We start from the raw sequence: 57671 nt of genomic DNA, 5'->3' as shown, positions 1-57671 counted from the left end.
GCTCGGCGGCGGGCTGCTGGTGCTGGTCTGGCGCTCCGCGCTGGCCTGGCTGCTGTTCAGCCGCCTGAATCTTTTTTTCCTGATCTTCCTGGTGCTGGCGACGGCCAGCATCGCCTGGTCGATCGAGCCGGCGGTGACCACGCGGCGGATGATACGCCTGTATACCGTGGTCGGAGTCGGCGCCGCCTTTACCCTCGCCTGCTGGCATGAACGGCGTTACCAGCAGCTGATGCGGCCGGTGCTGACGGCAATGCTGGCCGGCTCGATCGTGTTCGGCATGCTGTATCCGACGCTGGCGATTCACCAGTCGACGTCGTATGAACTCGCCGGCGCCTGGCGCGGCCTGACCAATCACAAGAACACGCTCGGCGCGATCAGCTCGATCACCGCAATCTTCTGGTTCCACGCCTGGCTTGCGCGCGAAGTGCGGCCGCTGACCGCACTGTTCTGCGGCGCCATCGCGATGACCACGCTGCTGCTGTCGCGCAGCTCCACCGCGCTGGTGACGACGCTGTTCGTGTTCGGCCTGCTGCTGATGCTGCTGCGCTCGCCGCCCAACCTGCGGCGCTGGATGCCACTGATCATCACGCTGTTCGTCGCCGCGCTGCTGACCTATGCGCTGGCGGTGCTGCGTCTGGTGCCGGGCACCGATCTGCTGCTGAAGCCGATCGTAATGATCACCGGCAAGGATCTGACTTTCACCGGCCGCAGCGATATCTGGGCGCTGCTCAACGAGCACATCCGCTTCAGCCCCTTGCTCGGCAGCGGCTATGGCGCGTACTGGACAGGCCCGATACCGGGTTCGCCTTCGTACGTGATGATGCAGAAGCTGCATTTCTATCCGGGTTCGGCGCACAACGGCTATCTGGAGATCGTCAACGATCTCGGCGCGCTCGGCTTGCTGTGCCTGGGCGGCTATCTGCTGACGCACGTCGCGCAGTCGCTCGCGCTGCTGCGCATCGACCGCAACCAGGCGGCGCTGTTTCTTGCACTGTTCTTTCAGCAGGCGGTATCGAATTTGTCTGAAACGCATTGGCTCAGCGTGATGAACGTCGATTTCGTCATTGTCACGCTAGCCAGCTTTGCGCTGGCGCGCGCGCACCTGCAGAGCGACCTGCGGCGCTATTTCGGCGAGCCGCAGCCGGCACCTTCCCCCACACGTGCAAGCTGATATCGCTCCCGGAGCAATGCAAGGATGACGCTCACCGCCTCCGCCATCGTCCGATCGGGCATGGAAACCATCCCCGGTCTCAATGGCATCCGCGCGCTCGCGGTGATTCTGGTTTTCTTCGCGCACAGCGGCCTCGACGGTGTATTGCCCGGAGGCCTGGGCGTGACGGTGTTCTTCGTGCTCAGCGGATTTTTGATCACGACACTGATGCGCATGGAGCAGCAGCGCAGCGGCGGCATCCACTTCCGCTCGTTCTACCTGCGCCGCGTGGTGCGGCTGATGCCGCCGCTGCTGGTGATCGTCCTGATCGCGCAGCTCGCGTCACGGCTGGGCTGGATCGAAGGCCGCTTCACACCGCAGGGGTTTTTGTCGGTGCTGTTCTACTTCGGCAACTATTACGTCATTGCCCATGACTTCGCCGGCATGCCGCACGGTCTGGGCCTGACCTGGTCGCTGGCCGTCGAAGAACACTTCTACCTGCTCTATCCGCCGCTGGCCGCGGTGCTGCTGAAATTGAATCGCCGCAAGGTATCGGCAACCGTACTCGGCGCTCTGGTCGCGGCCGTAACGGTCTGGCGCTTGTGGCTGTACGAGCAGGGTGTCGGCGAACACTATCTGGGCATGGCCACCGATACCCGCATCGACGCGATCCTGATCGGCTGCCTGCTCGCGGTGCTGCGCAATCCCTGGATCGACCCGGTGCCGCCGCAGCGGGCGGGCGCCGAAGTCGCGATGGCGGCCGGCTGCTGCGCAGTGCTGCTGGTCACGCTGCTGTATCGCGACGAGCAGTTCCGGCTGACGCTACGCTACACCGTGCAGAGCATGGCGATCGCGCCCTTGCTGTGGCTGGCGGTCGCCCGTGCCGACTCGGTGTGGCTGCGCTGGCTGAACGCGCGGCCGATGGTCTATCTCGGCACGGTCTCGTACGCGCTGTACCTGTCGCATCACATGATCCTGCTCGGGCTGCAGTACCACTGGCCTCATGCCGACTGGGCACTGACCACCGTGATCGCCGCGACGATGACGCTGGCGGTCTGCGAAGCGATGCGTCGCTGGGTCGAGGAGCCCTGCGCCGCGATGCGCAAGCGCCTGCATCGGCGGGCACTGACTTCGCCGGCCGGAACCGCCGTCGCGAGGGTCGGCGGCAGCGCGCCGGGTCCGGTGTACGGGCAGCCCCGGGCGGGCGGCGGCGGACACTGAGCCAGCATGACAAGCATCAGCAACCCCGACGTGCCCGCCGCCGAGCGAGCGCAGCTGTCCGCGACGATACCGGCATTCGTTCGTGAAGCGGCGGCGCCCGCCACAGCCGGCCATGACCCGCGTTATCGCCCCGAGCCCTCGGCCGCGATCGCCGAGTGCGTGACGCACGCCGGCACCGTGCTGGTCGACCTCGACGAGACGCTCTACCTGCGCAACTCCACCGAGGACTACCTGGACAGCGCCTGGCCCGGCCCGATCGCGCTGGTGACACTGCGGCTGCTGGACGTGCTGAAACCCTGGCGCTGGAGCGGCGGTGAAACCACACGCGATGTCTGGCGCGTGCGGCTGCTGCGCGCCCTGCTGCCCTGGACCACCGCGCGCTGGCGGCGCCGGGTCGGCGGGCTCGCGACACTGCACGCCAACAAACCTTTGCTCGAAGCGCTGGAATCGCGCACCGAGCCGGCCATCATCGTCACCGTCGGCTTCCGCTTCATCGTCGCTCCGCTGGTCGAGGCGCTCGGCCTGTCGAGCCACCGGCTCATCGCCTGCGAACCGAGCTTTGCCGAGCGCCGCAAGGGCAAGCTCGCCATGGCGATCGATGCACTCGGCGATGCGAAAGTGCGCGGCGCGCTGCTGGTCACCGATTCGCTGCAGGATCTGCCGCTGCTGCGCCACTGCGAGCGCGGCCTGCACACGGTCTGGCCCGAGGCGCGCTATCGGCAGGCGCTATCCGGCGTCTACCTGCCCGGCCAGTATCTGAGCCGGGTCAAGCGGCCCGGCGAGCGCTACATCGTGCGCGGCATCCTGCAGGAAGACTGGGCGTTCTGGGTGCTCAGCTCGATCACGCTGGCCGCATTGCCAGTGACGCACGTACTCGGGCTTTTACTGCTGCTGATCTCGTTCTGGACGATCTACGAACGCGGCTACGTCGACAACGACCTGATGGCCGCGAAGCACGAAGCCGAGCCGCGGCTGAGCGCGGCTTTCTACGAAGCGCCGGTGGCGACGCCGCGCTGGCAGCCGTGGATCTGGGCCGCCGTGCTCGGAGGGCTAGCCGTCCTCGCACTGCGCTGGCCGGCGCCGCCCGGCCTGATCGACGCGGCGATATGGGCGGCGGTATTGCTCGCGACCTACGGCGTGTTCGTGTTCTACAACCGTCTCGACAAGCCGACGCGGGTCTGGGTTTTCCCGCTGCTGCAGTTTGCCCGCGCCACCGCTTTCGCAGCGCTGGTGCCGGTGACCGCGATCGGCGCGGCGGCGCTGGCGGCCCACGTGATCGCACGCTGGATTCCGTATTACGTGTACCGGCGCGGCGGCAACCAATGGCCGGACAGCAGCATTTTTCCATTGCGGCTGCTGTTCTTCGTCGTGATTGCGGGCACCCTGGCGATCGCCGAGGGCTATCAGATCCTGCTTGGCCCGTCGGCCTGGCTGCTGCTCGCCTGGAATCTGTTCCGCGCCCGCGCGGAGCTGAAGCACGCGCTCATATCGGCGCGCGGCGTGGCGGCGTCTTCATGAGCGCAAGCCGCGTCAGCGTCTGCATCGCCACCTATCGCCGGCAGCCCAGACTCGACGCGCTGCTCGCCGACCTGGCGCTGCAGCAGCGGCTGCCTGATCAGGTGGTCGTCGTCGACAACGACGCGGCGGCCAGCGCGCGCGAGGTCACGGAGCGTCATCGCCGCCGCGCGCCGTTCGAGCTGGTTTACGCAGTGCAGCCCGAGAAGAACATCTCGCTGACGCGCAACCGCACGGTGGAACTCGCGACTGGCGACTGGCTGGCGTTTGTCGACGACGATGAGCGCGCGCCGGCCGCGTGGCTGTCGCAGCTGCTCGCCTGCGCGGCCCGGTATCGCGCCGACGGCGTGCTCGGCCCGGTCGAACCGCTGCTGCCGAGCGAGGCACCGCGCTGGATCAGGCGCGGCCGCTTCTACGACTGGGCGCGGATGGCGAGTGGCACGCGAGTGCCGCCGAATCGCCTGAGATTCGGCAACGTGCTGCTGCGCGCCGACCTGCTGCAGGCCACGACCCCGGTTTTCGATCCCGCCTACGGACTCACCGGCGGTGAAGACGGCGACCTGCTGTCGCGGCTGACGCTGGCCGGCGCGAACATCGTCTGGTGCGACGAGGCAATCGTCAGCGAGCCGGTCGAGGGCTCACGCCTGTCGCTGCGCTGGCTGCTGCGCCGCTCGCTGCGCGGCGGTCAGGACTTTGCGCGGCACACCGTCAGCGGCCGTTACGGCCCGGTGACGCTAGCCGTGCGCACGCGCCTGTTGCTGCGCGCGCTGTTGCAAGCTTTCACCGCCGCCGCTCTTGCCTTGCTGCTGTTGCCACTCGGCCGGCATCACGCCGCCCGCTGGCTGACCAAGGCCTCCGCCAATCTCGGCAAGCTGTCGATTTTCTGCGGATGGCACTACCGCGAATATGCTTGATGAACATGCTTGATGAATAGGCTTGATAAACATGCTTGATCTGGCCCTCATCGCCTCCCCGCTGATCGCCTTGCTGGCGGTGCCGGTGGTGCTCGCCTGCGGCTACCTGCTGCTGCTGACCCTGTTGTCCGGCGAAACGCAGCCGCCGCCGGCCTCATCGCGCCGCCTGCGCTTCGACGTGATCGTACCGGCGCATGACGAGGCGGCTCTGATCGGCCGCACCGTCACCGGCCTGCAGAAGCTGGACTGGCCGCCGGAGCGCTTCCGCATCCTGGTCGTCGCCGACAACTGCAACGACGACACCGCGGAGCGCGCTCACGATGCCGGCGCCGAAGTGCTGGAACGGCACGACCCGACCCTGCATGGCAAGGGCTATGCGCTGCGCCATGCCTTTGCCCGCAGCCGCGACGACGGCTTTGCCGATGCGGTGGTGGTCGTCGACGCCGACACCGACGCGCTGCCCAACCTGCTCGAAGCCTGCGCGGCGCGCATCGAGGCCGGCGCCGATGCGGTGCAGGTGCATTACGGCGTGCGCAATCCACAGGACTCCTGGCGCACGCGGCTGATGACGATCGCGATGGCCGCGATCCATGCGCTGCGCTCAAGGGCGCGCGAACGCCTCGGCCTGTCCTGTGGCATCCGCGGCAACGGCTGGTGCCTGACGCATGCGCTGTTGCGGCGCGTGCCTTACCAGGCCTGGTCGCTGGCCGAGGATCTGGAATACGGCATCGAGCTCGGCATGGCCGGCGTGCGCGTCGCCTACGCCGACGAAGCTGAAGTGCTCGGCGACATGGTCTCGGGCGAGCGGAGCGCGGCGACACAGCGCCAGCGCTGGGAGAGCGGCCGCTTCGCACAGATCCGCAGCAAGACGATGCCGCTGCTGCGCGCGGCGCTGGCACGGCGATCCGCCGTGTGCCTGGACCTGGGGCTCGACCTGCTGGTGCTGCCGCTGTCGTATATCGCACTGGCGGCGGTCGGCTATACCGTCGTCGCGATGCTCGCTGCGCGGTGGCTGGCTACGCCGGCGCTGCTGGCCTGGATCGGCGTGGCGAGCCTCGCCAGCATCGCCGTGTACGTATTGCGCGGCTGGCAGCTCAGCGGCGTCGGCAGACGCGGGCTGATCGATCTGGCACGGGCACCGTTCTTCGTGATCTGGAAAGTGCTGCTGATACTGCAGCGTCGCGGCACGCGCGAATGGCTGCGCACTGAGCGCGAAACCGGCCGGCCATGATCGCGCGACTGCAGAAGCACAGCGGCTTCGTCCGCATGTTCAGCAGCGCGGTACTCAGCCAGGTGCTGCTGTCGGCCGGCAATTTTCTGATTGGCCTGGTGCTGATCCGCCAGGTCAGCGATCTGCAGTACGGCTACTACATGCTGTTCACCAACGGCCTGCTGCTGGCGGTCGCGCTGGAGAACGCCTGGGTCGGCCCATTCGTAGTCAATCACTCGATCCGCCACGACCGGACCACGCACGCGCGCTTTCTCGGCGACCTGTATGCCGAGCAGCGCCGCTGGCTGCTGTTCGGCGTCGGCGGCGCGATCGCGCTGGTGGCGGCGATCACCGCTGCCGGTCTGTATCAATCGGATTCGGCTGCGGTGACCGTGTTCGGTCTGATCGCGGTGCTGGCGGTGCTGGATCGCGAATATTTCCGCATCGCGCTGCTCGCCCATCAGCAGGCGGAACGCGTGCTGCGCGCGGACGTCGTCTACGTCGTCGTCGTACTCGGCAGTGCTGCGCTGGCGGCGCTGACGCCGAAACCGGTGCTGTTCGCGATCACCGGCAATGGCATTGCCGCCGCTGTCGGCAGCCTGCTGATGCGGCGCCAGTTGCGCGCGCATCTTCCGTGGCAGGTCGGCCGCGCCGACGGCGGCGCGCAGCGCCAGTTCGCGTCGTCCGGCATGTGGTCGCTGTCCGGCGCCGGCATTCACTGGCTGTTCGCGCAGAGCTACAGCTATCTGGTGACCGCGGTGCTCGGCGTCGCCGCGGTGACAGCGCTCGGCGCGACACGGCTGATGATGATGCCGATCAACCTGCTGTCGTCCGGCATCCGCTCGCAGATGATGCCGGTGACCTCGCGCTGGCTGATCGAGCACGGCGCCCCGCGCGTGCTGGCGCGGCTGATGGCGATCGCGCTGGCGATGGCCACGGTATCGCTGGCCTACGTCGGCGTGATGTGGCTGGCGCGCGACTGGCTGTTCGACGTGGTGCTGAAAAAGCACTTCGTCAACCGCGACGAGATGCTGCTGCTGTGGTCGGCGATCTTCCTGCTGATGGTGATGCGCGACCAGCTGATCTATCTGCCGCTGATCCGCTCGCGCTTCCGCGCGCTGAGCCTGTCGACGCTGGCCTGCGCGCTGGCCTCGATTGCGGTGAGCTATGCGGCGATGCGCCAGTACGGCCAGGTCGGCGCGCTGTTCGGCACGCTGTCGGGCGAAGTGCTGAACCTGATCGCGGTCGGCGCGCTGTGCTGGCGCGAAGTGCGGCGCCGCACCGCGATAGCGCCGGGCGCGGTGGATCACGCCGCGGTTGCCTAGGCCATCGATGATCAGTTGACCCGTAGGTCGGCAATCCTTTGCCGACGTGCAACGCCGGATGCGCAATCGAGGCCTCACGTCGGCAAAGGATTGCCGACCTACGAGCTGAGTAGGTTGGGGTGAGCGCAGCGAACCCCAACATCGGCACGGTGGCGAGATGATGGGTAGATGCCCGTCCCCGCCAGAGTTAGTGCCATTCCCGTTAAGTCGGTGCCGCATTCGTCTCGCGCAGCCGCAGCAGCGACTCCTGCAGGTTCATCGCCGCGCCGGCGATGGCGCCGTAGGCCGATAGCGCGATCCGCTTCGCGCGCGGCGTGCCGCCGGCGATGCGGTGGTGGAGGTTGTCACGGATGAAGTCGGGCCAGTTCGTCGAGGTCAGGCCGATGCCGCCGTAAGCGATGCACGGCCCGTGGACGCGCGTGTAATGCCACCAGCCGGCCGGAAAGAAAATCGTCTCGCCGGCCTTGAGCATCGTCCGGCAAGGGCGTGCCTGCGCGAACAGCGGGAAGCGCTGCGGATCGGGAGCCGCGGGATCGTCGATCACTGAGAGCTTCGGGTTGGCGGCCGAGGGATACATCAGCGGCGTCTGTTCCGGCGGATACAGGAAGAACTCCTTGTCGCCGAGAATCTGGGTGATGTGGCCGTGCAGGAACAGCGTGTCGTAATGCAGCTGGCGGAATACCGAGCCATGGCCGCCGAAGAACAGCTCGTGCGGCCGCGTGCCGCGCAGCAGGCTATGCCACATCAGCGGATGATTCAGGCGATCGATGCGCCCGAACCGCGGCTGCGGCTGCACGTCGGCGATCAGCTCCGGAAAGTGCTGCTGCATGTCGAAGTTGAACGGGTACGGCAGCGGCGGATCGCAGGGCCCGCGCTGCATCTGCGCGATGTATTCGGCGAGGCTCCAGCGGCGTCCGGCGATCGTCATCGTCAGTTCGCCGTAGTGGCGCGCGAAGAACGGCGGCGTCCAGCGCCGCCGCGCCGGCCAGGCCTCCGCGGCATCCGGAATCACCACCGGCCTTGCGGCGAGCACATAGTTCTCGAGCAGCCGGCGGCGCTCGTGTATCGAACAGCGATCGACCGGCAACGCGGCGCTCGCCATCTGCGCATCGGATGACAGGTCCATATTTCCCTCTCAGTCCTGGTGCGGCGCCGCCCAGCGCGGCAGCAGCCGGCCCTGGTCGTCGAAGCGGTAGTAGCCGTCCAGATAGCCGAGCGCGAACAACACTAGCGACTCGTCGTAGTAGTTCGCATTCTTCATCAGCTGCGATTTCGTGCGAGCCAGTTTCAGCCGCGTGCGCAGCGCATCGGCCAGCGGCTGTTCGCCCACCGCCTGCAGATACGGCAGCGCCGCGGCCATGAAACCGATCGGCGAATAGTCACCGGCGACCGGCTTGCCGCTGGCGACGTCGATCTTCTCCGGCGGCGCCTTGCGCTCGCGTACGATCTCGACGAAGCCGCGCAGTTTCGGCAACTGCTCGACACCGTCGCGGCCCGACATCGCCGCCCACAGGTAAACGCGGATCGCGTCGTAGCTGGCGGTGGGACGCTCCGGGTCCAACTCGATCGCGCCGTCCGGCGCCACGCGCACCAGATCGGGGGCGATGCCGTGCCGGAACATGTCCGGCATGCGCCGCTGGTAGGTGTCGAGGATCGGCATCCACGGACCCTTTGGATCGAGAGTGCCGAAGTAGCGGAACTGGAACGGCGGCACATACGAGGGATCGACGCGCAGGCGGCCGTCGTCGAGCTTGAAGCCGAGCGGTGCCGGCAGCAGGTATTGGTCATTGCCGACATCGGCGATCTCGTGCTGCGCGGCCAGGTCGAGCAGGTTCCTGCCCAGCGCCGAATACACCGGCGACTTCCACAGCCGGCCGGCTTCGAGCAGCGCGTAAGCCGTCCACAGGTCGCCGTCGGCCGCGGAGTTGGTGTCCTTGATGCCCCAGCTGCCGTCGTCGCGCCTGCCCCACAGCCAGCCGGGCAGCTGGGTGGCGAGCTGGCCGTCGGCGAGATTCAGCGCGGTCCAGTTCAGGATCGCATCGAAGCGCGGCCGGTCATTGGCGACCAGCGCGAAGAACAAACCGTACGACTGCCCTTCGGATGTGCTTTTCTGATCGAACGTCAGATCGATCACGCGGCCATCGGCCTGCACGAAACGTTCGGCGTAGCGGGTCCAGTCGTCCCAGCCCGCGCCGGGACTGCAGGCAGCGCAGATGCTGCTGAGCAGCCAGCCGAAAAGTATCCACTTGACCCGCATGATCGCTCCTTGATCGATGCCGTGGCGACGCGACGCACCCTGCGCAATGCCCTGCTCCGGCGCAGCTTAGGCGCAGCTTAATTAGGCGATAACGTCCACAGCTGAATGAATCTCGCCGGCTCAGGGACCCGCATTGAACAGGCGGCGGAACATCGTCGACACCAGGCCCAGCGTGTCGTTGCCGTGCAGCAGCCGGCCCTTGCCGCCGCCATAGATGCGCAGCACCAGGGACTGCTGCTGCTCCAGGCTCAACGAGACAAAGCGGCAGCCGAGGACGCTGTGGCCGTTGACGATGCGCGAGCGCATCCGCAGCACCTGGTAGGTCTCGCCAGGCGAGAACATCAGCGTCACCGCGGCGGTCGCGCTGCCGCTGTCGGCCAGCGCCACGTCCAGCGCCAGGCTGCAGCCGCCGAACGAGAGGTCGCGCAGTTCCACCGGCAGCTTGGAGCGGCCCAGCACCAGCCAGGCACGCGTTCCGGCGGACGCAAAACGCTCCTGCGTGCGCTGCCGCGGCAACTCGACGCAGGCCGCCGCGGTCAGGCTCAGCACCAGCACGTTGACGATGATCCAGAACAGGTTGACCAGGCGCGGCGCCGGGTCCAGCTGCGGCTGGAACTGCGGCGTCAAAGCCAGCAACAGGCCGAGCAGATTCAGCAGCAGGAACGCGAGCACCGGCGACAGCGCGCGCCAGTCGATGCTGATCTCGGTGCCGGTCAGGCCCTTCGGCGTGACCTTGAACTTGTGCTTCTCGTTGGAGAACAGGCCGGTGAAAGTGGCATGTATCGCAGCGGGCGCGATCAGCAGCTGGGTCACGTCGTTCAACACTGGCTGCAGGCTGCCGCGCGTGATCCAGGTCATCGCCGTCATGTGCAGCACCAGCCACGGCGCCATGTAGTACAGCATGCTCGGAAAATCCGCCTCGATCACCAGCATCCCGGTGGTCCAGTAGATCACCGGCGCCGCCATGAACACGTAGCGTGTCGGAAACGAAAACGCCCAGTACATGAAGGTATCGAACAGGTGCACGCGGTCCATCAGCTTCAGCCGATGACGCCGTGAGAACGGGTTGTAATGGTCGCGGACAATTTGCATCAGCCCCAGGCACCAGCGGTGCCGCTGCACGATGTATTCGCCGAGCCCTTCCGGCGCAAGGCCCGTGGTCAGCGGCTCGTTCAGATACAGCGTCTGGTAGCCGGCCTCGCGCATGCGCATCGACATCAGCATGTCCTCGGTGACGCTGTCCATCGGGAAGCCGTTGATCGCATCCACCGCCGCGGTGCGGATCACCGACGAGGTGCCGCAGCAGAACGCGGTGCCCCAGCCGTCGCGGCCCGGCAGCAGCTCGTCGAAGAAAAACCGCTGCTCGTCCGGCGCCAGGCCGGACAGCGCCAGATTCATCTGGATCGGGTCCGGATTGAAGAAGTGCTGCGGCGTCTGCACGATGCCGGCCTCGGGATGCACCAGATGCAAGGCCAGGCAGCGGCGGATGAAGGACGAGGTCGGCACGAAGTCGGCGTCGAGTACGCCGAGGAAATCCGGCTCGAAGCCGCTGGCGCGGATCGTCGCCAGGCCCGCATTCATGTTGCCGGCCTTGGCGCCGGCGTTGTCGGTGCGCGTGCCGTAGCCGACGCCGGCCTCGGCGCAGTAATCGCGCAGCCAGTCGCGCCGGCTGTCGTCGAGCACCCAGACGCGCACGTCGGGGTAATCCTGCACCAGCGAGCCGAGGATGGTGCGCTCCAGCACCACCAGCGGCTCGTTGTAGGTCGGGATCAGCAGCGCGATCCGGTACGGCGGTCGCGCACGCAGTGCCGGCAGCGCCGCTTCGACTTCGTGGGTGCGGTTGGTATGCCGCGACAGCGTCAGGTAGGTGATCACCGTCATCACCACGCTGCTGATCTCGAACAGCAGGAACAGGTACGGCCACAAGCCGGCCACCGAAAAGCCGAACGGCGGCAGCGTCTGGGTCAGCCGCCAGATCACATAGCGGGCCAGCAGCAGGCCCAGGCCGCCGAACAGCCAGGGCCGCAGCCGGCGATTCTCGTCATGCATCTGCGGCACCCAGCGCGCCTGGCGCAGACCGAAGACCGCGAACAGCAAGCCGGCCACCAGCATCACCGGCGCCAGGACGACCATCGTGTCCATTTCAGCTGCCCGCGGCGCCGCGGCTGAATTCGAGCTTGGCCTGCGCGCCGATACGACAGCCCAGCTGCGCCGGCTGGTCCGGGCGCACGACGACGCCGTAACCGTCGCTGCTCGAAGAACGGCCGAACGGGATCGCCATGCCCTGCGCATTCTCGATCGTCGGCCCGGTCAGCGCGATCACCTTGCCGCTGAGTTCGATCTCGGCGCCGTCCTCGATCCGCACCTCGGCATCGACCGCCTGCCCGACGTAGACGCGCTGAAAATCGCGCCGCGTCAGCGTCGCCGTCAGCACCACTTCCGAGCACACCGCGACCGCACCGAGCACGCCGCCCGCCGCGACGAAGCTGTTTTCCGGCGTGCGCCGCCAGACCACGCCGTCCGATACCGGAATACGGGCGTCGCGGCGGCGCTCCAGTGCCTGGCGGCTGGCCTGCTGACTCTTGCGCAGCGTGTCACGCAGCGCCAGCAGCCCCTGGCGGCGCGCTTTCTCGGTCGCCAGTAGCAACGCGAGTTCCTGAGCGCGCTGGTCGGAATAAATGCGATCGGGCAGCCCCTCGGTCAACTGCACGCCGCGGCCCAGCGCATCGCGCGAGATGATCAGGCTCTGCACCTCGGCCTGCTGCGCGGCGAGATCGGTGCGGGCCGCGGTCACGCGGGTCTGGGCGATGATCACGTCGCGTACCGCGATCGCGCGCTCGGGCAGTTGCTGAACGCGGTTCAAGTCGTCGATCAGCTGATCCAGCGAAGCCTGGCGGGAATCGGCGAGCGCCCGCGCCTGCGCGATCCGCTGATCCAGGAAACCGGTCTTGGCCCGCCCGAACTCGCTGGCGTAGCCGCGGAAGTCGCGCTGCGACTTGTCCATCGCCGCGATCTTGAGTTCGGCGCCGGCGAGTTCGGATTCGGTTTCCGCCAGCTTGTTGTCGACATCGACGCTGGGCGCGAGGTCAGCGCGCTCGTCTTCGACGCGCAGCTCGAAGCCGCCTGGAACCCGGCTGCCCAGCGGCGGCAAGGCGCCGGTAACCCGGCCCGGGATCGGCGACGCGACGCTGGCCAGCGCCGCGTTGACGTAGGCCTCGGTCGCCGTGGTGCGCCAGATGTTCTGCGCGAATGCGTACACCGCCAGCACCAGCAGCACCAGACCGCCGGCCAGCTTCCAATTGATGCGAACGCTACGCCAGGACCGCTTGCTCGGGTCCATATCAGGCTAGGGCCTGTTGGCAATTGCCCGGTATTCCCTGGCGAACAGCTGCTCCTCGATCATCGCGCAGATGATGTGCCCGACCAGGCCGTGCCCCTCCTGAATCCGCGGCGTATGCATCGACGGCATCGCCAGCACATGCTCGGCCATCTGGTGGATGCGGCCGCCGGCGCCGCACATCGCGACACGGATCAGGCCCTGCGCCTGGGCGACTTCCATCGCCTTCAGGATATTCCTGGAATTGCCCGAGGTGCTCAGGCCGATGAAAACGTCGCCGGCGCGGCCCAACGCCTCTACCTGGCGCGAGAACAGGCGCTCGAAACCGTAGTCGTTGCCGATTGCGGTCAGCGCCGAGGTGTCGGTGGTCAATGCGATGGCCGGCAGGCCAGGACGATCGAACTCGAAGCGTGCCACCAGCTCGGCGGCGACGTGCTGTGCATCCGCGGCGCTGCCGCCGTTGCCGGCGATCAGGATCTTGTTGCCGGCGCGATACGCCGCGACGCAGACCTCGGCGACCTGCGCGATTGCGCGCAGCAGTGCGCGGTCTTCGAGCATCTTCTGCTTGAACGCCACCGAGTCGGCGACGAAAGCGGCCACCGTGGCTTCGGTTAGCGGCAGCGGTTCGCTCATGTTCAGAGTCCTTTCATCGACGATGACGGCTTGATCGGGATCAAGGCCGAGTATAAGGCGCAGCCCCAGAATCGACTTGAAAGCCGCCCCCCTGACTCCAGATAGACGGCATCCGTTTCAACCAACGTGAGGACCTGTGCCCATGCGCATGGACAAACTGACCAGCCGTTTCCAGCAGGCGCTGCAGGAGGCCCAGAGCCTCGCCGTGGGCCGCGACCATACCGCGATCGAGCCGCTGCACCTGGCATCGGCGCTGCTCGACCTCGAGGACGCCGGCGCCGCGCCGCTGCTGCAGTCGGCCGGCGTCGATGTCGCCGGCCTGCGCAGCAAGATCATGACGGGCCTGGACGCGCTGCCGACGATCAGCCAGGCCACCGGCGAAGTCGGCGTCGGCCCCGAACTGTCGCGGCTGCTGAACCTGAGCGACAAGCTCGCGCAGCAGCACAAGGACCAGTTCATCTCCAGCGAGTTTTTCTTCCTCGCCGCACTCGACGACAAGGGCGCGCTCGGCCGCGCACTGCGTGAGACCGGCGCGCGCAAGGAGACGCTCAGCGCCGCAATCGACAAGCTGCGCGGCGGCGCCAAGGTCGACTCGGCCAACGCCGAGGAGAACCGCAAATCGCTGGATAAATACACCATCGACCTGACCGCGCGCGCGGCCAGCGGCAAGCTCGACCCGGTGATCGGCCGCGACGAGGAAATCCGCCGCGTGATCCAGGTGCTGAGCCGCCGCACCAAGAACAACCCGACGCTGATCGGCGAACCCGGCGTCGGCAAGACCGCGATCGTCGAAGGCCTGGCGCAGCGCATCGTCAACGGCGAGGTGCCGGAGTCGCTGAAGAACCGCCGGCTGCTGTCGCTGGATCTGGGCAGCCTGATCGCGGGCGCGAAATTCCGCGGCGAATTCGAGGAGCGCCTGAAGAACGTGCTCGCCGATCTGGCGAAAGCCGAAGGCACGGTAATTCTGTTCATCGACGAGATTCATACCCTGGTCGGTGCCGGCAAGGCCGATGGCGCGATGGACGCCGGCAATATGCTGAAGCCGGCGCTGGCGCGCGGCGAGCTGCACTGCATCGGCGCGACCACGCTCGACGAATATCGCAAGTACATCGAGAAAGATGCGGCGCTGGAGCGGCGCTTCCAGAAAGTGTTTGTCGGTGAGCCCTCGGTCGAAGACAGCATCGCGATCCTGCGTGGCCTGAAAGAGCGCTACGAAGTGCATCACGGCGTCGACATCACCGACGGCGCGCTGATCGCGGCCGCCAAGCTCAGCCATCGCTACATCACCGACCGTAACCTGCCGGACAAGGCGATCGATCTGATGGACGAGGCGGCGTCGCGCATCCGCATCGAGATCGACTCCAAGCCCGAGGCGCTGGATCGTCTTTATCGCCGCCTGATCCAGCTGAAGATCGAGCGCGAGGCGCTGAAGAAAGAGAAGGACGACGGCGCCCGGCGCTCGCTCGCGGCGCTCGAAGTCGATATCGAAAAGCTCGAGCGCGAAAACAGCGACCTGGAAGAAACCTGGAAAGCCGAGAAGGCGCAGGTGGCCGGGTCGGCCGGCGTGCGCGAGGAGCTCGAGCGTCTGAAGATCGAGATGGAAGCGGCACGCCGCGCCGGCGATCTCGCGCGCATGGCCGAACTGCAGTACGGCAAGATTCCGGAACTGGAGCGGCGCATCGCCGCGACCGCCACCACCGATCAGAAGCAGAAGTTCAAGCTGCTGCGCACCAGCGTCACCGAGGAAGAAATCGGCGAAGTGGTGTCGCGCTGGACCGGCATCCCGGTGTCCAAGCTGCTCGAAGGCGAGCGCGAAAAACTGCTGCGCATGGAAGAGGCGCTGCATCAGCGCGTGGTCGGCCAGGACGAGGCGGTCACCGCGGTCAGCAACGCGATCCGGCGTTCGCGCGCCGGCCTTGCCGACCCGAACCGGCCGATCGGCTCGTTCCTGTTTCTGGGACCCACCGGCGTCGGCAAGACCGAGCTGTGCAAGGCCCTGGCGAACTTTTTGTTCGACACCGAGGAGTCGATGGTGCGCATCGACATGAGCGAGTACGGCGAGCGCCACAGCGTCGCGCGGCTGATCGGCGCGCCGCCGGGCTATGTCGGCTACGAGGAGGGCGGCCAGCTGACCGAGGCGGTGCGTCGCCGGCCGTACTCGGTGATCCTGCTGGACGAGACCGAGAAGGCGCATCCGGAGGTGTTCAACATCCTGCTGCAGGTACTGGACGACGGCCGCCTGACCGACGGCCAGGGCCGCACCGTGGACTTCCGCAACGCGGTGGTGGTGATGACCAGCAACCTCGGCTCGCAGCTGATCCAGGACATGATGAGCACCGAGGCCGGCAGCAAGGATTACGCGGCGATCCGCGAGGCGGTGATGGCCGTGGTCGGCCAGCACTTCCGTCCGGAATTCATCAACCGCATCGACGAGTCGGTGGTGTTCCATCCGCTGGGCTCGCAGCAGATCCGCTCGATCGCCCGGGTGCAGTCGCAGCACGTGATCAAGCGGCTCGCCGAGCGCGGCATCACGATGGAGTTCAGCGACGCGGCGCTGGATCGCCTCGCGGAAGCGGGCTATGACCCGGTGTACGGCGCGCGGCCCCTGAAACGCGCGATCCAGACCCTGGTCGAGAACCCGCTGGCGCGGCGCATCCTCGACGGCGAGTTTGCCAACGGCGATCGGATCGAGGTGGCGGTGGACGGCGAGGCGCTGGTGTTCACGCGCAAGGCCGTCTGACGCGGGAACAATTTTTAGGCTGCCAATCCTGCAACTGTAGGAGCGGGTCGTACCCGCGACTGTGAACTCGACGGCACAGTCGCGGGTACGACCCGCTCCTACAGTTGCGGTATGAACAGGTCTCGCCGCGGTCGCGTCTCGATTCCCGGCCAGGTTTATTTCGGTCGAGAGCGCGGTGAGCCGCGACGCGATCAGTTTAGGCGATCAGTTTAGGGGTTAGCATTGCAGCCCTGTCAGCCAGGCCCACCAAGCCAACAGGAGTAAACCCCATGCAGATCCCCAACTCTCGCCGTCGGTTCCTCGGCCTGTGCGGCGCCGCCGCGCTGGCCGCGATTCCCGCCCGCAGCTTTGCCCAGGCCGCGGCGGCCAAAGTCGATCTCAACGATCCGACCGCCAAGGCGCTCGGCTATGTCGAGAACGTCGCCAGCCTGAAGCCCGGCCAGGAAGCCGCCCTGAAGACCGGCAGCCATTGCGGCAACTGCGCGCTGTACACAGTCGCCCAGGAAGCGGCCGGCCACGCCCCCTGCGGCGCTTTCGGCGGCAAGCTCGTCGCCAAGACTGGCTGGTGCCGCGCTTACAGTCCCGCGGCAGCCTGATCGGCCGATCTCGTCGCGCCTGCAGCGCTCGAATGGCTTGGTAAAAACAGCTCTTTTTGTCGCGGCAGGAGCGGCGGGTGACCGCTTTGGGTAGTTATGCTGATTGACGGTTCAGGTTCCGTTCGCCGATAACTCCAGCGAGCTCGGACGGCGGTTGCGGACGGCCTCGCAGGGAGGTCGGCGCAGGGAATGCGCGTGGATTTTTCATCGCATTCTTGGGGATCAGCGTGAAAGCTCGCGTTTTCGTTTTGTCTTTGTCGCTCGCCGCATCCAGTACCTACGCCGCCCAGCCGTCAGCGCCTCGCTACGAGGCGAGCCCGCAGCGCCCGAACTTCGATTCTTATCGCGCCTCGCTGGCCACGGACAGCCTGGCGTCACCGCCGGTCTCCGCCAAGCGCGCGAGCCTGCAGTCGCGAGTCGCCGCGCAGCGCAACGCGCAGGGCTACGCATCGAGCTTCGATGTGCAGACCGGCAGCGCGCCGTTTCTGTGGGCAGCGCCCGCGCTGCCCCGCGCCACAGTCGGCGCGCTGAATCGCCGCGCGCTGCCCGAAGCGCTGGGCCGCGCCTACCTGTCGACCCAGGCCGGTCTGCTCGGCCTGGATCGCCAGGCCATCGAGGACGCCCGCGTCACCGACGCCGGCCAGAACCGCCAGGGCACGATGATCGCGCGCTTCCAGCAGCGCGTTGACGGCATCGACGTGTTCACGCGCAGCCTCAACCTGCTGATGGATTCCAGCGGCAGGCTGATCGCGACCAGCGGCGGCTTCCACAAGCCGCGCGGCGTCACCGGCAGTTTCGCGTTGAGCCAGAGCGCGGCGATCAGCAAGGCGATCGCCGATCTCGGCGGCCATCTGCCGGCCGGTGCACTGAGCAGTTTCAAGACCCTTGACGACTACAGCTGGTTCGCGTCGGCCACGAACTCGAGCGACTACGTGCTGAGCCGCGCTGTGCGCGCCAAGCGCGTCTATTACCCGGCTGCCGATGGCCTGCAGCCCGCGTACTACATTGAGGTGATGGGCGCGCCGGCCGGCAGCCATCGTCGCGACGCCTACGGCTACGTGATTTCCGCGGCCGACGGCAGCCTGCTGTTCCGCAAAGACCTGACTGCCTACGAGAGCTTCACCTACCGCGTGTTCGCCGACACCGACGGCATCAACCAGCCCTACGATCAGCCGCTGGGCAATGGCTATGCGCCCTACCCCGGCACCGGTCCGGCCGATTTGATCGCGCGCAGCGGCGTCGCCTCCAGTCTGGTCACGCTGGATCACTCCCCGGCGATCAGCACCGGCGATCCCTGGCTGAGCGCGGATGCAACGACGACCACCGGCAACAACGTCGACGCCTTCCTCGACAGCGGCCTGCTGCTCGGTGTCGACGCGACCAGCCTGGTGACCGACGGCTACCAGGCCGGCACCGGCGACCTGCGCACCACATTGACCTCGGCGAATACCTTCGACTGGCCTATCGCCGCCGACGACGATCCCTCTACCGACAACGCCAAGAACGCGGCGATCGTCAATCTGTTCTACATGAACAACTGGCTGCACGACTGGTGGTACGACCACGGCTTCAACGAGGCCGCGGGCAACGCGCAGACCAGCAACTACGGCCGCAACGGCAGCGAGGGCGATGCGATCTCGGCTCAGGGACAGGACGCTTCCGGCCGCGACAACGCCAACATGTCGACGCCGGCCGACGGCGGCTCGCCGACGATGCAGATGTACTTGTTCGACGGCTCGATCCACGGTGAAGTCAAGGTCACCGCGCCGACCGCGGGCGAGCCGCTGGTGTTCACCCAGGCCTCGTTCGGGCCCACCGAATTCGACGTGAGCAACATCGCTGCTCTCGCCAGCGAAAGCGACGGCGATTCCACCAGCGACGGCTGCTCCGCGCTGCCGGCGGTGCCGGTGGTCGGCACCACCTTGCCGGCTACGCCCGACTTGAATCTGAGCGGCAAGATTGCGCTGATCGACCGCGGCACTTGCGCGTTCACGACCAAGGAGCAGTTCGCGACGCTGTCCGGCGCGGTGGCGATGATCGTCATCAATAACGTCGACGGCTCGCCGATCGTGATGGGCAACGCGGATCTGCCGACGCTGCCGATCAACATTCCGCTGCCGACCACCGACACGCTGTACACGCTGCCGGCGGTGATGATCGGCAAGGCCGACGGCGACGCGCTGAAAGCACGCATCGCGGCTGGCGAGACGCTGACGATGCACGTGCAGCGTCTGCACTCGATCGACTACGACGGCACGCTCGACGAGCAGATCATCGCGCACGAATTCTTCCACCACGTCAGCAACCGCCTGGTCGGCGACGGCTCGGGCCTGTCCAACACCCAGGGCGGCGGCATGGGCGAAGGCTGGAGCGACTTCGACGCGCTGCTGCTGACGATCCGGCCGGAAGACGCGCTGGTCGCCGGCAACGAGCACTACCAGGGCATCTATCCGCTGGCGTATTACGCGGTGCCCGGCATCGTGCCGGTAGCGCCGTTCTATTACGGCATCCGCCGCATGCCGTATTCCAAGCAGTTCCAGTACAACTCGCTGACGTTCAAACACGTCCAGGACGGCGAGCCGCTGGCGGACACGGCACCGGTCGCCTACGGCCAGGACGGCGCCAGCAATTCCGAGGTGCACAACACCGGCGAAGTCTGGGCGCAGATGCTGTTCGAGTGCTACACCAACATCCTCGACAACGGCGAGCACAGCTTCGAGCAGTCGCGCAGCAACATGATGGACTACGTGATCGCCGGCCTGAAGATGACGCCGTCGCAGCCGACCATCACCCAGGCGCGCGACGGCGTGCTGGCCGCCGCGCTGGCTGCCGACTTCGGCGACTACAACGCCTGCGCCCGCGGCTTTGCCAAGCGCGGCGCCGGCATCGGCGCGATCGCGCCGGCGAGCACCAGCACCGACAACACCGGCGTCACCGAAAGCTACGTCGCGCTGATCGCATCGACACCGACGCTGGCGCCCGGCATCGGCGGCGACGTGCTCGACTTCACGCTCGACTCCTGCGACCAGGATGGCGTTCTGGACGCCGGCGAATCCGGGATACTGAGCTTCGAGCTGATCAACAACGGCGGCTATGAGCCGGGCCAGACGCTGAGCGGAACCCTGAGCACCAGCTCCGCCGGCGTCACGCTCGCCAACGGCGGCAAGCTCGGCTTCGCGGTCGGCGCGGTCGGCACCACGTCCAAGGCCACGGTCAAGGCTACGCTCGCGTCCAGCGTCAGCGGCCCGCAGACGATCGCGCTGACGCTTAAGCTCGATCCGCCGGCCAGCCCCGATCCGGCGGTGCAGTATCCGGAGCCGTCGAGCTACGCGCTGATCGCCAACGCCGACATCGCGCGCACTTCGGCCACCGACGGCTTCGAATACGCGGCGCTGTCGTCGCCGGACTGGGCGGTCGCCAGCACCGGCACCAGCGAGGTCTGGGCAATCACCGACCAGAACGCGATCACCGGCAGCGGCAACGCCTGGTTCGCGCCCGACGAGGCCAGCGCCGCCACGCTGGATCTGACCAGCCCGCTGTTCACGGTGCCGGCGGGCGGCCGCTTCGCGTTCTCGTTCGATCACGAATACGATTTCGACGCGGACCTGCTCGTCAAGTACGACGGCGGTGCGATCGACGTCAGCGTCGACGGCGGCGCCTGGCAGGATGCGGCGGCCGCGGGCGCGAGCTTCGCCAGGGGCTACGACGGCAACATCAGCGCACTCGGCCGCAGCGGCTACGGCGGATCGTCCGGCGGCGTCGTGCACGAAACCCTGGACTTCGGCAGCACGCTGTCCGGCCACACCGTCAAGCTGCGCTTCGTGCTCGGCAGCGATGCCTCGGTCGGCGGCGCCGGCTGGATCATCGACAACGTCGTCGCCACCGACGCCGGCACGCCGTTCAACCAGATCAGCAGCGACAACGGCATCTGCGCGAACCGCGCGCCGGTGGCAATGGCCGGCGACGACTTCTCGGCACCGGAACGCAGCGGGTCCGGCCTGAGCCTGTCGACGATCACACTGGCCGGCCAGGCGGCCGATCCGGAAGGCGCGGCGGGCTTCACGGTGAAATGGACGCAGACCGCGGGGCCGATGGTGACGCTGACGAACGCCAGCACGCTGACGGCGAGCTTCGTGTCGCCCAGTGTTTCCGCCGACACCGCGCTGCGCTTCCGGCTGACCGCGACCGATGGCGGCGGACTCAGCGCCAGCGACGAGGTGCAGGTGACCATCGTCAACGTCAATCGTCCGCCGATCGCCAATGCCGGAGCCGACGGCAGCGGCAGCACCGGCCTGGCATCAGCGCTGAATGGCTCGGCTTCGAGCGATCCGGACGGTGATGCGCTGAGTTACGTCTGGAGCCAGGTCAGCGGCCCGTCGGTGACGCTCTCAGGCGCGGGCGGCGCGTATCCGAGCTTCACGCCGAACGGCGACGGCAGCTACGTGTTCCAGCTGACGGTGACCGATCCGGCCAACGCCAGCAGCAGCGACGAAGTCACGGTACAGGCTGGCGGCGGCTCGTCGGGCGGCAGTTCCAAACATCACGGCGGCGGCGCACCGAACCTGGCGCTGCTGGCGCTACTGGCGGCGGCGGGCGGCCTGCGACAACGCCTGCGTAGGTCGGCAATCCCTTGCCGACCTGAAACCCCGATTGCGCATCGGGCTTCGCACTGACTGCCGACCTAGTCCACTGAATCACTGAAATCGACGGTGCTGTCCACCCGATGCGGGCGCGCTGCTGCGTTGCAAATGCTCGCGATACCTACGGGTATCGCTGTGCTTTGCGCCTTGCATCGCATCCCGCCTCGGGCGTCCCTCACCGCCAATTCCAATGATCCAGCGGACTAGAGCTTTGGAGATCGACGCGGCGGCGCTCATCCGGTGAAGTGATTGCGCCCTGATCCATGAAACATGGCAGCGACGCTCTTCATCAGGTCATAGGCGGCGCTGCTGCGGCGGATCGCGTAGCGCGGCGCGAGCGTGCCGCCGAAGCCGGCGAAGAAACGCGCCGAGCCTTCGCTGGAGACGCCGTCGAAATCGAACAGCAGTTCGCGGCGTGCGGCATCCCGGATCGCATGCCATAGCAGCAGGCTGACCGCACCGTTGTCGTGAGCGTCGCGATCACGCGTGGACAGGAAATACCACAGGGTCTGGCTGTCCCAGACATAGAACACCGATGCGCTCGCCTGGCCGCGCTCGTCGCGCGTCATCAGCATGCGGCCGCAATCGCGAGCCCGGCAGGCTTCGAACAGCGGCGCGATCAGGCCCAGATCAAAATAGGCATCGCGACCGCTTGCACCCAGATTGTGGCTGTAGAACGCGCGGAATAATTCAGGATCGTCGATATCTTCGACGCTGTTGCGCTCGGTGCTGCGGCGGATCACGTTGCGCGTCTTGTCGCGCATCGCCGACCATAGCTGCGCTTCCGGCGCGGGTGTGATCTCCGAGGTGAAATGCGCCGTCGCATCGAAGCCGCAGCCCTGGAATGCAATCACGTCCTCTACCTGCCGGTGGCAGCTCTGCCAGAACAGCGCCAGCTGCGGCAACTTGCCGGCCAGCTCTTTCATGATGTCCAGGCGATTCAGCATCCGGGTATTGGTGCTGCCCCGGCCTGGATCAACCGCAGGCCCGAGCACATGGGTCAACTGCGGCATTACCGATACCTTGAAACCGCGCTGCCGGGTGATCAGGTACGGCAGGCGGCCGACGACGCGGCCATTGCGGCTGACCTCGGCCAGTTCGCAGCGGCCGCGACCGACAATATCGAGCCACCAGCCCTGGTGGAAAATCGTCGGTGCCAAGGAGTCCGCGTCCAACATGCCGGCGCAATGCGCAACCGAACTCACGGCAGGCCGCACCCGGTTGTCCACGCCGGGAACGCAGAGGCGTTCGACAGCCTGCTTCTCCACGTCTGCATGCCGAACGGAAAAACCAGGGAAAAAATCGACTCTCTGCTCCATATTCAAAGCAGTGGCGTCATCAACTGCCACGCGCGTCTCCTTTCAAACCCTGCACCGCCGGAACGCCCGGGCCATGCCCGGCCGGGACGTTGTCGTCGCGAGTCTTCCCTGACTCGTCTGTCGCATCGTTTCACAGCCGAATGGACGCATGCTGAACATGCCGCAGCCCCGCCGCCATCATCAGTCCACGCGGACGAGGAGACGATCGATCAGATATCGGGTATGTAACGCTTTTTGCCGCGCCCGATGATGGAATCAACGGGGCGCTCGAGTCGTAGGTCGGCAATCCCCTGCCGACGCGAGGCAGTGATTGCGCATCCAAGGGTACACGTCGACAAAAGACCGGCCTACGATGAGCGCCGCAGGTTGACCAGCGCGATGCCGGCCAGCACCAGCACGGCGCCGCCAATGAAGCGGGGATCAACCGGGTCGCCCAGCAGCAGCACGCCGAAGCTGACGCCGAACAGCGGTGTCAGGAATGAAAACGCCGACAGCCGCGACGCGAGGTAGTGCCGCAACAGCCAGAACCAGGCCAGGAAACTGGCAAAGGCAACGCCGATTCCCTGGAATGCAAGGCTCGCCCAGGCCACCGGCGTCATCGTCACCGCATGCCACTCGCCGATTAGCCCGCCGGCGATCAGCAGCAGCAGCGCACCGACCGCGAGCTGATACAGCAGCGTCTGCATCGGCGGCGCCTCGGACAGCGAGGAGCCGCGAATCAGCAGCGTGGTCGCCGCCCACATCAGGCCGCCGACCACGCCAAGCGCATCGCCGATCAGCATCTGGAGCGAGTGCCGGTCACCCGCGCTACCGGCGGCGATCCCGGCCGCGAATCCATCCGAGAACGCGAGTGCGATGCCGGCGAACGCGAGCAATACGCCCAGCCATTGCACCCGCGTCATCCGCTCGCCGGCGACGAAGAAGTGCAGGCCGAGCGCGGTAAAAATCGGCGCGGTGTAGACGAACACCACCAGGTGCGAGGCCGTCGTGAACACCAGACCGAGCCCGACCATCAGGAATTCGCCGGCAAACAGCGCGCCGGCGCCGAGCCCGGCGAGCAGCCGGCCGTCGCGCAGCGAGAACGGCTCGCTCCGGGCCCGCATCAGCGCAATCAGCAGAATCGCCGCAATCAGCGAGCGCAGGCCGTTCTGCATCACCGGATGCAGCGACGGCGCGGCGAGCTTCATCGCAATCTGCTGAAAACCCCAGCAGGCGCACAGCACGATCATCAGGCCGACAGCGAGGCCGTCTAGAGGTTTACGCAGGCTGGACATGTTCTTGAGAGTGGGAAACGGCCGGCTCGCCGGCGCGGCGTCATCAAGCTTGACGATGAGCCCGGTGCAGCGCCGCGAAATACTGGCCCCACATGCTTTCACAATGGAGCGCGCGATGAAACCCGGCCGCGGCCCGTCAGCAGACGATTTCGGCGCCGCACTGAAGCAGTTCCAGGACGATTACCCCGCCACCGAACCGGCAGGCTTTGTGGTTATGCGCTTCGGCCTGACGGCCGAGCACGCCGCCGTGCTCGCGGCGCTGGCCGACGTGTCGCGCCGCACCGGCGTCACCCTGCTACGCGCGGATCACCACCGCTATCACCGGCAACTCTTCGATAACGTCTGCGTGTATCTGCACGGCTGCGCATTCGCCATCTCGGTGTTCGAGGACGCCGAAGACCGCGGCTTCAATCCCAACGTCGCGCTGGAAGTCGGTTATCTGCAGGCCTTGAACAAGCCGGTGTTGCATCTGAAATCGTCGTCGCTGAAGCAGATGCCGACCGATCTGCAGGGCGCGCCCTGCTGCCGCTACGATCCGGCCGGCATCGACGAGGTGACGCGTGCGTCCATCGCCGACTGGATCATGCAGCGCATCCGCGCAGACCAGGCAGATTTGCAGGCGGGCGCTTCGATGCACCCGTTGCCGATCGTCGATCTGCGGCCGCGGCAGCGATGGCAGGCGCATCTGACCCCGGCGCTGCAACGCGTCCAGTCGCTTTCACGACGACTGACCGGCTCGGGCATCGGGGCCATTCAACGGACAAGAAAAAGCCCCGTACCAGGGAGTAATACGGGGCCCCAAGTGCCGGACGGGTTAGGCCGGCCTTATGTCTTCCCAGGGAGTGAAGAAGACGGGTCCAGATTGCGCTTGACATAGGGCCCGGTGGGCGCAATGCCGATCAACGGTGCGGTTGAACCGGCCGACCTGCGCTTGGCATCAGGTTTTGGGGATCGGTACCGTCGCAGGCATCCAATTGCAGCAAGGCCATGCGCCGGACTCGGCCGGCACGCCGTTCGTCGCTGCGATGTCGACCTCCGGCTCGGCGAGTCGCTTCAGGCAGGCGGCGCGATGACCTGTCCCGATGACTGCCTGAGCGCAGCCAGCAGTGAATGGGCATTGAGAACCAGCGTACCGATCAGCGTCGCGGTAGCGACTGCGTAGGCGCCATGTTGGTTGACGCCAAAGAGGGCGATGATCAGCGCGATCACCGCGCTCAGGCAAAGCGCTTGCAGGACGGGCTTGTAGTGATACGTCGTCATGAACCGAAGTGCAGGCCTTGCCGCGGCGTTGATCCACTGCGCCGCGAGCAAGATCACGAACAGCCCCGTGAGTTCCGCATAAGGTGCGCCCAATTCGCCCAGCAGCTGCGGCACGAAGATCATCAGAACGAAGCTGAAGCCGGATGCGGCCAGAGCCGACAGCACGAGGTTGGCTACGAGACGGCCACGTTCCGTGCTCAGGGTCTCGATCAGACGCGACGCGATGTTCAAACCCAGAGGCACGAAAACCAGCGCAGGCATCATCAGTTCAACCGCCAGCGCGAGGCGCAACGTCACCGCGACTTCAGCGATCTGCAACGCCGGCCCGGCGATTGCGAGCACGCACAGCGGGCCCCATTGCAACGCCGAAAACGCGAGGCCCGCGATGCCGTAATCGAAGGCGGCCAGGCCGTAGATCTGGCGCCAGTCCGCGACGCAAGGCTGGGGCACGCCGCGCTTGAGACCTGCCGGAAAGACCTTGCGGACCAGCAGAATCCCGATCACGGACGCGACCGCGGAACCCGCAACGAAAGCCCACGACATCATCACCAGCGCGTTCTCCGGCGAAGCAATCAGCCCGGACAGAATGACCGCCAGGTTGACCGCGTAGGCGCTGATGATGGTGCTGCCGATCGAACGGCGGGCCGCGCGCAGGGCGCTCGAAAGAAACAGCGCCACAGCCAGGAATGGCACCGCCAGCACAAAGGGCAGGAAGGTATCGAGGAACGCCCGCAGCCGCGGCTCCATGATGTCGAGGTCTGCGATGACGACCAGCAGCACGCCGCAGACCAGGACGCAGCGGATCGCGATCCGCTTGCTCAGCGCCGTCAGCAGGTCGATGACCGGGATGCAGGTCTGCTGAGCGCTTTCGCCCAGGACGTAGCGCAGGACCAGCATCTCGTACTTGCCGCGCAGCAGCGAAGCCAGCGCCAGCGCGATAACGAAGCCTTCAAAATAGATGCCGACCGCCTGCGGTGCCAGCGCCCGCACCACCACGACCGTCGCAATCACCTGAAGAGCCGCGCCGGTCAGGCGCAACGCCAGTTCGCCGGCAGCGTTGACGCTCTGGTCGACGGGACTGCCCGGCGCCGCTTTTCCCATCACTATCGTTGTCATTGCGCGTTCTCCTCGCTGGTGCGGCTTCCGGTCTTCATGCCGGTTTACCTCTTCACACTTCGACCGTAACGAACGGCCGAAGTGCTGTCAAAACCCGTAGCTCAAGTGACGAATGGCCACTTACTGTGGCACCAAAGAAGCGGAGTGCTCCAGCGAACCGCCGCCGAGCGCCTTGTACAGCGTGGCCATGTTCTGCAGGCGGGACAGCTCCAGGCTCACCACGCCTTGCTGTGCACTGTACAGCGCCTGCTGCGCAGTCAGTACCGGCAGAAAGCTGTCGACTCCGCCGCGGAAACGCACGTCAGCGAGGTGATACGCATCGGCAGCAGCTGCCTGGAGTTCGCGCTGCGCCGACAACTGCTCGTCGAGTGTCTTCCTGGCGGCCAGCGCATCGTCGACTTCCTTGAAGGCACTCTGCAGAGCCTTTTCGTATTGGGCGATGTTGACGTTCTTCTGGATCTTGGACAGATCGAGATTCGCCTGGTTGGCGCCGCCGGCGAAAATCGGCAGGCTGATCTGCGGCGAAAAAGTCCAGGCCGTGGAGCCGTCCTTGAACAGGCCGGAGAGCTCGGTGCTCGCCGTGCCGTAACTGCCGGTCAGACTGATGCTCGGGAAGAACGCGGCGCGCGCGGCGCCGATGTCGGCATTGGCGGCGATCAGCTGGTGCTCGGCGGCCAGCACGTCCGGCCTGCGCGCGAGCACCTCGGACGGCAGCCCGGCCGGCAGATCGGCCTGCAGCTGCACGGCCTCCAGCGGAGCGCTCAGGTCCAGATCGTCGGGCAGCGGGCCACCGATCAGCAGCGCGAGCGCGTTGCGGTCCTGCGCGAGCTGTCGCGTGTAAGCGGAAAGGTTGGCCTTGGCGGTATCCACCGCGATTTCCTGCTGCCGCGCCGCCAGCGCCGTGGTGGCTCCGGCCTCAAGGCTGCGGCGAATCAGCTCGTAGGAAGCGCTCTGGCCTTCGAACTGGTCACGCGTGACTTTCAGGTTTGCCTGATCCGCGAGAATGGTGAGGTAGCTGCTGGCGACTTCCGCGATCAGGCTCAGCTGCATGCCGCGCCGTGTCTCTTCGTAGCCGAGATACTGTTCGAGCGCCGCGTGATCCAGGCTGCGGATGCGGCCGAACAGGTCGATCTCGTAGGAGGTGAAGCCGACGCCGGCATTGAACACGCGTGTGATCACGCCGCTGCTGGTCGTCGCGGTTCCGCCCGATGCCGCGGCCGCCGAGGCGCTGGAGCTGATGACGCTGCCAGGTGAGCGCTGCACTTCTTCGGTTCCGGTAGCCGCGATGGTCGGCAACAGGTCCGCGCGCTGGATGCGGTACTGCGCCTGCGCAGCCTGCACGTTCAGCGCCGCCACGCGAAGATCGCGATTGCTCTGCAGCGCCAGTTCGATCAGCCTCTTCAGGTTGGGATCGGGGAAGAACTCGCGCCAGCCGATGTCCGCCGCAGTGCCTGCCGCGGCTGACGATGTGCCATCGGTCCAGCCCGGCTGCACTGGCGCCGCCGGCCGCTGGTAGTCGGGTTCCAGCGCGCAGCCCGCCATCACCGACACTGCAAAAACGAAGGCGGCGAAAACGCCGGTTCCGAGGCGCGCGTTCATGCCGATGCTCCCGGGCTGTCGCCGTCCTGCGGCGGCTGCGGACCGGGACGATCGTCTTCGGCCGATTCGTCCGGGCCGGTTCTGGTCTTGAACAGCGTCAGCACCGAGACGAAGAACACCGGTACCAGAAACACCGCCAGGATGGTCGCGCTGAGCATGCCTCCGATCACGCCGGTGCCGATGGCGACGCGGCCGCCGGCACCGGCGCCGCTCGCGATCGCCAGCGGCAGCACGCCGAGAATGAAGGCGAACGAGGTCATCAGGATCGGCCGCAGGCGCTGGCGCGCGGCGTTGACCGCTGCGTCGATCAGACTCTGGCCCTGCTCGTGGTTCTCCTTGGCGAACTCGACGATCAGGATCGCGTTTTTCGCGGCGAGACCGACCGTGGTCAGCAAACCCACCTGGAAGAACACATCGTTGGAAAGACCGCGGGCCAAGGTCGCGAGCACCGTGCCGATGATGCCCAGCGGCACTACCAGCATCACCGCGACCGGGATCGACCAGCTCTCGTAGAGCGCGGCCAGGCACAGGAACACGATGGTCAGCGAAATGCCGTACAGCATCGGCGCCTGCGAGCCGGACAGGCGCTCCTCAAAAGACAGGCCGGTCCACTGGAACCCGGTGCCCTTGGGCAGGCTGCGCTGCGCGTCCTCCATCGCCTTCATCGCGTCGCCGGTGCTCTTGCCGGGCGCCGGCGCGCCGAGGAATTCGAGCGATGCGGTGCCGTTGTAGCGCTCCAGCTTGGGCGAGCCCAGCGTCCAGGTCGCAGTGGAAAATTCCGAGAACGGAATCATCTGGTTCGAGGCATTGCGGACGTACCAGTGATCGAAATCCTGCGGCGCCATCCGCGTATCCACATCGCCCTGGATGAAGACTTTTTTCACACGTCCGCGGTCGATGAACTGGTTGACGTACGACGAGCCCCAGCCGATCGCGAGCGTAGAGCTGATGTCGGCGATCGACAGGCCCAGCGCGCTGGCTTTTTCCCAGTCGATATCGAGCTTGTACTGCGGCTCGTCGTCGAGTCCGTTAGGGCGCAGCATGCCGATGGCGGGATTCTTGCTCGCCGCCTGCATCAGCTTGCCGCGCGCTTCCATCAAGGCGTCGTGGCCGAGGTTGGCACGATCGAGCAGTTCGAAATCGAAACCGGTGGCGTTGCCGAGTTCGAGCACCGCCGGCGGCGCGAACGCCGCCACCTGCGCGCCGCGGATCGATGCGAAATGCTTCTGTGCGCGTGCCGCGATTGCGAGCACGCCCGCATCTTTGGCGCCGCGCTGACTCCAGTCCTTGAGGCTCACGAATGCCAGGCCCGAACCCTGGCCGTGCCCACCGAAGCTGAAACCGCTGACCGTGAACACGCCGTTGACCGAGGCTTTCTCGTCATTCAAGAAGAAGTCGCGCACCTGGTCCAGCGCCTGCTCGGTAAGTTCCACCGAAGTACCGGCCGGCTCTACTACCTGCACGAACAACACGCCCTGATCCTCGTCCGGCAGAAAGGATTTGGGGATCAGCAGAAACAGCCCGCCCATCACGGCGACGATGACGACGTAGACCAGCAGATAGCGGCCCGTGCGGCGCGTCACGTGGCCGACGCCAGCGGTATAACCGTGGTTCATCCGATCGAAGCTGCGATTGAACCAGCCGAAGAAACCATGCTCGTTGTGCGCATGTTTTTCGTCGGCCGGCTTGAGCAGCGTTGCGCACAGCGCCGGCGTGAAGATCAGCGCGACCAGCACCGACAGCGACATCGCCGAAATGATCGTGATCGAGAACTGGCGGTAGATCACGCCGGTCGATCCACCGAAAAACGCCATCGGCAGGAACACCGCCGACAGCACCAGCGCGATGCCGACCAGTGCGCCGGTGATCTGGCCCATCGACTTGCGCACCGCTTCCTTGGGCGAGAGCTTTTCCTCGGCCATCACGCGCTCGACGTTCTCGACGACGACGATCGCGTCGTCCACCAGCAGGCCGATGGCCAGCACCATGCCGAACATCGTCAGCGTGTTGATCGAGAAGCCGGCGATGGAGAGGATGCCGAAGGTGCCGAGCAGCACCACCGGCACTGCGATGGTCGGGATCAGCGTGGCGCGGATGTTCTGCAGGAACACGTACATCACGAGGAACACCAGCACGATCGCCTCGAACAGCGTCTTGACGACTTCCTCGATCGACACGCGCACGAACGGCGTGGTGTCGAACGGATAAACCGCTTCCAGTCCTGGCGGGAAGAACGGCTTGAGTTCCTCCAGCGTCGCACGCACCGCCTTGGCCGTATCCAGCGCATTGGCGCCGGGCGCGAGCTTGATCGCGAGGCCCGCTGCAGGCTTGCCGTTGTATTTCGAAGCGACCGAATAATTTTCGCCGCCCAGGCTGACGCGGGCGACGTCGCGCAGGAGCACGCGCGCGCCGCTGGACGTCACTCGCAGCAGGATGCGCCCGAACTGGTCCGCCGACTGCAGTCGCTGCGGACCGATGATCGTCACGTTCAGGCGCTGCCCGCGCGCCGCCGGCAAACCGCCGATTTCCCCCGACGCGATCTGTACGTTCTGCGCCTGCAGCGCACTCGAAACATCGGTCGGCGTCAGTCCGTAGTTGTTGAGCTTGACCGGATCGAGCCAGATGCGCATCGCGTACTGCGCGCCGAACAGCTGGAAATCGCCGACGCCCTTGGTGCGGCTGATCGGATCCTGCACGTTGGAGGCGATGTAGTCGCCGATGTCCTGGCCGTCCATGCTGCCGTCGGTGGAGACGAAACCGACCACGACCAGGAAGTTCTTGGTCGCCTTGGCCACGCGGATGCCCTGGCTCTGCACTTCGGCCGGCAGCAGCGGCGTCGCCAGCTGCAGCTTGTTCTGCACCTGCACCTGCGCGGTGTCGGCATCGGTGCCCTGCTCGAACGACAGCGTGATCGTCATGCTGCCGTCCTTGTCGCTTTCGGACGAGAAATACAGCAGGTGATCGATGCCATTCATCTGCTGCTCGATGACCTGCGTCACCGTGCTCTGCACCGTTTCGGCAGACGCGCCGGGATAGCTCACGCTGATCGAGATCGCCGGCGGCGCGATGCTGGGATATTGCGCGATCGGCAGCGTCGTCACGGCGAGCGCGCCGCCGAGCATGATGATGATCGCCAGGACCCAGGCGAAGATCGGCCGGTCAATGAAGAAATTGACCATCGGGTGAACTCCAGTGGCTCTACTTGCCCGGCTGCGGCGGCGTGGAGCCGGCCGGAGCCGCAGGCTTGACGCCCGGCGCTGGCGGCTGGAATTCCTCGGGCGTGACGACGGCACCGGGCTTGACGAACTGCAGGCCTTCGACGATCACCCGGTCGCCGGCCGCAAGCCCGTCCGCCACCAGCCACTGATCGCCGATCGTGCGGTCGGTCTTCAGCTGGCGCATTTCCACCTTGTTTCCGGCGCCGACGACCATCGCGGTCGGATCACCTTTCTGGTTGTGCGTGATGGCCTGTTGCGGCACCAGCAGCGCATCGCCACGCTGGCCTTCCTCGATACGCTCGGTCACGTACATGCCGGGCAGCAGCAGCTTGTCGGGGTTGGGAAACAGCGCGCGCAGCGTCACCGAGCCAGTGCTCGCATCGACCGAAACCTCGGCGAACTGCAGCTTGCCGGCACTGGCGTAGCCGCTGCCGTCTTCGAGCGTGAGATGGACCTCGGCCTGATTGTCGCCGGCGCTGCGCAAGGCGCCCGCCGCCATTTCACGCTTGAGCCGCAGCAGCACCGCGCTTGGCTGCGTGACATCGACGTAGATCGGATCGAGTTGCTGCACCGTCGCCAGCGCCGTCGTCTGGTTGGCGGTGACCAGCGCGCCCTCGGTGACCGATGAGCGCCCGATGCGACCCGATATCGGCGACAGCAGCCGCGTGTAGACCAGGTTGATCTGCGCCATGTCCAATTGGGCCTTGCTCTGCGCGGCCGTGGCGACGGCGTTGTCGTAATCCTGCTGGCTTACGGCGTTGATGGCCGCGAGTGGCTTGTAGCGATCGACCTGCTGTTGGGACGACAGGGCGGTGGCCTTGGCGCTCTCGTAGGTGGCTCGATACGGCGCGGGATCGATCTGGTACAGCTGCTGACCTTCCTTGACGTCGCCGCCTTCACTGAACATGCGCTTCTGGATCAGGCCGTTGACCTGCGGACGGATGTCTGCCACGCGGTAGGCCACGGTCCGGCCCGGAAGATCGGTGGTCAGGGTCACCGAACTCGGGTGCAGGGTCACGACCTTGACCAGTGCAGGCGGCGGTGGTGGCGGTGCCTGCTTCTGCCCGCAGGCCGCCAGGCTCATCAGCGCCACGGCGAAGCCCAGTGCCAGACCTCGTGGCGCCACATACCGGAAACGACTCACCATGGACTCTTCCTTGAATACGAACTGCATGGGCGAACACACCTTGGCCGGCTCGAAGCGAGTTTGCCGCGCGTCGCCCATTCCGAATCAGCCGGCCGATAATCGCATTCGAAGAGCCCGCCGGCCAGCACGACGGCTGCACCAGACCGGATCGCCTTTCCGCCGGCAAGCCAGTCAGGAGAATCCACCCCTGTCTCAAACAATCCGCGCCGTACCTCGAAGAACCGGTGCCGATGTCCGGAATATCCACAGCGGTATAAACGTCCTCGGTAACGCTCTGCCATGTTCCATCTGGGCCCAATGGTGAAGTTCGAGTGCTCTGGCGCTGGCCTGTACTTGTTCAATGCAGATCCAGCCTACGGCGATAGCCTCGACGACGCGGAAGGGGAGGAGTACCAGGAGAGCGAAGAGGACGAGGACTACGAAAATGATCGCCGCATCGACGAAGAGCAGACGCTCGCGATGGCCCGTGAATTGGCGGAGACCAGCAACTTCGGCGTCTTTCGAACGCGGGCGGCTCGAGAGCACGCAGCTCAGCAGCATTTTGGCGAGGCGGTGGCATACAAGGCCGGCAACGCCTTCGAGTACGAGGTCCTGCCAAAACAGGTCAGTGAGATGCAGGCTGCCGGGTCGTCGGCAAAAGAAATCGCCAAGAAACTTGGCGTCACTCTCGCGAAAGTGGAGCAGGGTTTTTTACGGTAGAGGCGACCGATCAGATCAACCGACACCGCATCTGCAACTACTGCAAAATTTGCAGTAGTTCAAAAGAGGGTGGCCGAGCGGTTCAATCTATCATGCGGCTTTCTCAATGGGCTTGATGCCTGCCAGTTTCTCCGGCTTCTGCATTACATCCCACAGATCCACGCCCTGTTGCATGCGCAGCCAACTCTCGGGGGACGTGTTCAGCAGTTTTCCGATTCGGGCCGCCATCTCGGCCGAAAGGCCACGCTTCTCTAGCAACAGATCGGAGACGGTGAGGCGGCTGACACCCAGGCGCTCGGCGAAAGCGGTCTGCGACATGTCGAGCGCAGGCAATACATCCTCGCGCAGCACTGCGCCCGGATGCGTGGGGCGTCGGTCGGGATTTCGTAAGGTCTTCATCAGTGGTAGTCCTCAAGATCGACGTCGATGGCGTCCTCGCCATCGAAACGAAAGGTCAGGCGCCAGTTCCCCGACACTGACACAGCAAATGTGCCCTTGCGCTCACCTTTCAGGCCGTGAAACTTGTAGCCGGGCAGGTTCATGTCGTCAGCCTTCGTTGATGCATCCAGGCGATCCAGCAGCCGCTCCAGACGCGGCGCAAACTGTGCCGGAATGCCGCGGTAGTCGCTCCGGGTGAAAAAGCGCTCAAGCCCACGATGGCGGAATGTGCGGATCATCGGTGTCTGTAATTAGCTATAGAGCATTGTAATGCAGTGCATGACATAGTCAAGCCGCCCTGCCGAAGTGCTGATCAATCACCTTGCGCTCGTTTTTGAGCATGTCCAAGTAGTCGGCCCAGGCCTGCATCATCTTGCGGCGCTCCGGCAGGTGCTCAGCATAGTTGTACGAGGCCCGCACGCGGTTGCGCTCAGCATGTGCGAGCTGCCGCTCGATCGCGTCCCTGTTCCAGCCCTGCTCGTTCAGCAGCGTCGATGCCATAGCCCGGAAGCCGTGCCCACTCATCTGGTCGGTGGAATAACCGAGACGACGCAGAGCGGCAAGGATGGTGTTCTCAGACATCGGCCGCGTCCTGGTCCGCTCGCTCGGGAATAGGTAGCGATCGTCGCCTGTCAGCGGCTGCAAATCGGCGAGCACCGCCACGGCTTGCTCCGACAGCGGGACGATGTGGGGCTCGCCGGCTTTCATCTTGTCGCTCGGGATGCGCCACTCGGCTTTCTCCAGATCGACCTCAGACCACTCAGCGTTCCGAAGCTCTCCGGGGCGGACGAATACCAGCGGTGCCAGCTTCAACGCACAGCAGGTGGCGAAGGTTCCGGAATACCCGTGGATCGCGCGCAGCAACTCGCCTATGGCCTTCGGTTCCGTGATTGTCGCAAAGTGCCCGCCCCTGGCCGGCGGTAAAGCGCCGCGGAGATCGGCAGTGGGGTCGCGCTCTGCTCGCCCGTCATGGATCGCATACCGGAAGACAGCCCCACAGTCCTGCTTCGCTCTGTGGGCCGTATCCAGGGCGCCACGGGATTCAATGCGGCGCAACACGATCAAGACTTCCGGTGCCGTAATTGCGGAGATGGGGCGTTTGCCGATCCAGGGGAACACGTCGCGCTCGAGCCGGGCGATGACCTTTTCCGAATGACTCTCCACCCACCCTCCCGCCTTCACGCGATACTCTTTGCCGTCGTGGGTGAATTTCATGCGCCACACTTTGCGGCCGGATGGCTCGACTTCCAGGTAGACAGAGCCCGCCTCCATGGAACAGCTTGTAAGACTTCTCTCGCGCCTTCGCGTTTTTGCATCCGGTGTGCGTCAAACCGACGATTTTCCGCATGGCTGGCCCCTATTCACTTCCTGACCCCTATATCCGGCCCCCAAGAATCAGGGATGTCAATGGACGGGAATGGACAAGACGGGACAAGGCTCCCACAAAAAAGCCCGCAATTACGCGGGCTTAAGGATGAAACGGGACATATATGGACAAGTATTTGGTTAGTACAACTATCACATTTACGCATTATTTTCCTAAATTCAAGCTACTTATTGAATGCGTGAATTTCAGTTGCCCCCATAGTTGCCCCCAGCGGCCCTTCGATGCTGTAAACGGAGGCATGCCGCCCTGCATCAGCCGATCGTTGCCGGCAACGGCGGGCAAATTTTAAACGAACGGTCTACACCGGAAGCTCCCGTAGGATTACTTGCGCGGCCGTCGCGCGCCGCTCCTCTTGTCGGCGCGCGGATCGGCAGTTGGCTGGCAACGTCGGTCAGACCGTCTTGCGGCTGGCGTCCATCCGCGCCAGCAGCCAGGCATCCACTTCATGGGCGAGCCAGCCCACGGCCGCGCCACCACCCAGGCGGATCGGCTTCGGAAAAGTGGCGTCGTAGCGCAAAGACAGCGGGTTGATCTTGTCGTAAATGGTGCTGCGCGAAAGCCGCACGCTGGCTTGAAGGTCACGGCGGCGCAGGATGCGCAGCGCATTTGGTGCGGGCTGATAAAAGTCGGTCTTGATCGGTCCCGAATGGATGACATCAGGCAATTCATCGCCTGCGCCGCGGCTATGCGCGAGCCATGCGCTTTCATCGACGTACGCCTGTTTGCCGAACGTCTCACCCGGTACGACACCTTTCTGTATCCAGCCATGCACGGAGTGTGGATCGGGCATGCTCTCCTCCGCGAAATACTTCCGGCACCAGTCGGAGGCAAGTAAGAGTTTCATCTGGATAGCTCCGTGTCACGGTGCGAGCTTGAGCTTTCCGGAACGACATGGATTTCATCGTTCAGAAGACTAGGAGTCGGCATCGGCCTGACGCCCGATACGTTCCACCTCGAAGAGTGGGCGGCACTCGGCGAACCGATTCCATTTGCCATGACATTGCCAGTGTCCATTCCTGGACGCCGCTCGTTGACCATTGGAAGCAAAGTTACGCACGACGATCGGCGGACCAATAAAGACCTTTTGCTCCTTTAGAAAGTCGTCGCCACGGAACAGCGTTCGCGTGATTGGCACCTTCAATCGCTGAAGATGAAAGCCGCGTCCCGGAAGGCGCTTTCTCCTTATCACGGCGGCGCCTTCCGCATTGCGCTAGGACAGGACTACTCGATCCCCTCACCGATTCCCAGGCTACCGGAGCTAGGGGGCAACCAGCTCGGCAAGCTTGGCCGCGACGTTTGCCATCGTATCTTCTGCAGTGTTCAGGCCGCTCCGCGAGCCGAGCAGGGGGCTGACGTCGCGGAGAACGTCATACGTCGTGTCGTGCACGATGGGAACAAGCAGGTCACGCGCTAGAAGTGCCGAAAGCTCTTTGTCGGCGATGCCCTCACCTCGGAGGCGGCGCAGCAGTGCAGGGGTCACCAGCACGATCCCGACTCGCGATTTTGCCAGTCCCTTGTCGATTTCGCGGAGCAACGACGTGCCGAGGGCAACGTCCTTCTCACTGAACCAGACCGAGACACCGCGTGACTCGAGCAAATCATGCAGCTCCTTGGCCGCCCCTCCCCGATCGTCCCACGCATGGCAGAGAAAAACGTCCCGACGATCTGGCAGAGGTACTCGCTCCTCGACGCTTCGGCGGACCGGGGTGAGTGCCCGCACCTCGTCAAGCGAATACGCCACGGACGAACCGGCAGGCGACCAACGCGGCCTTGCGCTGCTGCCGACCCCGCCGCCGCTACTTCGGCCACCCCCACTACTCCCCGACGAAGAGTAGGACGGGGACGGGTACGGGTACGACGCGTAGCTGCTGTAGCTGCTGTGGCGGCCATAGCGGCCACCGCATGCAGGGCAGTCCGCTGCGGCGCTCGATGAGCGATGGCCTCTTACAGGTGCTGTGCAACTAGACATGTCGTGATGCTCCCGTTACGGCTTGCGCCACTGATCCGGCTTACCAACCGTGGTGTGACGAACACGCTCGACATGGACCGCCGCCTTGGGATTGATCTCGCGTGCGCGATCGATCGCCTCGCCCTGGGTGGACTTAACTGCGCTGGCGCGGTCCGCGCCTGGCCTCAAAACGGCGAAGCCGTTGGGGTGTTTCTCGACAAACAGGTTGTTTCCACCATCTTTCTTCATTTGAAACTCCTAAAGGTTGTTCAACTGGACTTACAGCGAGTACAGTTATAACAGATGTCAGGGCTCAAGTACAGCCTGTTAGTATAATCTGTACCACTATATCGAACAAACTGGAGAGTCTTATATGGCCCTGGGCGCCCGCCTGAAGCAGCTGCGGCTAAAAAAGGGAGAAACATTACAGGAGGTGGCTGACGCAGTAGGCGGCTCGAAGGCGCATATCTGGGACATCGAAACGGGGAAGGCCAGGAATCCAACACTTGATCTGTTGACCCGGCTGGCCAGCCACTTTGAAACGACAGTTTCGATCCTTGTCGGTGAGGAACCATTGGAGACAGATTCGCCAGAATTGCTTGTGATGTTCCGGGATCTGAAAGGGCTGTCAGAGCGTGATCGAGAGACGATTCAAGCCGTCATGAAATCACTGAAGAAGTCGGACAAGTGATCCTCTCTCGGATGGAACTCGCCGATTGTGGCTCGCTTGAAAAAATCGCCGATGAGATTTTCAGGCAGATGTCGGAAATTCCGACGCCGGTACCGATAGAGGACATCGCGCTTGCACTCGACATCGCGGATATCCGCGGCTTGGAAGCCGACGGTTTCGAAGGTGGCTTGGTCACCGATGCGGAGCGTTCCAGCGGCGCTATTCTCGTTAAAGAAGGAAGCAGCCTCGAGCGGCGACGATTCACCGTCGGGCACGAACTGGGGCATTTTTTGTGTACGTGGCACCAGCCACCGGCAAACGATGGATTTCGCTGTTCCACCGGCGACATGAGGAAAACAATCACGGGCCAAGTTGATCGATTGGCAGATATCGAGGTTCAGGCCAACCGGTTTTCGGTGCTACTGCTTCTGCCTGCGGTTGCCATCTCCAGAGACCTGAAGAAAAAGGCCGGCGTCGATATCGAACACATCCTGTACCTTGCCGGTCGCTATCAAATGAGTAAGGAGGCGACTGCGCGTCGCTATGTTGAGCTACGCGGCGAGCGGTGTGCGGCGATCGTCTCCCATTTGGGAAAGGTGCTGCGCATCTATCGACAGCGAGATTTTCCATTTATTGATGTTCGATCAGGCGAAGCCATTCCGCGTACGGCCATCACCGCGCGGTTGAATCCACCGCTAGGCCGGCCGTCGGACTGTGAAACGGTTGACGGGTCCACGTGGCTCAGCACGACGATCGGCACCCGTCTTCCGTCCCTCTACGAGCAGGTGCTCGTGCAGGCCAATGGATACCGGCTGACCCTACTTTCGTTCGATGAAGATGAAGTCGACGAGGCAGCCGAAGATGAAGAACTACGGGAATCGTGGGCGATCCGCTTTAAGGGGAAGCGCTAGCAGTGAACATCCACCCTAAGCATCCGCCCGCACCCAAGACCATCCGGGGCGCCACGGGGTAGTCTAGATCGGCGCCATCGTTTTGCCTTTCTGATACGAGGTGCAGCCCCAGAACTGGCGGCCGGCGTTGCGTCCTTTGCTTTGCGGTTCGTAGTGCCATTGATCCACCACACGCGAGGCAGGACGGAGTCGATTGTGAAAAAGTCGGGCGCTCGCTCGCTAATTCGCGATTTGGTTGTCATGCCGGCCTTCAACAGCGCGCCATCGAGTAGCCGGATATTTCGCCCTTGAACGAATTCTTTGGCGTCGGCCGTGAACTAGCCGGCGCTCACCACGATCGCACTCGCTGCTCCCTGGACCGCCATGGCGCCATAAAGCTCGCGTACCACTGCGACGCCGACGCGGATCGCGCGCCACTGCTTGCATTACACCAGGCAGAACTCGATACCCCAGCGCAGTTCGATATCGACGCCGCCATCGGAGACATTCTGACCAGTCAGACGCACCTCGAATCCTTGCTGGCGGAAGTGCTCGCCGACCAATGATTCGAACTGCTGCCAGGTCATGTCGAGTGGGGCGGATTGGCGCCGATTGCAGCAGTGTGTGCACATTGAGTTTTCGATTGCCGGGCGGCGATGACCGACGATCGCGCCGATGCTGAAGGCTATCTGCGTCCGTAACGCTTCCGGACGCATTCCAGACACGGGCCAATTCGCGCACTGCGAGGTTTTCGATTTCGTTGCGTCGTTGCTTGCTCTCAACACGGCTTCGACAGAACAGCGTCGTTTTTCAATGGCAGTTGCATTCCGGTCTAACGACAGTGCGATGCCGTAATCCCGGATTGCAGTTCACTCCCTCGCATAGACAGTTCCGTCCTCGCTTCGCCATTGACGAAGGGCGCTGAGAACGCGCTGGATCGTGGCTCTTGAGATCTGCGAGAGAGCCATGAAGAGCAGTGCAACGTGGACACACGACTTATTTCCTACGACGTTCCCGACCATGAGCCGCGCTCGCTCCTGCCTCGGCGTACTGATTGCGCTATTGCCCTTCACACACACAGCGGCGGCTCACGCTCGATACGACCGGTCATCGCCAGAAGCGCGTTACATCGAAGCGTCTGCCGAACGTCTCGGCATACCAGCGGTGTTGCTGACAGCAGTTCGCTCGCAGGATGGCGGACCGGCTGTCCCATGGCACGTGAACGCTGACGGCTCGATCGACTACAGCGTCCTGCCTATCAACACAGGATGGCTATCGGGTTGCCCGCTGCTGCGCCTCTTCGACGATTTGATCCAGTGGGAAGACTGCGTCGTCGCTGTGCTGTTTGAGGTGCGCTTGAATGGCGCGCACACGCCCGTGAAGCTCGTTACTGATGCGGCAATGGAATGCGGTGGTCTTGGGCTTGTCGAGAAAGATGGACTTCGTCATTTCACACGATCCTTGTGCTGTGGGTGCAGGTGATGAAGATGCTAGCGCGAGATCAGCAGATGCCGAACGCAGGTGAAGCGGAAAGGAGAGTCAAAAGCGAGGAAAAGAGTGAGGGCGCCGATTCGCAAAATGGGGGACATTTTGCAGGAGGGCCTGCGCCCTCGGACGCTGCGCTGGCCGCCGGTGCTGCGCACCGAGACAGCAGAAAGACGAATCCAGCGCCGCTCGCGCGGCGCCAGAAACGCAGCGAGAAGCTTCGTCTTCGGCTCACCGAAGAGGAACTGTACGGCCTGCAGCAGCTTGCCGTGAAGACCGGGATCAACCGCTGCCGGCTGGCCCGAAAAGCTTTGCGCGAACTCGTCACTGGCGGTGTCGATTTACTCGACCGCGAGCAGATGGCGGTGATGGAACTCGCGCGGCAGATGCGGTCGATCGGCGTGAACCTCAACCAGGTTGCGCGCCAGCTCAATGGCGGCGACGCACCCGGTCACGCGCTCGCAGAAGTCGTCGATCAGCTGGCGTCGGCGTGCAGCGAGAGCGAATTTACTTGGCGTCGTCTGGTCGCCACTGCACGAGCACGCACGGTGCCCGAACATGGCCGGAACTGACCAACGCGACGAGCCGGGCCTGCTCGATGAGCAGCCGCATGGGAGCAAAGCCAAGGCCGGCCGCCTACTCGGGCCGGGCAGTTCGGGCTCGCCCTATCGTCGAGCGGGCGGGACCGGCGGGGCTCTGGCGCGTAGCCTTCGGATTGCGCAGCACCGCCCACAGGCCATTCTGAAGATCACAAAGTTCGGTCATGGTGGCAGCAAGATTCTGGGGCACATCGAGTACATCCGCCGGCACGGGAAGCTGTCGCCCGAGGACGAGATGGGTGCCCCGGTCGATGACATCAATCAGTTGCGCAAGCGTGTCCGGTCGTGGGCAGAACAGGCCGGAGCCGGAATGAAGGAGCCGGGCGCTGCCCAGCTGCGGATGCGTCGCGTCACGGCGCATTTCATCCTTGATGCTGGCGCGAAGGCAAAGCCGGAAGCACTGACCAAAGCGACCCGCCAGTTCTTATCCGAGCGGTTCGGAAAGGATGGCCACGAGTATCTGTTCGTCCGTCACGACGACACGAAACAGCCGCACGTCCACGTCGTCCTGAGCCTTATGAACGCTCAGGGTAAGCGGCTGCATACGAGCGTCGCAGAGGTGCAGGCATGGCGGGAGCACTTCGCCAAGGTCGCCCGCGACCATGGCATTGATGTCGATGCGACACGAGCCTGGGAACGGGGTAAGTCGCCGACACGTTCGCGGGGAGTGGCTCGCACCGGAGCGCCGAAGCCGGCGCACTGGACCCGCGAACAGGTGAAGCGCGGACTGGAGGCGCGCAAGCAACGCCTATTGTCCGAATCGACCGTGGCAGCGTCGGCCGGCGACCATAAAAAGGCCGCGGCCTTGAAGGCGAAGGCCGCCAGCCTGCGGATGCGGACGGATGATCAGTTGGTCCGACGGGTCGCAGCGGAAGGACGGACGGCGGCACCGGAAAAAACGTGGGAAGAGGCCCGAGTCCGCAACGCCCACCAAGTTTCGCAAGGCTTTCGGGACCAGTCCGATGCGCTTCTGATCGAGGCCAAAGCTGCCGACAACGAGCCACGGCGACAGACGCTAGAACGTGCCTCGCTGTTGCTTCGAGTGCTGGCAAATGAAACCCAGCCGACGCCCACCCGTGGTCAACAGATAGCCACCGCCGTGAACAAAAACCGTGGCCGAGAATCGGGTTCTGAACGCGACCGCGATCGTTGAAATTGGATCGGCCGCCGTCGGCACCAGAACAGCGACGATTGCCGCGAAAAGCCGAGAGTATTTGGGGGCGAGCCTGATCCAGCTCGCACCTCATAGCGGCGTATAATCGACCACCGATGATCTCGGGGAGCAAGTATGGCTATGAAGCGCGCTTTTATCAGTTTTGACTATGACCACGACGAGGGAGCCAAGATTATGCTCGCCGGTCAAGCTAAGCACTCTGATAGCCCGTTCGAGTTCAAAGATTCGTCCGTTAAGGACCATCTCACCGGTGACTGGAAGGAAAAGGTCAGGCGCCGCATGGACAATATCGACGTTGTTATTGTCCTGTGCGGCGAATCTACTCATACGGCAAAAGGTGTCGCTGAGGAATTGTCGATAGCCAAGGAAAAGAACAAACCCTACTTCCTTTTGCAGGCCTATTCCACGAAGACTTGCACCAAACCCACGTCCGCGAGCTCATCGGACAAGCTTTATAACTGGACTTGGGAAAATTTGAAGACATTGATCGCTGGCGGGCGATAAAGCTGCCCCCATCGCTATGGCCTCCTTCGAAGAACCAAAATTTAACGACGATCTATTGCTTTCTCAGGACGACCGGGAACTCGCAAGCAGGACTTTTCCGAATCTCTTCCCGCTACTTGATTTTCCAGAGTTGAGAGAGACCTTCGGCAGGCACGATCGACCTGCGAATCGGCTGAAGAAAAAGCGTCAACGCTGGGGCATCGCCGCTATCGCAATGGGGGTAGTTGCGCTGCTGGGCGCATCTTCAAGCCCGCTGCTAGAAGATGCTGGCGACTGGCCGCGGGCTATCGGATGGATTTCCGCCTTTCTCGGCATCGTCAGTGTTCTTATCGGTGCATTAGGAATTGCCAGCGAATCCAGCAAACACGATTGGTTTTGTCATCGTTTGATGACAGAGCGCTTAAGGCAGCTGCACTTTCAGATCATGGTCTTCCGGTTACCGGAAGTTCTGGTCGCTTTACAAGATGGGCAGCGGATGCAGGATCTGTTGGCCAATCGCCGAACATGGCTGTCAGCCTTTGGCCTACGCTACGAGGGGCACGAGGCCGCGAAACTTAAGGCGGTTCTCGATGATAGTGACGACAGCGAATTCGAGATGCTGATCGCCGACAGCTCCTCGATACCTACGGAAATCGGGTCTGCGGCCGAGGACTTTTTAGCCGCATATCGTCTGCTTCGGCTCGAACACCAGATTCAATACGCAAATACAATGCTGCGCAACGACGCGAAGTTGCTACCAAAATCGGCAGCCGGTCAATTTCGCGTATTGCGTGCTATAGCTCTCGCTTGTATCGCTGTTATGTTTGCCCTGCATCTATGGGTGGCCGCCACCCTCGCCAGAGGGCAAGCAGTCGGCCATTTGATCGAGGTCGTCGTCGTCTGGCTAGCTATCGTCATGATGGCAACCAGGGCGTTCGAGGAAGGGCTTCAGCCCGGCCGAGAGATTGAGCGATACTCGAATTACCGCGCGAATTTGAAGCGATTGCTCAGGCAGTTCGACCAAACGACGAGCCTGCCGGAGAAGCAAAAACTCATGGTTGAGACCGAGAGGGTCGTCTATCAAGAGATGCGTGCCTTTCTTTTGTTGCATGAAGACGCACGATTCGTTCTATAACTCCGACCTCAGAGGTCCACCAAGGCGACCACGTAGGACGGCGCACGGATCAGATTTTTATAAAAAAGTACACCGTTCTGACTATTTCAGATACCGATCAACCGCGCTGCTTTCGGGTCATAGATCAGATCGGTAATTGACCCGTCACGAATGTGCTGCACCGCTTCGTCAATCACATGCAGCGGCACCAGAAACCATTCCCTTGGCTTCACCGGATTTCCAAAGCGATCTTCAATCGTCAAATCGAGCTGAGCACCGCCAAATAAACGGTGGAAAATATTTTCCAGCCTGACGCGATTCAGATTGTGAAGCGTGTAGGTAGCAATTACTTCAACATCAGCAAGAAGGTAAGTGGCATCCTTTTCCGCCGCTGCGATCCGCGCTTCAACCTTTCCGCCCGTCACGCCGATTTTGTGGATCAGTTCGCGGTGCTCGATAACGAATGGATGGCTGGACAGGCTACGCAGCACGTAGATCGTTCCGCTTTCAATGTCGTCAGGCTCTGACTCATCGCCGAACAGCGGCCCCAAGTCTGGATCAGTCAGACGCCGGCCGGTATCGTCCTTATATAGCGCTCGCTGTAAGGAGCGGCGAAGCAAATTGCTTTCCGTGCCATTGGCATAGATGACGCGCAAGCGAGCATCGCTCTCGCCGTTCGGTGCCTTGATGGCCTCGCCGGTCTCCGCCACATAAGCCAGTTGCCCACCTACGATGAAATAGTTCCCGTTGGCGATGCTGGTATCCCGCCCGAACCGCAGCGTTTTGCGAGCACCGGACTTAAGGTCGCGTTCTACCTGCTCGAATAAGGGTTCAAACTTGTCGAAGTCCGCGCAGGGCATGCGATCGGCAACTTCCTCTGCCACACGTTTCTCGGCGTGAGACCGCACATGGCGAAGCACGGTGATGTCGTCTTCGGCCGCGGGTTCGTCGCCAATGCCCAACTCGGCCAGGAGTGCATCTTCATCCAAGCCATCCGCATCGACCACGACCGCCATAGCTCCCGCCAAAAGTCCCGGACTATCCAGCTCGGCCAACAAGGTTTGCGCTTCCGGCAGCCTGCGCAGCTGGTCCAGGCGCACGGCATATAAGCGCTCGAAGATATCGTGATCCTCTCCATGCAGCGGCGCGCGACCGTGGGCCTGGTGGAAGCGCAAGATGTCCTCGAAGCCGGCGATGATACGTTCCTCACGCGGAGTTCGGCTGCCGGCCTTCAGCGGCGCGATTTCTACACCCAGAGCATCTAGTAGGGCGTCATCGTCCATGTCAGCCATCGCTAGACTTCCCTTGCGCCTGGGTCGCCTTGGCCTGAGCGCGGTAGCGCACCAGCGCGGCAACGCCCTCGGCCATTTTCTTTTCCCAAGCATCGGCTGAGTTGATGTCCGGCAGGCGACCTCGCTCGTTTTTGAACTGCAAGGCGCGTTTCGCAAGTTCGCGGGCTTCGTCCTCGGGAATGCTTACCTTCTTGGCGGCAATGCTGGCCTGCACCTGCCGCAGCGATTTTTCGTCCATCGCTTTTGCCAACACGGCGTAGGCCGCATCAAAGGGGTTGATGCGGTCGATCAGGTCGATGTCCAGGTCGCGCACGTTGACGAACTTGCGCACGCCATCCAGCAAAGCGGTGCTACCTTGTGACGATCCCGCTGCATCCGCCTGAGCTAGGGCCAGCTTCGCCTGTTGGGTGATGTTCATGGCCGCGATGGCGTGCTGTCGGATGGCCTCCTGATCGACTTCGCTCAGGTCCGGGTATCGCTCGCGCACGATCTTACCCATACGCAACTGGGTCAGCTCTTCGGGTAGCGTGTTTTCCTTGTCGAACAGGCCGCGCTCCACTACGGTCTTGTCCTGCAAGAAACTCGTAACCACCTCGTTCAAGTCTTCTTTGCAGATGCGAGTGGCTTCGGGCGTTTCCGGTGTAGCCAATCCGTTGATCTCGACGTGATACTGGCCCGTGGACTCGTTCACGCCAACATTAGTGCGACCTGTTTGATAACCGTCGGGTCCGTAGTTAAAGCCTGGCTTCTCCCCGGCGTCCTTCGGCGTGAACTCATAGCGCGGCGCCAGCACTTGCTCCATCAGCAAGCTGGCAGAGATGGCCTTGAGCATGTCGTTCACTGCCTCGGCAACGGCAGTTTGTTCTGCCGCGGGCTCGGCGATCAGATTGGTGAAGCGCGCTCGTTCCTTCCCGTTCGCATCACGGGTGGCACGGCCAATGATCTGCACAATCTCGGTCAGGCTGCTGCGATAGCCGATAGTCAACGCATGCTCGCACCAAATCCAATCAAAGCCTTCTTTCGCCATACCCAGTGCGATGACAACATCGACATGGTCTCGATTTTCCTTTTGCGCCGAGTCCTTCAATGCTGACAAGACGCGAGAACGCTTGGCAGCATCGCTGTCATCGACAAGATCAGCCACCTTCAAAATACGACCATCCTTGGCTTGCACATGGTGAAAGCCGGTGGACGGATCGACGCCCTTCCATTCGCCCAGCGCACTCATGATCTCGTTCACTTCGCGCTCTTTGTCTTGCAGGCTCTCGCGCGAATTGACGTTGGGAATGTGAACGATGGTCTTCAGCGCCGGGTCCAAGACCTTGGCGACGGCATCCACGTAACGGCCGGTGTAGAAGAAATAGCCGATGTCCAGCGACTTGAGCCAGCGATAGCCGTTGAGTTGTTCGTAGTAGGTGTAGGTGACGGTCTCGAATCGAGCTTCGTCCGCAGGCGCCAGCACTGCCTCGCTGTCGCCGCGAAAGTAGGAGCCGGTCATCGCGACCAGATGCACCTTGTCACGGGTGATCAACGCACCCAGCTGGCTGCCCAGCCGGTTGTCCGGATTGCTGGAGACGTGGTGGAACTCGTCGATGGCGATGAGACGTTTGTCGAACGCCTCGATGCCCAGTTCGTCCACTGCGAACCGGAAGGTGGCATGGGTGCAAACTAGCACCTTGTCGGTGCTCGCCAGGAACTTGCGCACCGCGTCCACCTTGGACTTGGCCACGCGGGGCTCGTCCGCGCCGGGGGCATTGCACAGGTTCCACTGCGGCGCGACCTGCCAATCCCAGTAGAAGCCGTACTGGCTCAAGGGCTCATCGGAAAAGCTGCCGCCAATCGAGCGCTCCGGCACGACGACGATGGCCTGCTGCAAACCCTGATTATTGAGCTTGTCCAGCGCAACGAACATCAGCGCGCGGGACTTCCCCGAGGCCGGCGGCGACTTGATCAGCAGATACTGCTCGCCCCGCTTGGCGTAGACGCGCTCCTGCATGGCCCGCATACCCAGCGCGTTGGCCTTGTTTGAAGCGCCCGTGCGCGCCGTGGTGATGGACACCGACGGCACGGTATATGTATTGGTTGGGTTGATCATTCCGAGTCGTCTTCAGTGGATATGCCGCCGCCCGTGAGTTCGCGCTCGATCTGTTCGATGCTGGGCAGGCTGGTCTGCAGCTCGGCAGGGAGGGATTCGAGCAACTTATATTCGGCAATACCCATGGGCTGGGTCTTGTCGCCCAAGGCATATTCAGCCACCACCTTGTTCTTGCTCTTGCAGAGCAAGAGGCCGATGGTTGGGTTGTCTTGCTCGCTTTTGACTTGGCGATCCACCGCAGTTAGATAAAAACCGAGTTGGCCCAGGTGCTCGGGCTTGAACTTGCCGCCCTTGAGTTCGATCACTACATAACAGCGCAGCTTGAGGTGATAGAACAACAGGTCGATGAAAAACTCGTCACCGCCAACGTTCAGCAGCACCTGGCGACCGACGAATGCGAAGCCCGCGCCAAGTTCCAGCAAGAACTCGGTGACGTGTTTCACCAGAGCGTTCTCTATCGCGCGCTCCTGCGCCTCATCGGTCAGGCCGAGGAAGTCGAAGCGGTAGGGGTCTTTGAGCGACTCACGAGCCAAGTCGGATTGCGGCTTTGGCAGGCGAGCCTCGAAGTTGGTGACCGCCACGCCGCTGCGCGCCAGCAGGCCGGTTTCGATTTGGATGTTTAGTACGTTTCGAGACCAGTTGTGCTCGATGGCTTTGGCTAAGTACCAGCGACGCTCTTCCGGCGAGTTGAGCCTGTCCAGCAGAACCAGATTGTGTCCCCAGGGCAATTGTGCAGCAGCCTGTTGCACAAAGTCTGCATCGGGCCACGCTTCGGCAAAAGCGCGCATGTACTTGAGATTACGCGGAGAAAAACCCTTCATAGCGGGAAAAGCTGTGCGCAGGTCGTGCGCCAGCCGCTCGATCACCTTGGCACCCCAGCCCTGTTCGGCCTGCCGCGCCAGAATGTCTCGCCCGATCTGCCAGTACAGCAGCACCAATTCGCGGTTGACCGCCAGCGTGGCGCGCTGCTGCGCGGCGTGGATACGGCCTTTGAGATCGGCCAGCCAGTCGGCATAGCCTTCGGGGGGTTTAGTCATACTAATGGGGCTATCGCTCATGCTTTCTTTCCCCTGGGCGCCTTCGTGGCGACCACGGCCTTGGCCGCTGCTGCCGTCATCTTCGTATACAGCTCGAACAGTTTCTCCAGCCGCTCGGTGTCGTTCTTGAAGCGGCGGCCGATGTAGATGCGTTCCAGCACTTCGTCGTTGCGCTCGTGAGCGTGGCGCAGGTTGTCCGGCATAACGTCCGGGTCGTAGAGGTCGGCGATGGTGGCGGGGAAATGCGCTTCCCGGGCCAGCAGGATGTTTTCGGAGCAGGCAGTCAGATCGGCCTTATTCTGCTCGGTGAGCAGCGGCACCGGGAAGGTGTTCCAGCCGAGGGTGCTGGAGTAGCGAAAATCGGTTTTAATTCGCCCACAGACAGTCGCGATCCAAATTAGGTGTATGCGTGAAACAAGAAGCGAAAAAGCCCAACGAGGAGCATCAAACATTGCGAATGCTCCATCTGCAACGATTGCACCTTTTGGATAGAGACTGACCGGCAAATATGGTCTGGCGGCCGAGGAATGGCGTGGAACCAGAACAACAGCCTCCTCGCCAGTCTGACGAACCTGCTGAAACGCATACGGAGTTTCTGCGCATTTCCTCGTGAACTCCTTTCCACTCGCCGAGCGCATCTCAACAACTCGATCTGTGCGTTCCTTGATTGCCGGAATACTCAGTGCGAAATCAGCTTGTTTATCATTAATCCACAAGCAATACCTCAGACCACCCTGGATTGTGTCAGCAGCTCCAATAAATGGACGAATAAATGGCAAAACCCGCCCATCTTGTTGCTTCATCAACCGTGCTTCATTCACGCCAAAGAGAAGATTTCCACCATCTGCCGGCTGATTTCCCTTAGTCATTTTTCCAAGCGGACAAATAGCGTCTGTTGAGGTTTCGACTAAGATGTCACGAGTGGGAACAAGATAGGCATTGATATTATCAACATCACGCCGCTTAACACCGTCATCGCCGGCTTCCTCGTACAACGACACCTTGCTTGCCGAATTTGTAGAAAGTCCGATAATAACGACCGTGACACCGGCATTATGCGCAGCAAGGTTCGCCCATTTGAAAGAGGTGTATGCGAACCTAATTCGTAGCCCACCACCAAGAATAAGCGGCCACAGGCGTGCCACTTGTTCGCCTTGGGTAATCGAATTAGTGCTGACGAAGGCGCAAGCAGCCCTTGTTGCTATTGCGTACCGTGCAAACTTTATAAACCAACCGGAAACGTAATCGAGCGACTTCCAACTATCGGTTTCAGATTCGAACAGAGCTTTCATATCCGATTTTTGTATCGCGTTCTGCTCCGTTCCACCTTTGTATGGCGGATTTCCGCAGACATACGTTTCGCCGCCCTCATTCTCGAAGCTGATTTCTGTCTGGTTGAGCGGTGTGCCGAACAAGTCATCAGCAATTAGCTTCACGCCCGCACCCGTAGGCGGGCAAATACTCAACCAATCCAGCCTCAGCGCATTACCGCAAACGATCCAGTTCTGCGTATCCAGCGGCAGAAATTCCGCAAGCGCGTCCTTCTGCCCGCGATACAGCACGTCGCACTGGAACTCGGCAATGATTAGCGCAAGCCGAGCAATTTCCGCTGGAAAATCGCGCAGCTCGATGCCGCGAAAGTTGGTCAGCGGGATTTCACTACCCAGACTCGATTCGCCGCGTCGGCGATTGATTTGCGCCTCGATTTCGCGCATCTGCTTATACGCGATAACCAGAAAATTGCCGGACCCGCAGGCCGGATCGAACACGCGGATACGCGCCATGCGCTTGCGCAGGTTCAGCAATTTGCGATCGTTATCGCCGGCCTCATTCAAAGCGGCGCGCAACTCATCCAGAAACAGCGGATTCAGCACTTTGAGGATATTGGGCACGCTGGTGTAGTGCATGCCGAGCGCGCCGCGCTCTTCGTCGTCAGCCACGGCCTGGATCATGCTGCCAAAGATGTCCGGGTTGATCTGCTTCCAGTTCAGATTGCCGGCGTGGTTCAGATAAGTGCGCGCCATGCGCGTAAAGCGCGGCACCTCGGTGCTGCCGCTGAACAGGCCGCCGTTTACATACGGGAAGCCATTGGCCCAGCTTGGTAAACGCGGCTCGGCATCGGGGCGATCGGCGACCTTGATGTTCATCGCGCGGAAGACGGTTTGCAGCACCTCGTGCGTATTGGCGCCGTCGCGCTCGCTCATCTGCTCCACGGTCTGCGTGAGCAGGCCCTCGCCGTTGAAGATGTCGGTATCTTCGGCAAAAAAGCAGAAAATCAATCGTGCCATGAAGTGGTTCATATCGGCGCGACGCGCGTCCGAGGCCCAGCTCGGGTTCTCGCGCAGCAACTCGACATACAGCTTGTTCAGGCGCCCTGTGGCGCGCACATCAACCGGGTTGTCCTTGATCTCCTTGATAGTGGAGATACCTGCCAGCGGCAGGAAAAAACCAAAATGATTGGAGAAGTCCGAGTAGGCGCAGGCGATTGTCTCGCCATTGGCTAGTTCTTCAGCCTCCAGAGTCTCCCCGTCGGTGGCGAGGATAAACTTGGCCTTACCCTTGGTAGTGGCCGGGCTGGCGCGCAGGGCCTTGAGCGTTTCACCGACAGCATCGGGTTCGCACACGGCAAGATGGATGTTGCTGCGCTGGAGCACTCCACCGAACACATCCGACGCATTATTGTTGCCTGCACGCAGGCGCTTAAGGGCGGTGTCCTTGTTACCGAAGGCAGCCAGGAACGCGTAGGGAAACTCTGCCCCATCGAACGGCTGAAGGGCCAACTCCGATATTGCGGTCTCGATTTCTACTGCATTCATGGTCTGCCGCTGTCCAAATCGCGCACACGAAATGCGGCGGTTTCAGTAATTGACGTGGGTCTATGGCGAGAGTTCGGAGGTGCCCCACCGCCTTACCCAAGACGCCGCGTCTCATTGTCCTACATCAGGCCCGGCGGGGCTGGTCCTTTTGCGTGAAAGTGAGCGCATCAAGATGGTCCGCCCATGCCTGCATCATCCTTCGACGCTCCGGCAGGTGCTCGGCATAGTTGTATGAGGCTCTCACCCGGTTGCGCTCGGAATGCGCCAACTGCCTCTCAATCGCGTCCTTGTTCCAGCCCTGCTCGTTCAGCAGCGTTGATGCCATCGCTCGGAATCCATGGCCAGTCATCTGCTCGGTCGAGTATCCGAGACGGCGCAGAGCGGCCAGAACCGTGTTCTCAGACATTGGCCGAGAACCGGTGCGCACGCTGGGGAACAGGTAGCGGCCTTCGCCGGTCAGTGGTCGGAGGTCTGCCAGAACAGCCAGCGCTTGCTCCGAGAGCGGGACGATGTGCGGCACCCTCATCTTCATTTTCTCGCCGGGAATGCGCCACTCGGCTTTCTCGGAGTCGACTTCGGACCACTCGGCATTCCTAAGCTCGCCAGGACGAACGAAGACCAACGGTGCCAGCCGCAGCGCGCATCCGGTCACGAAGCCACCTGAATATGTGCCGGTGGCGCGCAGTAGTTCACCGATCGCCTTGGGGTCAGTGATTGTCGCGAAGTGCCCGCCCTTCGCTGGCGGTAGGGCGCCGCGCAGGTCACCGGTCGGATCACGTTCGGCGCGACCTGTGGCGACTGCGTAGCGGAAGACGGCGCCGCAGTCCTGCTTGGCGCGGTGCGCCGTGTCCAAGGCACCACGGAATTCGATTCGGCGCAGTGTGGCCAAAACATCTGGAGCGGTGATCGAAGCAATCGGACGCATGCCAAGCCAGGGGAACAGGTCGCGCTCCAACCGTGCCTCCACTTTTGAGGAATGGCTTTCGACCCAATTTGGCTTGTGCTTGGCGAACCACTCGCGGGCGATCACCTCAAAGCTGTCGCTGGCCTTCTCTACCGCCGCCTTCAGCGCCTTCCGGCTCTCGCCGGGATCGATTCCCTTGCCGAGCAGCTTGCGGGCCTCGTCGCGCTTTTCCCGCGCATCGCTGAGCGACACGTCCGGGAAGACTCCGAAGGAAATGCGCTTCTCCTTGCCCCCAAAACGGTACTTCAGACGCCACCACTTGCCCCCATTGGGGGCAACTTCCAGGTAAAGACCCCCTCCGTCGAACAGCCGTTGTGCCTTTGCGGCCGGTTTGACGTTACGAATTGCCGTCGCTGTAAGGGGCATTTGGGGGCAACCGCTTTGGAGTTGAGGTGACTTGCCCCCACAGTTGCCCCCAGTTGCCCCCGGAAGTCAATGGATCAGCTCGGACACCTTCGGATCGAAGGACACAAAAAACCCCGCAATTACGCGGGGTTATGTGCAGCCTTGGACTTCTTTGGACACTTGTTTGGTGGATAGTACAGGGATTGAACCTGTGACCCCCGCCGTGTGAAGGCGATGCTCTACCGCTGAGCTAACTATCCGAAGGGCGCGAATGATAGAGCCCGCTCCGGGGTGCGTCAACGCGGCGTGCGGCGCTCGCGGAAGAAGTCGCGCAGCAGTTCGGCAGCCTCACCTTCGAGTACGCCGCCGACCCATTCCGGCTGATGATTCAGCCGCGGCCGCGCGATGACGTCGTAGACCGAGTCGACCGCACCAGCCTTGGGGTCGCGCGCGCCGAACACCAGGCGCGACACGCGCGCATGGATGATCGCGCCGGCGCACATCACGCAGGGCTCCAGCGTCACATACAGCGTGGTGCCGGCAAGCCGGTAGTTGCCCAGCTTCTGGCCGGCGCTGCGCAGCGCCAGCATCTCGGCGTGTGCGCTGGCGTCGTGCAGCGAGATCGGCAGGTTCCAGCCTTCGGCGACGATCTCGCCATTGCGGTCGACCAGCACCGCACCGACCGGTACCTCGCCCGCGTCGGCGGCGCGGCGCGCGACCATCAGCGCATGGCGCATCCAGCGCTCGTCTTCGGGCAGCACAGCGCCCTGGCGGGTGGATGCGGCGGAATCCGGCAGTTCGGCGAGGATGCGGCTGACGACGCCGGCGGTGTCGGCGAGCACGTCCTCGCTGTTGAAGCTCAGCAGCTGGAAGCCTTCAGCCCGCAAGCATTGCTCCCGGTCAATGTCGGCCGAATCGATCTCGATGATGATTTTTGGAGCGAGGCAGATGAAGTCGACGATGTAGGGGCCAACGGCTTCGTCGCGGCGAAACCGGCAGCCCGGGATCTTGCGGCGCAGATACGGCCACAGCCGGAGTTCGGCTTCGGTCGGCCGGCGGCGTGGCGGCAGCGGGTCGGGCGGTGCCGGCGGTTTCACGTCCTCCATGGTCGGCCTCGGTCGGAATGTGGTTGACGCTGCCGGCGGCGCGCAGCACGAAGCTGCCACGTTAGCAGCAGTCTTTATGCGGCACGAGTCGCCGCGACTGGCGGCGGTCGGCCACAATGTTTCGACTACTACAGCGTGTAGAGTTGCGCGCCGGACGGGTCGGCGCAACGCCTGACAAGCTGGACCAAACCAATAAAAATGACGGAGAGAGCATGCGTAATCGACAAGTCGGAACCGCCCGCTGGATCAGCGGCGCGGTGCTCGCCACCTTATCGGGTGTCGCATCGGCCGATGCGAGCCGTGATGCGCAGGCACCGGCCGCAGTCGAAACCGTCACCGTCACCGCAACCCGCCTGCCAGTGGCCGCGTTCGACGTGCCCGCCTCGATCGACGTCGTCTCCGGCAACGATCTTCACGGCAACTCCCTGGGCGTGAACCTGTCCGAATCCCTGCCCGCGGTCGCCGGCCTGCTCGCCCGCGATCGCCAGAACTACGCCCAGGACACGCAGATATCGATCCGCGGCTTCGGCGCGCGCTCGACCTTCGGCGTGCGCGGCGTGCGCCTGTATCTGGACGGCATCCCGGCGACCCAGCCCGACGGCCAGGGCCAGGTCTCGCACTTCAACATCGGCTCGGCCGACCGCGTGGAAGTGCTGCGCGGGCCGTTCTCGGCGATGTACGGGAACTCCTCCGGCGGCGTCATACAGATGTTCACCGCCGACGGGTCGGACCAGCCCATCGTGTCCGGCGGCATGGCCGGCGGCAGCTTCGGCACCTGGCGCACCAGCATCGGCGTCAGAGCCAGCCTCGACCCCGAAAAGAACATCGACTACAACTTCAACTACACCGCCTTCCATACCGAGGGCTTTCGCGATCACAGCGAGGCGCGGCGCGAATCCTTCAACACCAAGCTCGGCTGGCAACTGTCGACCGACAGCAAGCTGACGTTCGTACTGAATTCCTTCTCGTCCCCTGACGCGCAGGACCCGCTGGGCCTGAGCCGCGCGCAGTTCGAAGATCATCCGAGCCAGGCGGCCCCGGTGGCGACGCAGTTCAACACCCGCAAGAGCGCCGACCAGGTTCAGGGCGGCGCGATCTACGATCTTCGCCTCAACGACGAGCAGAGCATCCGCGTGCTCGGCTACTACGGGCAGCGCAATATCGAGCAGTACCTGGCGATCCCGATCAGCGTGCAGCAGGCGAGCGCGACACATTCCGGCGGCGTCGTGAGCCTGGGCAGCGACTACGGCGGCAGCGATGCGCGCTGGACTTATGCGGGCCTGTTGGGTGACCGGAAATTCAGCCTGGTCGCCGGCATGAGCTTCGACGATCTGTCACAGCATCGGCGCGGATACAACAACTTCATCGGCACCGAGGTCGGCGTCAAAGGTGCGCTGCGCCGCGACGAAACCGACCAGGTCTACGATCTCGACGAGTACCTGCAGGCGAGCTATCAGCTGAGCGGTCGCTGGTCGGCGCTGGCGGGCGTGCGGCACAGCCAGGTCAAGTTCGATTCCGACGATCACTACATCGTCGGCGCCAACGGCGACGACAGCGGCAAGGCGGACTATTCGGCAACGACGCCGGTCGCCGGCCTGATGTTCCAGGCCAGCAAGGCGCTGCATTTCTACGGTGCCTACGGCGAGGGCTTCGAGACACCGACGTTTGCCGAACTCGGCTATCGACCGGACGGCGGCGCAGGCCTGAACTTCGACCTGAAATCGTCCAAGACACGCAATGCCGAGATCGGCGCCAAGCTGCGCCTGCCGCGCAAAACCGAATTCGATGTCGCGGTGTTCCAGGCCAATACCGACAAGGAGCTGGCGGTGGCGAGCAATGTCGGCGGTCGATCCACCTACCTGAATATCGACCACACGCGGCGCCAGGGTGTCGAGAGCAGCCTGAGCACCGAGATCGTCCGCGATCTGCGCCTGCAACTCGCCTACACCTGGCTCGATGCCACGGTGCGTGATGGCTACCGGACCTGCTCGAGCACGCCGTGCCCGGTGCCGACCACGCCGGTGCCGGCGGGCAGCCGGATTCCGGGCGTGCCGAAGAACAGCCTGTATGGCGCCTTCAACTGGGGCCGATCCGCCGGATGGAATGCGGAGATCGACGCACGCTATATCGGCTCGGTGCCGGTCAACGACATCAACACCCAGTCGGCGCCGTCGTACACGCTGGTCGGCCTTGGCGCGGGCTACGTATTCGATCTGCCGCACTGGCGGATTCGCAACTTCCTGCGGCTCGACAACCTGTTCGGCAAGGACTACGTCGGCTCGGTGATCGTCAACGACGGCAACGGCCGCTATTACGAACCCGGCCCTGGCCGTAGCCTGCTCGCCGGAGTGAACTTCGACTGGATGTATTGAGTAGGTCGCTTTCGTAAGTCGGCAATCCCTTGCCGACCTACTGATACTTCAGCCCTGGAGCCGCCAGCGAGCCAGCGCAATGTGACGGGTCTGGCCCAGCAGGCTGTGGACGAGCACGAATTCCTGAACCGTCCAGCTGACCGGTTCGATCGGCTGCTCGGCAAAAGGGCTTTTGTCGTAGAGCAGGGTCATGTGCGGCGTGAAATTTTTCTCGGCCTTGCGGCCCAGGCCGGCTTTCGTCATCTCAAGGACCAGCGCTTGCTGAAATGCGATCAAGGCCGCGAGACCCTCACCCCCTTGCAGCACCACAGCCCTCGCGCTCGCGAAGCTCGCAACGCGATCGAAGCAGACGTCGAAAGACGATGCCGCGACCGCGCCGCCCGCTTTGGTCGCGGCGGCGACAAGATCCCTGGGCACGCCGACGTAGTCACCTAGATGATTCAGCGTGACATGCAGGCGATCACTCGCCAGCGGCTGGCCGCCGAGACGATGCCGGCTGCGCAGGTCACATGCGAGTGCCGCGGCCTGCGCCGCCGCATCGGTGGCCGGGAAGATCGCGAAGAACAGGCGATCCGTCGCGGTTTCAGGCTCGCCGAACAGCGATGCCTGGGCCGAGGGATGTGCGCGATTCACCTTGCTCACTTGCGCACGCAGGCATGTCGCATCAGGTCCGCGGGCTGCGAGGGGCGGCCGCGACGCGAGAGATAGTCCGGCGAGCCGACGACCACCCAGCGCAAGGGCCGCGTCAGCGGCACCGCCACCATGTCCTGCGGCACGGTGCCGGCGTCGTAGCCGTCGGCGACGATGTCGACCAGACGGTCCTCGACGGTGATTTCGAGCCGGACGTCCGGGTAGGCCGCGAAGAAAACAGGAAGTATCGGCCCGAGCAGGAGCCGGGAGGCATCGCGCGGCACGTTGATGCGCAGCCGCCCCGCGGGTACGCCGCGATAGACATCCAGTTCGCCCAATGCATCGCCGATCGCCTGGAAGCCGCGCTCCAGCTTGTCGGCCAGTTCGGAGCGAGAGAAGGCTGGCATCGGTGACTCCGTCGTTGCGCGCAGTTTAATGGACCGTTGAAATCCATTCATCGTCCTTTTAACTACATCGAATGCGCTCTTTCAACGGATGACGATGACCATGGAAACACTGCATATCGAAGGTATCGCGACACCTGTCTCACGCGTCGGGCTCGGCACTTGGGCCATCGGCGGCTAGATGTGGGGCGGTACCGACGACGCCCAGTCGATCGCGACGATACGCGCTGCCATCGACTCGGGCATCAACCTCATCGACACCGCGCCGGTCTACAGCTTCGGTCACTCGGAAGAAGTGCTCGGCCATGCCCTGGAGGGCCTGCGCGACCAGGCCGTGATCGCCACCAAGGCGGGCCTGGACTGGCCAAACGGTTCGGTGCGGCGCAATGCGACGGCAGCGCGCATCCGCACCGAGGTGGAGGACTCGCTGCGCCGGCTGCGCACGGACCGCATCGATCTCTACCAGATCCACTGGCCGGACCCGCTGGTGCCTCACGACGAGACCGCCATGCAGCTGGAGACTCTCCGGCGCGAGGGAAAGATCCTCGCCATCGGCGTGAGCAACTATTCGCCGTCGCAGATGGAGAGCTTCAGCCGCAAGGCGCCGCTGGCCACGGTGCAGCCGCCCAACCTGTTCGAGCGCAGCATCGAGAACGACGTGCTGCGCTACGCCAGGCAGCACGGCCTGACGGTCCTCGCGTACGGCACCCTGTGCCGCGGGCTGCTATCGGGACGCATGCGTGCGGACACGGTCTTTCCGCGCGACGACCTTCGCAGCTCCGATCCCAAGTTCCAGCAACCGCGCTTCGGCCAATACCTGGCGGCCGTCGATGCGCTGGAGCGCTACGCGCGCGAACGCCACGGCAAGTCGGTGCTGGCGCTGGCGATACGCTGGATCCTCGACCAGGGACCGACGCTTGCGCTGTGGGGCGCGCGTCGGCCGGACCAGCTCGCCGGTGTGCTTATCAGGGGACCTCTGACGGCCGAGTCGGACAGCGCCAACCCTGTCCACACGGACTGAAGCCCACCCCTTCGGAAGCTCACTATTGATAACGCTCATCGCCCCCCTTTTGCACCTGCTTTGAAAGTCTTGCTCACCGCATTCTGTCGCGTACGGATACCCTTTGTGAACGGCGGTTCAAATCCGCGTAAATCTGGCGGCGAGAAGTCAGCGAGTCCAATCCAGGCTGGACAGAACGGGGGATGGTTGGCGGTCGCGTGAGCGATGCCCAGTGCCGACACGGGCCTGGGC

General features: G+C 63.7%; 43 protein-coding genes, 1 tRNA gene and 4 pseudogenes (1 of these 48 running past the window's edge). 19 read left to right on the top strand and 29 right to left on the bottom strand.

Features of this window, described 5'->3' with window-relative positions; genetic code table 11:
• The 6 genes in view from JWQ90_RS07895 to JWQ90_RS07870 are tightly spaced (at most 31 nt apart) and all read left to right on the top strand, a layout consistent with a single transcriptional unit that may run on beyond the window.
• Positions 1 to 1171, top strand: partial view of an O-antigen ligase family protein gene (locus JWQ90_RS07895; protein WP_299691786.1) — the 3' portion only. It extends 230 nt beyond the left edge of the window; the window shows 1171 of its 1401 coding nt (coding positions 231-1401); its start codon lies beyond the left edge, outside the window; the stop codon is at positions 1169 to 1171.
• Positions 1172 to 1195: 24 nt separating this feature from the next.
• A complete protein-coding gene (locus tag JWQ90_RS07890) occupies positions 1196 to 2371 on the top strand; it encodes an acyltransferase (protein WP_299691783.1) in 1176 nt (391 codons plus the stop codon).
• Positions 2372 to 2377: 6 nt separating this feature from the next.
• Positions 2378 to 3889, top strand: a complete 1512-nt coding sequence (locus JWQ90_RS07885) for an HAD family hydrolase (protein ID WP_299691780.1) — start codon at positions 2378 to 2380, stop codon at positions 3887 to 3889.
• A complete protein-coding gene (locus JWQ90_RS07880) occupies positions 3886 to 4800 on the top strand; it encodes a glycosyltransferase family 2 protein (protein ID WP_299691777.1) in 915 nt (304 codons plus the stop codon). Before JWQ90_RS07885 ends, JWQ90_RS07880 begins: the two co-directional genes overlap by 4 nt.
• A gap of 31 nt (positions 4801 to 4831) precedes the next feature.
• Complete coding sequence (locus JWQ90_RS07875) at positions 4832 to 6031, top strand: glycosyltransferase family 2 protein (RefSeq protein ID WP_299691738.1); 1200 nt, start codon at positions 4832 to 4834, stop codon at positions 6029 to 6031.
• The gene (locus JWQ90_RS07870; protein WP_299691736.1) at positions 6028 to 7335 is read left to right on the top strand and encodes a hypothetical protein; all 1308 of its coding nucleotides are present in this window, start codon (positions 6028 to 6030) and stop codon (positions 7333 to 7335) included. The genes JWQ90_RS07875 and JWQ90_RS07870 overlap by 4 nt, the downstream gene beginning before the upstream one ends.
• A 202-nt stretch (positions 7336 to 7537) precedes the next feature.
• On the opposite strand, the gene JWQ90_RS07865 is transcribed toward JWQ90_RS07870, so the two are convergent.
• The 5 genes from JWQ90_RS07865 to JWQ90_RS07845 form a co-directional block, all read right to left on the bottom strand.
• Complete coding sequence (locus tag JWQ90_RS07865) at positions 7538 to 8461, bottom strand: cupin-like domain-containing protein (protein ID WP_299691734.1); 924 nt, start codon at positions 8459 to 8461, stop codon at positions 7538 to 7540.
• Positions 8462 to 8470: 9 nt separating this feature from the next.
• A complete protein-coding gene (bcsZ, locus tag JWQ90_RS07860; RefSeq protein WP_299691731.1) occupies positions 8471 to 9592 on the bottom strand; it encodes a cellulose synthase complex periplasmic endoglucanase BcsZ in 1122 nt (373 codons plus the stop codon).
• 120 nt (positions 9593 to 9712) lie between these two features.
• Positions 9713 to 11734 (bottom strand): glycosyltransferase, encoded by a 2022-nt coding sequence (locus JWQ90_RS07855; protein ID WP_299691729.1) that lies wholly within the window; start codon positions 11732 to 11734, stop codon positions 9713 to 9715.
• A gap of 1 nt (position 11735) precedes the next feature.
• A complete protein-coding gene (locus JWQ90_RS07850) occupies positions 11736 to 12932 on the bottom strand; it encodes an HlyD family efflux transporter periplasmic adaptor subunit (RefSeq protein WP_299691726.1) in 1197 nt (398 codons plus the stop codon).
• A gap of 6 nt (positions 12933 to 12938) precedes the next feature.
• Positions 12939 to 13562 (bottom strand): D-sedoheptulose 7-phosphate isomerase, encoded by a 624-nt coding sequence (locus JWQ90_RS07845; RefSeq protein ID WP_299691724.1) that lies wholly within the window; start codon positions 13560 to 13562, stop codon positions 12939 to 12941.
• Positions 13563 to 13704: 142 nt separating this feature from the next.
• Here JWQ90_RS07845 and clpB point away from each other — a divergent pair, with 142 nt between their 5' ends.
• From clpB to JWQ90_RS07830, 3 genes are all read left to right on the top strand, one after another.
• Positions 13705 to 16302, top strand: a complete 2598-nt coding sequence (clpB, locus tag JWQ90_RS07840) for an ATP-dependent chaperone ClpB (RefSeq protein ID WP_299691721.1) — start codon at positions 13705 to 13707, stop codon at positions 16300 to 16302.
• Between the two features lie 269 nt (positions 16303 to 16571).
• The gene (locus JWQ90_RS07835) at positions 16572 to 16898 is read left to right on the top strand and encodes a high-potential iron-sulfur protein (RefSeq protein WP_299691719.1); all 327 of its coding nucleotides are present in this window, start codon (positions 16572 to 16574) and stop codon (positions 16896 to 16898) included.
• 227 nt (positions 16899 to 17125) lie between these two features.
• Complete coding sequence (locus JWQ90_RS07830) at positions 17126 to 21571, top strand: M36 family metallopeptidase (protein ID WP_299691716.1); 4446 nt, start codon at positions 17126 to 17128, stop codon at positions 21569 to 21571.
• Between the two features lie 200 nt (positions 21572 to 21771).
• On the opposite strand, the gene JWQ90_RS07825 is transcribed toward JWQ90_RS07830, so the two are convergent.
• Together JWQ90_RS07825 and JWQ90_RS07820 are read right to left on the bottom strand one after the other, a co-directional pair.
• On the bottom strand, positions 21772 to 22887 hold the full coding sequence (locus JWQ90_RS07825) for a GNAT family N-acetyltransferase (RefSeq protein WP_299691713.1): 1116 nt from the start codon (positions 22885 to 22887) through the stop codon (positions 21772 to 21774).
• A gap of 317 nt (positions 22888 to 23204) precedes the next feature.
• Positions 23205 to 24131: a DMT family transporter gene (locus JWQ90_RS07820; protein WP_299691710.1), complete on the bottom strand. Its 927-nt coding sequence runs from the start codon at positions 24129 to 24131 to the stop codon at positions 23205 to 23207.
• Between the two features lie 115 nt (positions 24132 to 24246).
• Here JWQ90_RS07820 and JWQ90_RS07815 point away from each other — a divergent pair, with 115 nt between their 5' ends.
• Positions 24247 to 25008, top strand: coding sequence for a hypothetical protein (locus JWQ90_RS07815; RefSeq protein ID WP_299691707.1), 762 nt, complete (start codon positions 24247 to 24249; stop codon positions 25006 to 25008).
• A 176-nt stretch (positions 25009 to 25184) separates the two neighbouring features.
• On the opposite strand, the gene JWQ90_RS07810 is transcribed toward JWQ90_RS07815, so the two are convergent.
• The 4 genes from JWQ90_RS07810 to JWQ90_RS07795 form a co-directional block, all read right to left on the bottom strand.
• Positions 25185 to 26492, bottom strand: a complete 1308-nt coding sequence (locus tag JWQ90_RS07810) for a hypothetical protein (RefSeq protein ID WP_299691705.1) — start codon at positions 26490 to 26492, stop codon at positions 25185 to 25187.
• 135 nt (positions 26493 to 26627) lie between these two features.
• Positions 26628 to 28106, bottom strand: coding sequence for an efflux transporter outer membrane subunit (locus JWQ90_RS07805; RefSeq protein WP_299691703.1), 1479 nt, complete (start codon positions 28104 to 28106; stop codon positions 26628 to 26630).
• On the bottom strand, positions 28103 to 31285 hold the full coding sequence (locus JWQ90_RS07800; RefSeq protein WP_299691700.1) for an efflux RND transporter permease subunit: 3183 nt from the start codon (positions 31283 to 31285) through the stop codon (positions 28103 to 28105). Before JWQ90_RS07800 ends, JWQ90_RS07805 begins: the two co-directional genes overlap by 4 nt.
• 19 nt (positions 31286 to 31304) lie before the next feature.
• A complete protein-coding gene (locus tag JWQ90_RS07795) occupies positions 31305 to 32471 on the bottom strand; it encodes an efflux RND transporter periplasmic adaptor subunit (RefSeq protein WP_366919465.1) in 1167 nt (388 codons plus the stop codon).
• 279 nt (positions 32472 to 32750) lie between these two features.
• Between JWQ90_RS07795 and JWQ90_RS07790 the strand changes: the two genes are divergently transcribed.
• Positions 32751 to 33170, top strand: a complete 420-nt coding sequence (locus JWQ90_RS07790) for a hypothetical protein (RefSeq protein WP_299691694.1) — start codon at positions 32751 to 32753, stop codon at positions 33168 to 33170.
• A gap of 90 nt (positions 33171 to 33260) precedes the next feature.
• On the opposite strand, the gene JWQ90_RS07785 is transcribed toward JWQ90_RS07790, so the two are convergent.
• The 6 genes from JWQ90_RS07785 to JWQ90_RS07760 form a co-directional block, all read right to left on the bottom strand.
• Entirely contained in the window at positions 33261 to 33569 is a 309-nt protein-coding gene (locus tag JWQ90_RS07785; RefSeq protein ID WP_299691691.1) for a HigA family addiction module antitoxin, read from the bottom strand.
• Entirely contained in the window at positions 33569 to 33847 is a 279-nt protein-coding gene (locus tag JWQ90_RS07780) for a type II toxin-antitoxin system RelE/ParE family toxin (RefSeq protein ID WP_299691688.1), read from the bottom strand. Before JWQ90_RS07780 ends, JWQ90_RS07785 begins: the two co-directional genes overlap by 1 nt.
• 49 nt (positions 33848 to 33896) lie before the next feature.
• Positions 33897 to 34823 (bottom strand): site-specific integrase, encoded by a 927-nt coding sequence (locus JWQ90_RS07775; RefSeq protein ID WP_299691685.1) that lies wholly within the window; start codon positions 34821 to 34823, stop codon positions 33897 to 33899.
• Between the two features lie 563 nt (positions 34824 to 35386).
• Entirely contained in the window at positions 35387 to 35839 is a 453-nt protein-coding gene (locus tag JWQ90_RS07770; RefSeq protein ID WP_299691682.1) for an AlpA family phage regulatory protein, read from the bottom strand.
• 414 nt (positions 35840 to 36253) lie between these two features.
• Positions 36254 to 36964, bottom strand: coding sequence for a toll/interleukin-1 receptor domain-containing protein (locus tag JWQ90_RS07765; protein ID WP_366919463.1), 711 nt, complete (start codon positions 36962 to 36964; stop codon positions 36254 to 36256).
• A gap of 15 nt (positions 36965 to 36979) precedes the next feature.
• Positions 36980 to 37192, bottom strand: coding sequence for a DUF2188 domain-containing protein (locus JWQ90_RS07760; protein WP_299691676.1), 213 nt, complete (start codon positions 37190 to 37192; stop codon positions 36980 to 36982).
• Between the two features lie 124 nt (positions 37193 to 37316).
• Between JWQ90_RS07760 and JWQ90_RS07755 the strand changes: the two genes are divergently transcribed.
• Positions 37317 to 37634, top strand: a complete 318-nt coding sequence (locus JWQ90_RS07755; RefSeq protein ID WP_299691674.1) for a helix-turn-helix transcriptional regulator — start codon at positions 37317 to 37319, stop codon at positions 37632 to 37634.
• Between the two features lie 11 nt (positions 37635 to 37645).
• A complete protein-coding gene (locus JWQ90_RS07750; RefSeq protein ID WP_299691671.1) occupies positions 37646 to 38524 on the top strand; it encodes an ImmA/IrrE family metallo-endopeptidase in 879 nt (292 codons plus the stop codon).
• A 317-nt stretch (positions 38525 to 38841) separates the two neighbouring features.
• Here the strand turns inward: JWQ90_RS07750 and JWQ90_RS29150 are convergent.
• Together JWQ90_RS29150 and JWQ90_RS07740 are read right to left on the bottom strand one after the other, a co-directional pair.
• Positions 38842 to 39090: pseudogene (locus tag JWQ90_RS29150) on the bottom strand (restriction endonuclease).
• Between the two features lie 685 nt (positions 39091 to 39775).
• On the bottom strand, positions 39776 to 39952 hold the full coding sequence (locus tag JWQ90_RS07740; RefSeq protein ID WP_299691666.1) for a hypothetical protein: 177 nt from the start codon (positions 39950 to 39952) through the stop codon (positions 39776 to 39778).
• Between the two features lie 59 nt (positions 39953 to 40011).
• On the opposite strand from JWQ90_RS07740, the gene mobC reads away from it, so the two are divergent.
• From mobC to JWQ90_RS07720, 4 genes are all read left to right on the top strand, one after another.
• Positions 40012 to 40560, top strand: a complete 549-nt coding sequence (mobC, locus tag JWQ90_RS07735; RefSeq protein ID WP_299691664.1) for a plasmid mobilization relaxosome protein MobC — start codon at positions 40012 to 40014, stop codon at positions 40558 to 40560.
• The gene (locus JWQ90_RS07730) at positions 40547 to 41740 is read left to right on the top strand and encodes a relaxase/mobilization nuclease domain-containing protein (RefSeq protein ID WP_299691661.1); all 1194 of its coding nucleotides are present in this window, start codon (positions 40547 to 40549) and stop codon (positions 41738 to 41740) included. Before mobC ends, JWQ90_RS07730 begins: the two co-directional genes overlap by 14 nt.
• A 135-nt stretch (positions 41741 to 41875) precedes the next feature.
• Positions 41876 to 42265, top strand: coding sequence for a TIR domain-containing protein (locus JWQ90_RS07725; RefSeq protein ID WP_299691658.1), 390 nt, complete (start codon positions 41876 to 41878; stop codon positions 42263 to 42265).
• Between the two features lie 16 nt (positions 42266 to 42281).
• Entirely contained in the window at positions 42282 to 43379 is a 1098-nt protein-coding gene (locus JWQ90_RS07720) for a hypothetical protein (RefSeq protein WP_299691655.1), read from the top strand.
• Between the two features lie 86 nt (positions 43380 to 43465).
• Here JWQ90_RS07720 and JWQ90_RS07715 read toward each other — a convergent pair whose 3' ends face one another.
• From JWQ90_RS07715 to JWQ90_RS29140, 8 genes and pseudogenes are all read right to left on the bottom strand, one after another.
• A complete protein-coding gene (locus JWQ90_RS07715; protein ID WP_299691652.1) occupies positions 43466 to 44650 on the bottom strand; it encodes a GIY-YIG nuclease family protein in 1185 nt (394 codons plus the stop codon).
• A complete protein-coding gene (locus tag JWQ90_RS07710) occupies positions 44643 to 46745 on the bottom strand; it encodes a DEAD/DEAH box helicase (protein ID WP_299691649.1) in 2103 nt (700 codons plus the stop codon). Before JWQ90_RS07710 ends, JWQ90_RS07715 begins: the two co-directional genes overlap by 8 nt.
• Positions 46742 to 47803 (bottom strand): PDDEXK nuclease domain-containing protein, encoded by a 1062-nt coding sequence (locus JWQ90_RS07705; RefSeq protein WP_299691646.1) that lies wholly within the window; start codon positions 47801 to 47803, stop codon positions 46742 to 46744. The genes JWQ90_RS07710 and JWQ90_RS07705 overlap by 4 nt, the downstream gene beginning before the upstream one ends.
• Entirely contained in the window at positions 47800 to 50598 is a 2799-nt protein-coding gene (locus JWQ90_RS07700) for a DNA methyltransferase (protein ID WP_299691644.1), read from the bottom strand. Before JWQ90_RS07700 ends, JWQ90_RS07705 begins: the two co-directional genes overlap by 4 nt.
• A 124-nt stretch (positions 50599 to 50722) precedes the next feature.
• Positions 50723 to 51928, bottom strand: a complete 1206-nt coding sequence (locus JWQ90_RS07695; RefSeq protein ID WP_299691641.1) for an integrase arm-type DNA-binding domain-containing protein — start codon at positions 51926 to 51928, stop codon at positions 50723 to 50725.
• Positions 51929 to 52092: 164 nt separating this feature from the next.
• Positions 52093 to 52167 (bottom strand) — tRNA-Val (locus JWQ90_RS07690).
• A gap of 36 nt (positions 52168 to 52203) precedes the next feature.
• Positions 52204 to 52668, bottom strand: a complete 465-nt coding sequence (tadA, locus tag JWQ90_RS29145; protein ID WP_366919464.1) for a tRNA adenosine(34) deaminase TadA — start codon at positions 52666 to 52668, stop codon at positions 52204 to 52206.
• 45 nt (positions 52669 to 52713) lie between these two features.
• Positions 52714 to 53013: pseudogene (locus JWQ90_RS29140) on the bottom strand (DUF559 domain-containing protein); the annotation flags it as partial.
• Positions 53014 to 53225: 212 nt separating this feature from the next.
• Between JWQ90_RS29140 and JWQ90_RS07680 the strand changes: the two are divergent.
• The gene (locus JWQ90_RS07680; RefSeq protein WP_299691637.1) at positions 53226 to 55385 is read left to right on the top strand and encodes a TonB-dependent receptor; all 2160 of its coding nucleotides are present in this window, start codon (positions 53226 to 53228) and stop codon (positions 55383 to 55385) included.
• Between the two features lie 48 nt (positions 55386 to 55433).
• Here JWQ90_RS07680 and JWQ90_RS07675 read toward each other — a convergent pair whose 3' ends face one another.
• The gene (locus JWQ90_RS07675; RefSeq protein WP_299691635.1) at positions 55434 to 56018 is read right to left on the bottom strand and encodes a 2'-5' RNA ligase family protein; all 585 of its coding nucleotides are present in this window, start codon (positions 56016 to 56018) and stop codon (positions 55434 to 55436) included.
• A gap of 11 nt (positions 56019 to 56029) precedes the next feature.
• Positions 56030 to 56437 (bottom strand): annotated as a pseudogene (locus JWQ90_RS07670) (LysR substrate-binding domain-containing protein); the annotation flags it as partial.
• Between the two features lie 79 nt (positions 56438 to 56516).
• On the opposite strand from JWQ90_RS07670, the pseudogene JWQ90_RS07665 reads away from it, so the two are divergent.
• A pseudogene (locus tag JWQ90_RS07665) lies at positions 56517 to 57440 on the top strand (aldo/keto reductase).
• The last annotated feature ends 231 nt before the right edge of the window (positions 57441 to 57671 follow it).

It is taken from the genome of Hydrocarboniphaga sp. (assembly GCF_028291725.1).
GTDB lineage: Bacteria > Pseudomonadota > Gammaproteobacteria > Nevskiales > Nevskiaceae > Hydrocarboniphaga.
Note: the sequence above shows the minus strand (reverse complement) of the source record. Positions and strands in the feature narration are given on the sequence as shown.

Coding starts and splice junctions, on each gene's coding strand:
- JWQ90_RS07890 (WP_299691783.1), top strand. CDS start 1,196: ATGACGCTCACCGCCTCCGCCATCGTCCGATCGGGCATGGAAACCATC.
- JWQ90_RS07885 (WP_299691780.1), top strand. CDS start 2,378: ATGACAAGCATCAGCAACCCCGACGTGCCCGCCGCCGAGCGAGCGCAG.
- JWQ90_RS07880 (WP_299691777.1), top strand. CDS start 3,886: ATGAGCGCAAGCCGCGTCAGCGTCTGCATCGCCACCTATCGCCGGCAG.
- JWQ90_RS07875 (WP_299691738.1), top strand. CDS start 4,832: ATGCTTGATCTGGCCCTCATCGCCTCCCCGCTGATCGCCTTGCTGGCG.
- JWQ90_RS07870 (WP_299691736.1), top strand. CDS start 6,028: ATGATCGCGCGACTGCAGAAGCACAGCGGCTTCGTCCGCATGTTCAGC.
- JWQ90_RS07865 (WP_299691734.1), bottom strand. CDS start 8,461: ATGGACCTGTCATCCGATGCGCAGATGGCGAGCGCCGCGTTGCCGGTC.
- bcsZ (WP_299691731.1), bottom strand. CDS start 9,592: ATGCGGGTCAAGTGGATACTTTTCGGCTGGCTGCTCAGCAGCATCTGC.
- JWQ90_RS07855 (WP_299691729.1), bottom strand. CDS start 11,734: ATGGACACGATGGTCGTCCTGGCGCCGGTGATGCTGGTGGCCGGCTTG.
- JWQ90_RS07850 (WP_299691726.1), bottom strand. CDS start 12,932: ATGGACCCGAGCAAGCGGTCCTGGCGTAGCGTTCGCATCAATTGGAAG.
- JWQ90_RS07845 (WP_299691724.1), bottom strand. CDS start 13,562: ATGAGCGAACCGCTGCCGCTAACCGAAGCCACGGTGGCCGCTTTCGTC.
- clpB (WP_299691721.1), top strand. CDS start 13,705: ATGCGCATGGACAAACTGACCAGCCGTTTCCAGCAGGCGCTGCAGGAG.
- JWQ90_RS07835 (WP_299691719.1), top strand. CDS start 16,572: ATGCAGATCCCCAACTCTCGCCGTCGGTTCCTCGGCCTGTGCGGCGCC.
- JWQ90_RS07820 (WP_299691710.1), bottom strand. CDS start 24,131: ATGTCCAGCCTGCGTAAACCTCTAGACGGCCTCGCTGTCGGCCTGATG.
- JWQ90_RS07815 (WP_299691707.1), top strand. CDS start 24,247: ATGAAACCCGGCCGCGGCCCGTCAGCAGACGATTTCGGCGCCGCACTG.
- JWQ90_RS07810 (WP_299691705.1), bottom strand. CDS start 26,492: ATGGGAAAAGCGGCGCCGGGCAGTCCCGTCGACCAGAGCGTCAACGCT.
- JWQ90_RS07805 (WP_299691703.1), bottom strand. CDS start 28,106: ATGAACGCGCGCCTCGGAACCGGCGTTTTCGCCGCCTTCGTTTTTGCA.
- JWQ90_RS07800 (WP_299691700.1), bottom strand. CDS start 31,285: ATGGTCAATTTCTTCATTGACCGGCCGATCTTCGCCTGGGTCCTGGCG.
- JWQ90_RS07795 (WP_366919465.1), bottom strand. CDS start 32,471: ATGGTGAGTCGTTTCCGGTATGTGGCGCCACGAGGTCTGGCACTGGGC.
- JWQ90_RS07790 (WP_299691694.1), top strand. CDS start 32,751: ATGTTCCATCTGGGCCCAATGGTGAAGTTCGAGTGCTCTGGCGCTGGC.
- JWQ90_RS07785 (WP_299691691.1), bottom strand. CDS start 33,569: ATGAAGACCTTACGAAATCCCGACCGACGCCCCACGCATCCGGGCGCA.
- JWQ90_RS07780 (WP_299691688.1), bottom strand. CDS start 33,847: ATGATCCGCACATTCCGCCATCGTGGGCTTGAGCGCTTTTTCACCCGG.
- JWQ90_RS07775 (WP_299691685.1), bottom strand. CDS start 34,823: ATGAAATTCACCCACGACGGCAAAGAGTATCGCGTGAAGGCGGGAGGG.
- JWQ90_RS07770 (WP_299691682.1), bottom strand. CDS start 35,839: ATGAAACTCTTACTTGCCTCCGACTGGTGCCGGAAGTATTTCGCGGAG.
- JWQ90_RS07765 (WP_366919463.1), bottom strand. CDS start 36,964: ATGTCTAGTTGCACAGCACCTGTAAGAGGCCATCGCTCATCGAGCGCC.
- JWQ90_RS07760 (WP_299691676.1), bottom strand. CDS start 37,192: ATGAAGAAAGATGGTGGAAACAACCTGTTTGTCGAGAAACACCCCAAC.
- JWQ90_RS07755 (WP_299691674.1), top strand. CDS start 37,317: ATGGCCCTGGGCGCCCGCCTGAAGCAGCTGCGGCTAAAAAAGGGAGAA.
- JWQ90_RS07750 (WP_299691671.1), top strand. CDS start 37,646: ATGGAACTCGCCGATTGTGGCTCGCTTGAAAAAATCGCCGATGAGATT.
- JWQ90_RS07740 (WP_299691666.1), bottom strand. CDS start 39,952: ATGACGAAGTCCATCTTTCTCGACAAGCCCAAGACCACCGCATTCCAT.
- mobC (WP_299691664.1), top strand. CDS start 40,012: ATGCCGAACGCAGGTGAAGCGGAAAGGAGAGTCAAAAGCGAGGAAAAG.
- JWQ90_RS07730 (WP_299691661.1), top strand. CDS start 40,547: ATGGCCGGAACTGACCAACGCGACGAGCCGGGCCTGCTCGATGAGCAG.
- JWQ90_RS07725 (WP_299691658.1), top strand. CDS start 41,876: ATGGCTATGAAGCGCGCTTTTATCAGTTTTGACTATGACCACGACGAG.
- JWQ90_RS07720 (WP_299691655.1), top strand. CDS start 42,282: ATGGCCTCCTTCGAAGAACCAAAATTTAACGACGATCTATTGCTTTCT.
- JWQ90_RS07715 (WP_299691652.1), bottom strand. CDS start 44,650: ATGGCTGACATGGACGATGACGCCCTACTAGATGCTCTGGGTGTAGAA.
- JWQ90_RS07710 (WP_299691649.1), bottom strand. CDS start 46,745: ATGATCAACCCAACCAATACATATACCGTGCCGTCGGTGTCCATCACC.
- JWQ90_RS07705 (WP_299691646.1), bottom strand. CDS start 47,803: ATGAGCGATAGCCCCATTAGTATGACTAAACCCCCCGAAGGCTATGCC.
- JWQ90_RS07700 (WP_299691644.1), bottom strand. CDS start 50,598: ATGAATGCAGTAGAAATCGAGACCGCAATATCGGAGTTGGCCCTTCAG.
- JWQ90_RS07695 (WP_299691641.1), bottom strand. CDS start 51,928: ATGCCCCTTACAGCGACGGCAATTCGTAACGTCAAACCGGCCGCAAAG.
- JWQ90_RS07680 (WP_299691637.1), top strand. CDS start 53,226: ATGCGTAATCGACAAGTCGGAACCGCCCGCTGGATCAGCGGCGCGGTG.